Origin of the sequence: Duganella sp. sic0402, from assembly GCF_019219065.1 — a bacterium.
Taxonomy (GTDB): Bacteria; Pseudomonadota; Gammaproteobacteria; order Burkholderiales; family Burkholderiaceae_D; genus Rugamonas.
Genome location: NZ_JAHUWK010000006.1, coordinates 113,907 through 170,653, shown reverse-complemented (window position 1 = coordinate 170,653; position 56,747 = coordinate 113,907). Strand labels below are relative to the sequence as shown.

The following is a 56,747-nucleotide window of genomic DNA, read 5'->3' as shown; positions in this document are numbered from 1 at the left end:
TGCGCAACCGGCACGTTAGATATTCACGCGCTTTTTTTAGCGCCAACGCTCGCCAACTCACATACGCATACCGATTCAACCTGCTCGTTTGCGTCATCGCGCCTGCTTCACGCGCGCTCAATCGGGTTCGGGAAGTGCCGAGCGCATCGCGCCAAAAAATCGCACTTCAAAGTAAGCCTTATGCTGCCTGGGTTTCTTCGATGCCGCCGTCGTCGGCTTGAAATTCGCGTCACCCGCTTCCGAATCCGAGAGCGCTTGCGCTGCATCTGCGCGCCGCCACCACTCGCTGTTTTTAATTCGTCGCGATTATGAGACAGAGTAAGACGAATAGCAAGCGGAATACAGCGGTGCACCGCACCGCGCCTGCGTTTTAGAGTGACTGATCGAACGCGCAGCGCGCTGACCGAAGTGGTGTAAATCGACGTTAAGGCATGCCGCTGCGGGCGGCGTTTGAAATGCGGAAGGCGCTACTCGGCATCCTCCGACTTACGGCTGACCATCCACTCGTTCATGCTGGCGGCCATGCGTTTGAGTAGACGCGACAGGTCGCGCCGCTCGGCGCTACTCCAATCCGCCATCAATTCACCAACCAGCTGTTCGCGCGTGCGGTCGATGGCGTCGGCCATCTCGCGTCCCAGTTCAGTCACCTCGGCTTCGCGTACGCGCTTGTCGCGCGCGCCGGCGCGACGTACCACCAGCCCCAGTTCATCGAGACGGGCGACCTGGCGGCTGACGGTGGTGTAGTCGCGCCCGACCAGATCGGCCAGCTCCACCACGCCAATCGGACCGCGACGATCAATGCGCACCAGCAGCGGTAGCAGCGCGCGTTCGAGCGGCATGGCCATGTCTGCCATCAGGGCGACGTCGGGCTCGGGACGGCTCATAAAGCCGATGATGTCGAGCAGCGCGTCATGCATATCGCGGATATCTTTATTCATATGTGCATTATACACATAATTCTTGACACGATTTTTCGGCCGGAATAATATGTGCAAAATACACATATAAAGGAATAACTGATGGACACTGACATTCTTATCTGCGGCGCCGGCGCGGCCGGGCTGACACTGGCGATCGATCTGGCGCGCCGCCACATTCCCTTCGTGCTGATCGACCAGGTGGACGCGCCGTTCGCCGGCTCGCGCGGCAAAGGGATCCAGCCGCGCACGCTGGAAATCTTCGAAGCGCTGGATGTAGCCGACCGTATGATCGCCGCTGGCGGACGCTATCCGGCGCAGCGCCACTACGCCGCCGACGGCGGCTACCGCGATGAAGCGACGGTCGCCGCCAGCGCCGCCACGCCGGCCGAACCCTACGGAGCACCGCTGATGCTGCCCCAGCACCTGACCGAAAGCATCCTGCGCACGCGGCTGGCCGAGCTGGGACACACACCACGCTACGCCCATGCGCTGGCCGGCTTCGACCAAGATGACAGCGGCGTGACAGCGCGCGTACGCACGCCGCTCGGCGAGATCGACATCCGCGCGCGCTACCTGATCGGCGCCGATGGCGGTCGCAGCCTGGTGCGCAAAATTCTGAACATCGGCTTCCCTGGCAAAGCGCTGGACGCGCGTGCGGTGGTAGCCGACCTGTCACTCAGCGGCTTGACGCGCGAGGTGTGGCATCGCTGGGGCAAAGGCGCTCAGCAAATTAGCTTATGTCCTTTGCAGGGAACGACGCTGTTCCAGTTGCAGATGCCGATCCCGCTCGAAGGCGTATTCGATCTGTCGGACGCTGGTATCGCAGCCGCCATCGCCGAGCGCACCGGCCGTTCCGACATCCGGCTGCACACCGTGCACTGGCGCTCCGATTACGCGATGAGTGCCCGGCTAGCAGACCGCTATCGAGTGGGCCGCGTATTCATCGCCGGCGACGCGGCGCACATACATCCGCCGACCGGCGGACAAGGTCTCAACACCAGCGTGCAGGATGCGTGGAATCTGGGATGGAAGCTGGCGGCCGCGCTGCGCGGCGCCGATGAGGCGCTGCTCGACACCTATGCAGAAGAGCGCCGCGAGATCGCCGCCGGGATGCTCGGCATGTCCACTCGCCTGCTCGACGCCGCCCGCGACAGCGGCGACCTGCGGCGCGGCCGCGAACAACAGCAACTCGATCTGGGCTATCCCGCATCCTCCTTGTCGCTCGACGAACGCGGTGACGATGCGCCGCTACGCGCCGGCTACCGCGCACCAGACGCGCCATGCGTCGGCGCCGGTGGACAGCCGCTGCGTTTGTTTTCGCTATTGAAATCGGCAGATTGGATAATGCTGCGCTATGAGCCTGCCGCCGCGGCGGCGTATGCACCGCGTCGCGGACTGCGCATCGTCAACGTCGGCGAGCGTGCCGAACTGCGCGACCAGCAAGGCCATCTGCGTGACGCCTACGGCTTCACACCAGGCGACATCGCCCTGATCCGCCCCGACGGCTACCTCGGCGCCCTCACCCACGACGAGCATAGTCCAGCCTTTGCCGCGTACATCGAACACCTGGTGGCTTAAGCGATGCAGCAGTTCGACCTGCCCGAGAAATGACAAAGCCCGGCAATCGCCGGGCTTTGGAGGTGCTACTAATAGAGAGAGATTAGTCCCAGTTCAGCGCGCCGCCGGTCTGGTACTCGATGACGCGGGTCTCGAAGAAGTTACGCTCTTTCTTCAGGTCGATCATCTCGCTCATCCATGGGAATGGATTGTCTTCCTGGTCGAACAGGGTTTCCAGGCCGATCTGGGTGGCGCGGCGGTTGGCGATGAAGCGCAGGTAGCCTTTGAACATGGTGGCGTTCAGGCCCAGCACGCCGCGTGGCATGGTGTCTTCGGCGTAGGCGTACTCCAGATCCACCGCTTCCAGGAACAGCGCCTTGATCTCTTCCTTGAAGGCAGGAGTCCACAGCAGCGGATTTTCCATCTTGATGGTGTTGATCAGATCGATGCCGAAGTTGCAATGCATCGATTCGTCGCGCAGGATGTACTGGTACTGCTCGGCGGCGCCCATCATCTTGTTCTGGCGGCCCAGCGCCAGGATCTGGGTGAAGCCGACGTAGAAGAACAGGCCTTCCATCAGGCAGGCGAATACGATCAGCGATTTGAGCAGTTTCTGGTCCTGCTCCACGGTGCCGGTGGTGAAGGCCGGGTCGGTCAGCGTGTTGATGAACGGGATCAGGAACTCGTCCTTGTCACGGATCGATTTGATCTCGTTATAGGCGTTGAAGATTTCCTGCTCGTCCAGGCCCAGCGATTCGACGATGTACTGGTAGGCGTGGGTGTGGATCGCTTCCTCGAACGCCTGGCGCAGCAGGTACTGGCGGCACTCAGGGGCGGTGATGTGGCGATAGGTGCCCAGCACGATGTTGTTGGCGGCCAGCGAGTCGGCGGTGACGAAGAAGCCCAGGTTGCGCTTAACCAGGCGGCGCTCGTCGTCGGTCAGGCCGTTCGGGTTCTTCCACAGCTCGATGTCGCGCTGCATATTCACTTCCTGCGGCATCCAGTGGTTGGCGCAGCCAGCCAGGTATTTGTCCCAGGCCCATTTGTACTTGAACGGCACCAGCTGGTTGACGTCGGTTTTACCGTTGATGATGCGCTTGTCATCGGCGTTGACGCGCAGCGCGACTTGTTCAGCAGTACCTTCGCTTTCGATGGCAGCGTGGTTGGCAGCTTGTTTGGCCGGTGCGGCCTCTTCGTCCCAGGACAGCGACATAATCAATTCCTCTATATATATGTGGTGATGCGCCACCGCCGGTCAGCCGGCAGCGGCGCGATGCTTAACTTATTGGCAGGCTTCGCATTCCTCGAAACCATCGTCGCCTGGACGCAGGTAGCAGGCTTCGCCATCGGCTTCCGCAGCGGCCGGCACAGCTGCCACTGGCGCCGGTGCGGCTGCCTTGGCGCTTGCCGACATGCCGCCATCCACTGCCACCGCGTTCAGCGCGCCGGTCTTGGTGGTCGACTTCTCCGTGTGGGTAGCCGCAATGGTACGCAGGTAGTAGGTGGTTTTCAGGCCACGCAGCCAGGCCAGCTTGTAGGTCTCGTCCAGTTTCTTGCCCGATGCGCCGGCCATGTAGATGTTCAGCGACTGCGCCTGGTCGATCCACTTCTGGCGGCGCGATGCAGCTTCCACCAGCCAGCTTGGCGACACTTCAAACGCGGTAGCGTAGATGTCGCGCAGGTCGTTCGGGATGCGGTCGATCTTGGCCAGCGAGCCGTCGAAGTATTTCAGGTCGGCGATCATCACCTCATCCCACAGGTCACGCGCTTTCAGGTCACGCACCAGGTAGGAGTTGATCTCGGTGAACTCGCCCGACAGGTTGGATTTCACGTACAGGTTCTGGAAGGTTGGCTCGATGCAAGCCGACACGCCGATGATGTTCGAAATGGTCGCGGTCGGAGCGATCGCCACGCAATTCGAGTTACGCATGCCGAACTTGGCGATGCGCTCGCGCACCGGAGTCCAGTCCATCGCTGCCGACAGATCCTGTTCCAGGTAGCCGCCGCGCTCTTCGGCCAGCAGCTTGATCGAATCCTGTGGCAGGATGCCGCGATCCCACAGCGAACCTTTGTACGACGCATAGTGGCCGCGTTCTTCAGCCAGCTCGGTCGATGCCAGGTAGGCGTAGTAGCAGACGGCTTCCATCGAGGTGTCGGCGAACTGCACCGATTCCATCGACGAGAATGGCACGCGCATCATGTGCAGGCAGTCCTGGAAGCCCATCACGCCCAGGCCGACCGGACGGTGGCGCATATTGGCGTTGCGTGCTTTCTCAACCGCGTAGTAGTTGATGTCGATCACGTTATCCAGCATGCGCATTGCGGTGCGGATGGTTTTCTGCAGCTTGACGTGGTCCAGCTTGCCCTCTTTCATGTGGGCTGGCAGGTTGACCGAGCCCAGGTTGCAGACGGCGATTTCGTCAGGACCGGTGTTCAGCGTGATCTCGGTGCACAGGTTCGAGCTGTGGACCATGCCGACGTGCGACTGTGGCGAACGGATGTTGCATGGGTCTTTGAAAGTGATCCATGGGTGGCCGGTTTCAAACAGCATCGACAGCATCTTGCGCCACAGGTCCAGCGCTTCGATCTTCTTGAACACGCGGATTTCGCCGGCGGCAGCCTTGGCTTCGTAGCCGAGGTAGGCTTTTTCGAAAGCCTTGCCGACCAGGTCGTGCAGGTCCGGGGTGTCGGATGGCGAGAACAGGGTCCACGCGCCTTTTTCCATCACACGCTTCATGAACAGGTCTGGAATCCAGTTGGCGGTGTTCATGTCGTGGGTGCGGCGGCGGTCATCGCCGGTGTTTTTACGCAGGTCCAGGAACTCTTCGATGTCCATGTGCCAGGTTTCCAGGTAGGCGCACACCGCGCCCTTGCGCTTGCCGCCCTGGTTGACTGCCACGGCGGTGTCGTTGACCACTTTCAGGAACGGCACCACGCCTTGCGATTTGCCGTTGGTGCCCTTGATGTGGGCGCCCAGCGCACGCACTGGCGTCCAGTCGTTGCCCAGGCCGCCGGCGAACTTGGCCAGCAGTGCATTTTCCTTGATCGCGTCGTAAATGCCTTCCAGGTCGTCCGAGACGGTGGTCAGGTAGCACGACGACAGTTGCGAGCGCAGCGTGCCCGAGTTGAACAGGGTCGGGGTCGACGACATGAAGTCGAAGGTTGACAGCAGATTGTAGAACTCGATGGCGCGCGCTTCGCGGTCGCTTTCGTTCAGTGCCAGGCCCATCGCCACGCGCATGTAGAACGCCTGCGGCATTTCGATGCGCACGTCGCGGATGTGCAGGAAGTAGCGGTCATACAGGGTTTGCAGGCCGATGTAGCCGAATTGCAGGTCGCGGTCGGCAACGATGGCTTTCGCCAGGCGGGCCAGGTCGAACTCGCCCAGTTTGGTGTCCAGCAGCTCGGCGGCGATACCTTTGGCGATGTACTGCGGGAAGTAGGTGACGTATTCAGCGGCGGCGTTGGCTTGCGCCACTTCCTTGCCGAACACTTCCTTACGGATGGTGTGCAGCAGGATGCGGGCGGTCACTTGCGAGTACGCAGGATCCTTTTCCATCAGCGCGCGGGCAGCCAGGATGGCGGATTTGTGCAGCTCTTCGACCGGTACGCCGTCGTACAGGTTTTTCAGGGTTTCAGCGACGATGGCGTCGGCGTCCACGTGTTTTTCCAGGCCGATGCAGGCGGCGGCGATCAGGCCGGTCACACGCGACAGTTCCAGCGGCTTGCGCTCGCCGTTTTCCAGCACATTGATTTGCGGCGCGGCGATGGCGGCGCCACCACCGGCGGCTTCCTTGGCGGCGCGGCGCTCTTCCATCTGCTTGGCGCGGTACAGCACGTAGGCGCGGGCCACGTCGTGTTCGCCCGAACGCATCAGCGCCAGTTCAACCTGGTCCTGCACGTCTTCGATGTGGAAGGTGCCGCCGGATGGCTGGCGGCGCACCAGCGCGGTGACCACGTTGTTGGTCAGTTCTTCGACCAGTTCGCGGATACGGGCCGATGCTGCGCCCTGTCCGCCGTTGACCGCCAGGAAGGCTTTGGTCATGGCGACTGCAATTTTCGACGGTTCAAACGCGACGACCGCGCCGTTACGGCGGATGATGCGGTAGTCACCGAGTGCGCTGGCAGCGACGGCTGGGCTGCTGGCGGTGCTCGCAGCAGCCGATGGGACCAGCGCTGGATTGATGGTGATGTCTTGTGTAGATTGCATTTAAGCTCCCCGGTTACAACGTGCAGTCATTGCTGCGCCGCGTGTATGTTTAATAAGAATTAGTGTCACTGCAACCACTAGATCTAGTGTCGAGTCTAACCCGATCCACTGATTGTAGTAGCCGCTCTGTACCCGTGCAAGGAGAAATTTTGTCGTTTACGGCAATTTTTCTATTGACTTTGCGGAACGCCTTTTACCACGCGCAATCCGGCGATAGCGGCCACTAACGCGGGCTCATCCATTGCCTTTTTATTCAGCAGATTTCGGTAGAAATCCCAGTCAAAATAGGGGCCGGGGTCGGTTTTCCGGCCCGGCGCAATGTGTTCGTGACCCTGCACATCGGTCAATGGATAGTACTGCCGCAGCGCAATCGTCAGGCTGGCCAGTGCCGCATATTGCGCCGCCTCGAACGGCACAACATCGCTGCCCTCCAGCTCTACGCCGATTGAAAAGTCATTGCATTTTTCGCGGCCATTGAAGCAGGAGCGGCCGGCGTGCCAGGCGCGATCGTTAGCAGAACAATATTGAATTATTCGGCCGTCGCGGCGGATAAAAAAGTGGCTGGAGACCTTCAATCCGCGCAGGTCGGCGAACGAGGGGTCAGCATTATAGTCGATCCGGCCGGTGAACAGGTCGGACACATGCGGCGCGCCAAAGCAGCCCAGCGGCAGCGAGATGTTGTGCACCACCAGCAGCGAAATATCGGCGGGGTCGGGACGGGCGTCAAAATGCGGGCTGTCGTAGCGCTGCGCCAGCGGCAGCCAGCCATCAAAACAAGTCAAGCTTCAGGCTCCTGGATATTCAGCTTCTGCATCTGGTAACGCAGCTGGCGGAAGCTGATCCCCAGCAGCTGCGCCGCTTGCGTGCGGTTGAACTGGGTTTGTGCCAGCGCGCGCAGGATGATATCGCGCTCCACCTGGTTCAGGTATTCCGGCAGGCTGCTGGGCAACGCGCCAGCCTCCGGCACCGCCGCTGTCGGCAGCGCCGCAGCGGCTCGTGCGCCCTTCAGCGACAAGTCATCAACCTGGATCACGCCGCCGTTGGCAAAAGCCAGCGCCCGTTCCAGGATGTTTTCCAGCTCGCGCACATTGCCAGGGAAAGCGTAGCCGCGCAGCGCCTCCAGCACGCCGCTGCCCAGCGCCGCCTTGTGCTCCGCCGTGCCTAGCCGTTCGAGGATGGCGTCGATCAGCAGCGGCAAGTCGTCCAGCCGTTCGCGCAGCGGCGGCACCTGCAGCTCAATCACGTTCAGGCGATAAAACAAGTCCTGGCGAAAGCCGCCCTGCTCCACACACTGCGCCAGGTTTTTATGGGTCGCACTAATAATACGCACGTCGACTGGCTCCTCGCTGGTGGCACCCAGCTTGCGTACGCGCCGTTCCTGGATCGCGCGCAGCAGCTTGACCTGCATCGCCAGCGGCAGGTCGGCCACTTCATCCAGCATCAGCGTGCCGCCGTTGGCCGCCTGGAAGAAACCGTCGCGATCATCGGCCGCGCCGGTGAACGCGCCTTTGCGATAGCCGAAGAATTCTGCCTCCATCAGCGCTTCCGGAATCGCGCCGCAATTGACGGCGATGAAGGGCTTGGCAGCGCGCGAGCTTTGCGTGTGGATCTCGCGGGCAGCCAGTTCCTTGCCGCTGCCGGATTCGCCGTTGATGGCGATCGGCGCCATCGAGCGCGCCAGCCGGGCGATCTGCGCACGCAAGCCCTGCATCACCGCCGACTCGCCGCGCAGCCCACTGGGCGCTGGGGTGGTAGCGAGCGGCCCCGGCGCGGCATTCAGGCGCAGCGCCGACTGCACCAGCAGCCGCAGCTGGTCCAGTCCCACCGGCTTGGAGATGTAATCGAAGGCACCGGCTTTCAGCGCAACCACCGCGTTGTCGGCGCTGCCGAAGGCGGTCACCACCGCCACCGGCGTGTTGCGGCAGGCGGCCGTCACCTCGCGCACCAGTTCCAGCCCGAGGCCGTCCGGCAGGCGCATATCGGTCAGCACCAGCTGGTATTCGACGCCGGCCAGCAACGCGCGCGCCTCGGCCAAGGTGGCGGCGCTGTCAACGTCCAGTCCCATTTTCACCAGCGTCAGCTCCAGCAACTCGCGCAGATCTGCCTCATCGTCGACGACCAGAACGCGCGGGGAACGAGTATTCATCAGGCGGCCTTTAAGGTGATGACGAATCGCCCGCTCAGCGACGGGCTGCCATGCGCGTCGGCCTCACTATTGAAACGATACTCATAATCCAGCCGCGCTTCGTTATTCAAGCACAATTCCCGCGCCAGATACAGCCCCAGGCCGGTGCCTTTGCTGGAGGTGGTATAAAACGGTTCAAACAAATGGGCGCGTACCTCGGGCGTGATACCGGGACCGTCGTCCTGCACATGCAGTTCCAGCCGCTGCGCCGTGTCGCGCACCACATACAGGCGGATCGAATCCGGCTTGCCGCTGGCATAGCGCACCGCGTTGCTGAGCAGGTTGAGCAGCACTTCGCGCAGGTGCAGCGCATCAAAGCGCACTTCGGCGCCGGGCGGCACGGCGATGCCGACTATGTCCGCCGCCAGGCTGTGCGTCTCGATGAATTCCGTGCGCAATTCGGCCAGGAAGCCAGCCAGCGCCAGCGGCTCGCTATGCGCCTGTACCTTGCGCGACAGTTGCAGGATGTCCTCGACCATGCGGTTGACCCGCGCCACATTGTCGCCAACGATATTCAGCAGCCGCTGCTGCCCCGGCGCCGTGACCTCCTCCGCCAGCAGCGCGGTGGCGTGGCCGATGGCCGCCAGCGGATTGCGCACCTCGTGCGCGATGCTGGCGGTCAGCCGCCCCATCGACGCCAGCTTCAGCTGCTGCGCCTGGTTTTCGATGCCGGTCACGTCTTGCAGGAAAATCACGCTGCGCTCCGCGCCCAGGCCAGAGCCTGCCATGTCGGCGGCGGCGAAGCGTACTTTCAGGTGCGCACTCAGCTCGCGCCGCGCACTCCAGGCGGCGGTCACGCCTTCCAGCGCGGCATCATTGAACGGCTTGATGGTCAGCACGGCGGTCGAGCAGCCGGGATCGGCGCGCCACTCGGCATACGCCTGGGCCAGCGGCGCCAGCGTCACCGCCGCCGACAGCCGGAACTTCATCTCCAGTCCCACCAGGCCCAGCATCTGCTGCGCCGCCGGATTGCCGGCATATACCTGCCCCTGCGGATCGACCACCAGGATGCCGTCGCCGATATTCGCCATCACCAGCCGGTTGACCGCCTGCTGCACATTGATTTCGATGCCGCGCTGGCTGGCCAGTTCCTCCTGGCCGATCAGCTTGGCGGCCATGCGGTTCACCACCAGCACGGCGGCCAGGAAGGCGGCGCCGTACAGGCCAGCCTGCATGACATCGCGGTCGCTGTCGGTCAGGAAGATTTGCCAGGTGCTGTCACCCAGCAGGAATAGCGTCACCAGCGAGGCGCAGAACAGCGCCACCACCAGCGGCGCCAGGATCGCCAGGCCAGCCAGCGGGAACAGATAGAGTATCGCCAGCCCACTGCGCATGCCGCCGCCGGCCAAATAAAGCATCGAGATGATCGCCAGGTCGCAGGCGATCTGCGACAACAGTTGCAGCACGAAATGGCGCTGCAGGTACACCGCCGTCAGCGCGAAACCGATCGCCAGCGCCAGGTAGAGCAGGCAGATTTGCAGGTACAGATCATGGCCGAGCGCATGCAGGCTGCGGTTGCCGAAGCTCAGGTAGACCAGCAGCACCAGCGCGATCACCACGCGGGTGGCGCCCAGCGTCTGCAATGAACGCCAGAAGGTTGCGCGCGATTCGGCCGTCAGGGCTTGCAGGCGCGCGATCATGACGCGCGGTGAGCGTTAGGCGGACGGCAGAGCGGCGTGGGCCGCGCTGCAATAGTCACGGCCGTTGGCCTGCACCGTCTCGGAGGACGGATAGAACACGCCGCAATGCGCGCATTGCAGCATCACTTCGGCGTCATTGGCGGCCTGCGCGGCGGCGCGCGCTTTATAGGTCTGCTGCGGCTGCGGCTGCGGCTGCGCCGCCTGCTGTTGCTGGCGGAACTGGTCCTGGTAACGCTTTTGCGCCTGGCGGATCTTGCTGCGGATAGCAAAGATAATCAGCGCGGCCAATGCCAGCCACATTAAAAACTTGGTCATGCCCAACCCTTATGTAACACCACTTCAAACACAAAACGGCTGCCGACATAGGCCAGCGCCAGCGTCGCGAAGCCGGCCAGCGTGAAGCTCAGCGCGGTCTTGCCGCGCCAGCCACGGAAGCGGCGGCCCGCCAGCAGCGCGGCAAACAGCAGCCACGATAGCAAGGTAAACGCCGACTTATGGTCCCATTTTAGCGCCTGGCCGAATAGCTGTTCCGAAAACACAATGCCCGACAACACGGTCAGGCTCAGCAAGGTGAAGCCAAAGCCTATCATCCGGAACAGCAGCTTTTCCATGGTCAGCAGCGCCGGCAGCTGGTCCAGCGCACCCGACAGGAAAGATTTCTGATCGCTGCGCGCGTGCAGCCGCGATTCCTGCAAGGCCATCAGCACGGCATGGAAAGCGGCCAGCGTCAGCGTGCTGTAGGCCATGGTGGCGATGGCGATATGCCAGCCGAACAAGGGTGACTTGCCTCCCAGCGGCACCAGGTTGCCGGGGAAAACCAGTTGCAGCGCGGCTGCCAGCGCGGCACTCGGCATCACCAGGCGGCGCAGGCCGTCCAGGCTGAAGTTCTGGTTTTCTATCCAATAGGCGGCGACCGACACCCACAGCGCCGATGACAGCATGGCGGCAAAGCCGAAGCGCAGCTCACCCGCGCCGGCAATCTCCACCCACAAGCCCAGTCCGTGCAACAGCCAGGCGGCCAGCGTGACGGCCGAAATCAGTCCGCCACGGCGCGATGGCAGGGCGGCGCACACTATATACAGCGCGATGGCTGCAATAAAAGAATAGATCTGCATTCGCTCAGTTTACACCATCGCTCAGTCCACGGCTGCCATGCGCAGCTCATCATGATGATGACGTTGCTGTTCTTCCATCACCAACTGGCCCAATTCACGCTTCAGCGCATTGAACTCGGCGGCGGCCGGATCGCGCAGCCGTGGCAATTCAACCAGGATGTCGCGCTTGACCGTGCCGGGGCGGTAAGTCATCACCACGATGCGGTCGGCCAGGTAAATCGCCTCCTCGATCGAGTGGGTGACGAAGATAATGGTCTTTTTCAGCTCAGCCCAGATGCGCAGCAGCTCATCCTGCAGATTGCGCCGGGTCAGCGCGTCCAGCGCACCGAACGGCTCGTCCATCAGCATGATCGGCGAATCCAGCGCCAGCACGCGGGCGATCGCCACCCGCTGGCGCATGCCGCCCGACAGGTCCTTCGGATAGCGGTTGCGGAAATCCTGCAAGGACAGCATATTCAGCAGCCGCTCCACCGTGGCCGCGATCTGCGCCTTGGGCTGGCCCTTGATCTGCAGGCCGAAGGCGACATTCTCGGCCACCGTCATCCACGGGAACAGCGCGTATTCCTGAAACACCATGCCGCGCTCCGGACCTGGCGCCGCCACCAGCTTGCCATCGACGCTGATGCTGCCGGAAGTCGGCGGCGCAAAGCCGGCCAGCGCGTTCAGCAAGGTCGACTTGCCGCAGCCGGATGGTCCCAGCAGGCAGACAAACTGCCCTTGCGGGATCTCCAGGTTGATGTCCTGCAGCGCCACCACCTCCTTCTCGGCGGTCTGGAACACCTTGTTGACTTGCGAAACCAGGATGTGCGTCATCAGTTCTCCAGTCCGCGGTGCCAGCGCAGCAGATAGTTATTCAGCTTGTTCATGCCGACGTCGATCGCCAGCCCGATCAGGCCGATGCTGATCATGCCGGCGATGATCTTGTCCGACCAGAAGTACTCGCGCGCCTCCAGGATGCGGAAGCCGAGGCCGTTGTTCACCGCCACCATCTCGGCCACGATCACCACGATGAAGGCGGTGCCGATGCCGATCCGCACGCCGGACAGGATGTACGGCACTGCCGCCGGCAAAATCACGCGGCTAAACATGGTCAGCCCGGACGCGCCCAGATTGCGCGCCGCGCGGATATAAATACCGTCCACCTGGCGCACCCCGGCGATGGTATTCATCAGCACCGGGAAGAAGGCGCCCAGGGCGATCAAAAACACCGCCGGCGGATTGCCCAGGCCGAACCACAGCATCGACAGCGGGATATAAGCGATCGGCGGAATCGGCCGCACCATCTGCACCAGCACATTGAACCAGTCGTAGACGCGGCTGCTCATGCCCATCGCCAGCCCGAGCGGCAAGGCCAGCCCGCCGCCGATCAGGAAGCCGACCACCACCCGGTACAAGCTGCTGATGGAATCGGTCATCAGCTCGCCGGACACTGCCCAGTGCAGCCAGCTGCCAGCTGCCGGATCGTAAGGCATCAGCGGCAGCAGGTAAGCCACCCACTTCTCCGCGACCGCCAGCGGCGACGGCAGCACCTGCGGATTGACCCAGCCCATCACCGCCACCGTCTGCCACAGCGCCACCACCAATGCCGGCAGCACCAGCCCGACGCCGATCTGCCGCCACGATGATGAAGCAGCGGCCGCCATTATTTGACGCCCAGGTTTTTCTTGGCTGCTTCCAGCAGGTCGGTCTTGACCCAGTCCTTGGCCAGCGGCGGCTTGCTCATGCGGCCGACACCGGTCTTGACCATGACATCGGTGGTGATCTGGATGTGCTCGGGCGTGATGTCGTAGCTGTAGGGCGAATTGCCGATGGCGTCGTCGAAGTCATCCTTGGTGATCTGGTTCTTGAACACCACCTCGCGCACATACTTCTCGGCCACCGCCTTGTTCTCGATGAACAGCTTGGTCGACTGCACGAAGCAGTTCATGAACTTCTCGGCCAGCGGCCGCTTCTCTTTATAGAACTTCTCGGTCATCACCATGGTGCGCACCGGTTCGCCGATCGGCGTGTCGTAAGGTTTCAGGATCTCGGTGCCAAAGCCCTTGTTGATCGCCTGCGAGGACTGCGGCTCGGACTGCATCATCGCGTCGATCTGCTTGCCGAGCAGCGCCTGATTCAAGTCGGCATAGGCCAGCAATACTAGCTGCACATCCTTGCCCGGCTGGTCTGAAACGGTCAGGCCGTTCTGCTGCAGCTCGGCCAGCAACAGCACCTCCTGGATGCCGCCGCGCGTCACGCCGACCTTCTTGCCCTTCAGATCCTTGACGGTTTTCAGCTTCAGGTCGGCGCGGCTGACCAGCTGCGCGCCGCCCTTGGCGAAGCCGGCCACCACATAAATCGGCGCACCGCCGGCCCGGCCGGAAATCGCCGCCTCGGAAGCGGTGGTGCCGACATCGAGCTCGCCGGCGATGATCGCCTGCATCACATCCAGGCCTTTGGCGAACACCCGCTCCTCGACCTTGATGCCGCACTTGGGGGCGATCTCCTTGATATAAGAGACGGCGCCGTAGTGGGCAAACTTCAGGTTACCAAGCCGGACCACTTCCTGCGCCTGGGCGGCGCCAACGTTAAACAAGCCTATCAGGGCCAGCGTACCGCACAGTGCTTTCAGCTTCATCCGTCTCTCCTCGATCCAAGTGATACCGCGATTGTGGAGAGATAGTATCAAGCCCGGCCGCAATTGCCTACTGTCCCATCAGCGCCACCACCGGGTCCAGTCCGGAGGCTTTGCGGGCCGGCATGAAGCCGAACACCAGGCCGGTGATCACCGCGCAGCCGAAGGCGCCAGCGATGGCGCTCAGCGAGAAGATCACCGGCACCTCCCACACCAGCAGCAAGCCGGCGAGCACCACCCCGGCCACAATCCCGGCCACGCCGCCGACCACCGATACCAGCACCGCCTCGGTCAGGAACTGGCGCAGGATGTCGCGCCGGCGCGCGCCGGTGGCCATGCGGATGCCGATCTCGCGGGTGCGCTCGCGCACCGTCATCAGCATCACATTCATGACGCCGATGCCGCCCACCACCAGCGACACCGCCGCAATCAGGCTCAGCATCATGGTCATATTATCCTGCGTGCGCGCCTCGGCGGCGATGGCGGCGGCGGCATTGCCGATGCCGTAGTCACGGATGCGGTGGCGCTCGAACAGCACCTCGTCGATCGCCTGTTCCACCTCGGCGACGCGGCTGACATCGGCTGCGGCCAGCACCGTGTAAGTCGGCTCGCGCTGGCCGAACACGCGGATGCCGGCGGTGGAAAACGGCAGTAGCAGCACGTCGTCCTGGTCCTGCTCGCCGGTCAGCGCGCCCTTGGCGCTCATCACGCCGAGCACCTGGAACGGCACGTTGCCGATCAGGATGGTCTGGCCGACCGGGTTGGCGACGTCGGGCATCAGCTTTTCCGCCAGCCGCGAGCCGAGCACCGCCACGGTGGCCATATCGTGCTCGTCCTCGGCGGTGAAGAAGCCGCCGCGCGCCACTGGCCAGGTCTGGATGCGCGGCAGTTCCGCGCCGGTGCCGCGCACATAGGTCTGCACGTCGATGTTGCCGTGGCGGATAACCTTGTTGCCGGTGACGTTGGGCAGCACATGCGCGACGCCGGGCACGTCGGCCAGCGCCTCCAGGTCACCCAGCGTGATGCTGCGGCCCGGAATCCGCGAGCTTTCGCCGCGCGACGACATATATAAGAGGTTGGAGCCGAATGCGCCCAGCTGCGCCATCACCTGCTGGCGGGTGCCAAGGCCGATGGCCAGCATGACGATCACCGAAGCGACGCCGATGACGATGCCGAGCAGGGTCAGGCCGGTGCGGAATCGGTTGATCCACAATACCCGCCAGGCGGCGCGCGCAGCGTCAGCCAGCTCCGACCACAGCGAAGCGCCGCTGTCGTATTTGGCGCGCGACAGGTCCAGGGGCGGCAGCGCGCCGCGCGCCACCGCTGGGGCGTCCGCGCCGGAATCAGCCACCACCTGGCCGTCGCTGACTTCAATCACGCGGCGGGCTTGTGCCGCTACTTTGCGGTCATGGGTAATCAGGATGATGGTGTGGCCGGCGTCGGCCAGCTCGCCCAATAGTGTCATGACCTCGGCGCCGCTCTTGCTGTCCAGCGCACCGGTCGGTTCGTCGGCCAGGATGATGCGTCCACCATTCATCAGCGCGCGGGCGATCGACACCCGCTGCTGCTGGCCGCCCGACATCTGGCTGGGCCGGTTGTCCAGCCGGTCACCGAGGCCGAGGCGTTCCAGCAGCATCACTGCACGTGCGTGGCGCTCTGCGGCCGGCATGCCGGCATACAGCGCCGGCACCTCGACATTCTCGCGCGCCGACTCGGTGGCGATCAGGTGATAGCCCTGGAACACAAAGCCGAACGCCTCGCGCCGCAGCCACGCCAGCTCGTCAGCGTCCATGCCCGCCACATCCTTGCCGGCGAATCGGTAGCCGCCCTCGCTGGGCCGGTCCAGGCAGCCAAGCATATTCATCAGCGTCGACTTGCCGGAACCGGAAGCACCGACAATGGCGACAAACTCGCCGGCGCGAATCTCCAGATCAACGCCGCGCAACACCTCTATCGCCGGTGCACCATCATTGCCGCCATAGCGCTTGCGGATGCCGCGCAGCGCGATCAGCGGCGGCTCGCCCGCGCCGAAATCATCCGCCCCGCTCATAGCTGGAACCTGCTGACGCCTTCCGCCACCTGCTCGCCGGTCACCAGCAGCTCGCCTTCGCGCAAGCCTTCCAGCACCTCGCCGCTGAGGCGATTGCGCACGCCCAGCGTCACATTGCGCGTCTGCACGCTGCCATCACCGGCCATCACGCGCGCAGTGAACTGGCCACGCTTGGCGCCCTCGCCGGTGACCGGCTTCAGCGCCGGCAGCGGCGCCGCCAGCACATTGCTGGCCGACGCCGTCACAAACACCACCTGCGCCGTCATCTGCGGCATCAACTCGCCATCGGCGTTATCCACCTCAAACAGCACCGTGTACAGTATCACCTTGCTGCTGGATGGCGCCAGCGCGGTGCCGGCACTGACGCCGCCCGCCACCGGCGGCGCTGGCAGCACCTGCCGCACCTTGCCGCTCCAGCGCCGCTGGTCGCCGCCCAGCGTGGTGAAGTACACACCCATGCCAGGACGCACGCGGCGCACATCCGCCTCCGACACCTCGGTCCACACCGTCATCGCCGCCAGATCGGCGATGCGCAGCAGATTCGGGGTCTGATACGTGGCGTTCAGCGTCTGCCCTTCGCGTGCGTCGAGGCTGACCACGGTCCCGCCCATCGGCGCGTAAATGCGGGTGTAGCCCAGCCGCGCCTCGTCGGCTTTCAGGCTGGCCTGGGTCTGGTCGATCTGCGCTTTCAGGTTGGCGATGCGCGCCAGCGCCGACTCCAGCGTGGCCAGCGCAATATCCTGGTCGCTGCCGGACGTGGCGTCAACTTCCGCCATCATGCGCTGCCGTTCATGCTGGCGATTCGCCAGCCGGTGCTGCGCCTGGTGTTCGGCCAGCTGCGCGCGCAAGCCGGCCAGCGCCGCGCGGCCGGCATCCACGGTTGCCTGCTGCACGCTGGGATCGATCTCGGCCAGCAGCTCGCCCTGCTTGACACTGCTGCCCGGCGCCACATGCAAACGCGTGATCTGGCCCGACACCTGCGCGCCAACATCCACATAGCGCTGCGGCTGCAAGGTGCCGATCGCGGTCACACTCGATTCAATATTGGCGCGCTTGAGCGGCGCCGTTTCATACACCACGGCCGGCTTGCGCGTCAGCCACAGCGCCGCGCCGGCGGCCGCCAGCGTCAGCGCCACTGCCACGCCAATAACGGCGCGGCGGGGAAAAGCTCGATACATCCATCACTCCTTGATCAGAAATAGACGCGCCGTCGCGGCGCGCCGCATAAGCGGCGGCACAGGCGACGGAGGCTGGCTAAAGGGGAGTGGCTGGCGAAGACGGATTGCGGCGGCGCGAGGGGCGGCAAATAAGAACTGTTCTCATTTTAACCGCAGTGTTAGCCTCATGGCAATCCACCCCGCGCCCTGGCAGGCGGCGCGGCGCGGGTTTTACTGCTGGCGCATGGCGGCGCGCACGCGCTCGATACGTTCGGCGCCGGCCGGATGGCTGGACAGATAATCCGCCATCTCCAATCCGTGCTGCTGCTCGAATTTGTGCAGCCGCTCGAACACCGTCAGCAGATGCTCCAGCGGCACGCCGTTGTGGCGCAGCATGGCGATCGCGTAAGCGTCGGCGTCGCGTTCGGCGTCGCGCGAATATTTCATGTCGACCAGCGCCGCCGGCGCCGCCGTCAGCAGCGACGACACATCGCCGAACAGCATTGCCGCGCTGCTCGCCACCACCGCGCCCTGGATGATGCGGCGGGTGATGTGGTGCTGGTGCAAATGGCCCAGCTCGTGCGCCAGCACGCCCATCACCGCCTCGTCATCCTCCAGCAACCGCACCATTTCGTCGGTCAGCACGATGTCGCCGGACGGCAGCGCGAAGGCGTTGGGGCCGATGCGGCTCTTGCGGAACACCAGCCGCCAGCTGGGCGCTTCGCCGCCGGGCGGCTGCAACTGGCGGAAGCGCTCGCTCAGCGCCGCCATGCGCTGCTCGGAAAAGCGCGACGGCTCGAACATATGCCGGTCCAGCGTAGCCAGCACACCCTGCCCCAGTTGCTGCTCCATGCTGGCCGGCATATTGCGCGCCAGCAGATCGGCCGCCGCCGGCAGCACATACACATAGCCAAGGCCGATCACCGCCAAGGTGCCGACAGCGGCAGCCAGCGCGCCGCGCCAGCTTTGCTGCAAGCGCACCACCCAGCCGTCGGCGTGGCCGGTGCTGTGCAGCAGCGACGCCAGTCCTTGCAGGTCGCGCACTTCCAGATAGGCGCCGTCCGGAAAGGTGATCTTGCGCAGCGCGTGCACGCTGCGTTCGGACACGCGCAGCTCGGCCAGCGGGCTGTCGCGCTCGGCCTCGCCGCGCACCTGCGCCACGCCGTCGCGCACTTGCAGCGTGACGCGGTGCAGGCGCGAGCTGTGGCCGTCGAAATAGGCAGCGTCGACCGGCTTGCCGGTGATGTCGGCGTCCATCACATCGCCAGGTCGAAGTCCAGCATGTCAGCCGCGCCTTCGCCGGTGGCGCCGACGCCGTCATTCGCGCCTGCCACGAATTCGTCCAGGCTGCCGGCAGGCTGCAGCGACAGCGACTCCAGCCGGTAACGCTGCCAGCGCACCACCGCGAACGGCGTGAACAGGCCCAGCGTGAATACGATGCCCAGCACATTGGTCAGCATGATGCCGGCGACCTTGTTCCACTTCAGGTCCGACTGGAAGCGGTGTTCGCCCAGGCCGGTGTGGTTCCAGATCAGGTTCTGGATCAGCGCCAGGAAGACCGGCACCAGCAGCGCCATATACACATAGGCCAGGCCGATTACCCCCACCGCGGCGGCCGGCGAGGCCAGCAGCGCGCCGGCGGAAGCGCCGAGCAGCGCCGCAGCAATGCCGCCGACCACGATCATCCCCAGCAGCACCAGATAGCACTGATAGAAACTGCCGACGCTGGCGCTGAAGTTGAAATGCTGGGCGCCATAGCGGCTTTCGGTATGCTGGAATTGCTTGATGCGCTGGTGTACGAATGGCAGCGCCAGCGTGAGGCTGATCAGGTACAGCAGCGGCAGCAGCAGAAAGTGGAAGTAGGCCTGCTTGGGCGTGCCGTCGAAGCCGAAGCGGATGCCCCGGTAGCTGGTGTTATACAGGCGGAACTTCAGGCTGTTCAGCACCAGCCACGGCATCACCACCGCCAGCAGCAGCACCATCAGCAGGCCCGCCAGCGGCGACACCTGGAACGCCACGTTATAGCCGACGATCAGCACCAGCGCGATGATGCGGCCTTTGAGGATGGCCAGCGGCTTGCCGTGGTATTCAAAACTGGCGCCGGCCAGCTCGGTGCACGAGTACATATATTGGTTGCGGCGCACCTTGGCCCAGGCCGAATAAATCCCCAGCGTGACGATGGTCAGCAACAGGTTGACTATCCAGATGCGGAAATATTCGCTGCCGGTTGCATGAAACTTGATGCGCTGCGGCGCGGCCGGTTCCAGTAACTGCTCCATACTCACCACCCCATACTTAAATAGAAAGCAACACCATGCCTGTGGCCGAGAATATTGTCAACGAGAAACTGTATATTTTTTGGCAATCCGCTCAATGGTGAAGCCGCAAGCGATGCGGTAAAATGGCGGCCATTGTCATGTCCGGCCGCGCGGCCGGCGCCACCACGAAGATCGATCACCATGCTAGATAATCTGACTCAACGCCTTGCCAAGGTCGTCAAGACCATGCGCGGCGAGGCCCGCCTGACCGAAGCCAACACCGCCGAGATGCTGCGCGAAGTGCGCATGGCGCTGCTGGAGGCCGACGTCGCCCTGCCGGCCGTGCGCGAATTCATCTCCCGCGTCAAAGAGAAAGCGCTGGGCGAAGAAGTGATCGCCTCGCTGTCGCCGGGCCAGGCGCTGGTCGGCGTGGTGCAGCGCGAACTGGCGGCGCTGATGGGCGCCGACCTCGGCCCGGAAGCGGCGCAGATCAGCTTTGCCCAGCAGCCGCCGGCGATCATCCTGATGGCCGGCCTGCAAGGTGTGGGTAAGACCACCACCGTCGGCAAGCTGGCCAAGTACCTGAAGGAAGAAAAGAAAAAGAAAGTGCTGACGGTGTCGGCCGACGTGTATCGCCCTGCCGCGATCGCCCAGCTGCAATCGGTGACCAGCCAGGTCGGCGCCGACTTCTTCCCGTCCACCGCGCAGGACAAGCCGGTCGATATCGCGCTGGCCGCGCTGGACTGGGCCAAAAAGCACTACCACGACGTGCTGATCATCGACACCGCCGGCCGTCTCGGCATCGATGAAGAAATGATGAAAGAGATCGCTGCCGTGCACGGCGCGGTCAAGCCGGTGGAAACCCTGTTCGTGGTCGACGCCATGCTGGGCCAGGATGCGATCAACACCGCCAAGGCCTTCAACGACGCGCTGCCGCTGACCGGCATCGTGCTGACCAAGCTGGACGGCGATGCGCGCGGCGGCGCGGCGCTGTCGGTGCGCCACATCACCGGCAAGCCGATCAAGTTTGCCGGCGTCTCGGAAAAACTCGACGGCCTGGAGCCGTTCGATCCGGCGCGCATGGCCAACCGCGTGCTGGGCATGGGCGACATCCTCGCGCTGGTCGAGGAAGCCCGCAAAGGCGTGGACGCCAAGGCGGCTGCCGACCTGGCGGCCAAGGTCAAGTCGGGCGGCAAGTTCGACATGAACGACTTCAAGGCGCAACTGGGCCAGATGAAAAAAATGGGCGGCATGGCCAGCCTGGTCGACAAGCTGCCGGCGCAATTCCAGCAGGCGGCCGGCAACGCCAATATGGACCAGGCCGACAAGCAGGTGCGCCGCATGGTCGGCATCATCGACTCGATGACGGCGGCCGAACGCGCCAAGCCGGAACTGATCAAAGCCACCCGCAAGCGCCGCATCGCGGCCGGCGCCGGCGTGCAGGTGCAGGAAGTCAACCGCATGCTGAACCAGTTCGAGCAGATGCAAACCATGATGAAAAAGCTATCGGGCGGCGGCATGATGAAAATGATGCGCTCGATGAAGGGCATGATGCCGGGCCTGCGTTAAGCTGCTTGAATGCGCCTCAAATCACGTAAACCCCGGTTTAGCCCCGTGTTTACGTGGTGTTTCCGGGAAAAAACGCGAAAAACACTTGCGTACTGCTTAAATCCCCACCAATATTACCCGGTGCGATCAATTGCGCAATTTTCTATGTGTTCGTTAAGGAGGCTCGAATATGGCAACAGCCAAAAAAGCAGCACCTGCTAAGAAACCGGCAGCAAAACCTGCCGTGAAGAAAGCAGCAGCACCCGTAAAAGCAGCAGCTAAACCAGCAGTGAAAAAAGCACCAGCAGCACGCAAACCTAACGCCGCTTTCATGAAAGCGCTGACGCCATCCGCCTCCCTGGCTGCCGTCGTGGGTGCCGCGCCTCTGCCGCGCACCGAAGTCACCAAGAAAGTGTGGGAATACATCAAGAAACACGATCTGCAAGATGCGGCCAACCGCCGCAACATCAATGCGGACGATAAACTGAAAGCCGTATTCGGCGGCAAAGCTCAGGTTTCCATGTTCGAAATGACCAAGCTCATTTCCGACCACCTGAAATAAGAGACAAAAAAAACCGGGGACTTCCCCGGTTTTTTATTTCCAGTTATTCCATGCCTTGAGCACGGCGTTCGGATATTCGGGCTTGCCGCGGCTACCATTGTAACGCCCCAAAGCCAGGAACAGATTGCCCGCCTCCATGTCGATATACATGCGCAGGATAGAACAGCCGTAGCGCAGATTGGTCTGCATATCAAACAGCGCGCGCCGGTCGCGGTCGCCGATCACATTGGTCCAGAACGGCATCACCTGCATATAGCCGCGCGCGCCGGCGATCGACACCGCGTATTTGCGGTAAGCCGACTCCACCTGTATCAAGCCCAGCACCAGGCCAGGATCGAGGCCGGCGCGGCGCGCCTCATACCAGGCGGTGGCCAGGAATTCGTTGCGGGTCTGCCGGTCCGGCAGCTTGCGCTGTAGCCGGTGCGACATGGTCTCCAGCCAGTTGCGGTACTGCGCCTGATCGGAGGGATTGCGGAAGGCGGGCGTGGGCGGGGTCGCATCCTTGATGGCGTTGGACAGCGCCAGCCGCACCGAGTCGGCCAGCGCTTCCTCCTTCTGATTGCCGGCCAGCGCCGCCGGGACGGCCAGCGCCAGCAGCAGCGCCGCCAGCGTCCGCCGCCGCAGCGCGTTCATCACTGCGCCAGTTTGCCTTTGATGAAGGCCAGCACCTCGGCCACCGGCACGGCAGTCGCTTCGGTGTCGCGGCGGCCCTGGTATTCCAGCTTGCCTTCTTTCAGGCCACGGTCGCCGATCACCACGCGGTGCGGCACGCCGATCAGCTCCCAGTCGGCAAACATCTGGCCCGGACGCTGGCCGCGGTCGTCCAGGATCACGTCGATGCCGGCCGCGACTGCTTCGGCGTACAGCTTCTCGGCCGTTTCTTTCACCGCTTCGCTGCGGTCCATGCCCATCGGGCACAGTACCAGTTCGAACGGCGCCAGCGCGGTCGGCCACACAATGCCCTTGTCGTCGAAGTTCTGCTCGATCGCGGCGCCCAGGATGCGGGTGATGCCGATGCCGTAGCAGCCCATCTGCAGCGGCGCAGGTTTGCCGTTTTCGTCGAGGAAGGTGGCCTTCATCGCTTCCGAGTAGGCCGTGCCCAGCTGGAACACGTGGCCCACTTCGATGCCGCGCTCGATCGCCAGCACGCCCTTGCCGTCCGGCGAGGCGTCGCCTTCGACCACATTGCGCAGGTCGGCCACAATGGTTGGCTCGGCAGTGTCGCGGCCCCAGTTGGCGCCGGTGTAGTGGTAGCCGGCATCATTCGCGCCGCAAATGAAGTCCGCCATGTTGGCGACACTGCGGTCGGCCACCACGGTGACCGGAGCCTTGGTGCCGATCGGGCCCAGGTAGCCAGGCACGCAGCCGTAGACTTCCAGGATTTCCGCTTCGGTCGAGAAGCGGTGCGCCGCCAGGCCCGGCACTTTGCCGGCCTTGATGTCGTTGAGTTCGTGGTCGCCACGCAACAACAACATGAAATACTGTTTAGTCACTTTACCGTCGGCTTCATTCTCGACGGTCAGCGCCAGGGTTTTCACGGTCTGCGACAGCGGCTGTTTCAGCTGCTCGGCCACCAGCTCGCACTTGGTGGCGTTTGGCGTTTCCACCTTGGTCAGCGGCTGCGCGGCGGCAGGACGGCTGGCATTGACCGGCAACGCTTCGGCCGCTTCCATATTGGCGGCGTAATCGGAGGTCGGGCAGTACACCAGCGCGTCCTCGCCGGTGCTGGCGATGACGTGGAATTCGTGCGAACCGGTACCGCCGATCGCGCCGTTATCGGCTGCTACCGCACGGAACTTCAAACCAAAACGGTTGAAAATACGTACATAGGCGTCGTACATGATTTTGTACGAGGCTTGCATGCCGGCCAGGTCACGGTCGAAGGAGTACGCGTCCTTCATGGTGAACTCGCGGCCGCGCATCAGGCCGAAGCGTGGACGGCGCTCGTCGCGGAATTTGGTCTGGATGTGGTAAAAATTCAACGGCAGCTGGCGGTAGGATTTGATTTCCGAACGGACAACATCGGTGATCACTTCTTCAGCAGTCGGCTGGAAGGCGAATTCGCGGCCGTGACGGTCCTTGATGCGCAGCAGTTCGGCGCCCATCTTGTCCCAGCGGCCAGTTTCCTGCCACAGCTCGGCCGGCTGGATCAGGGGCATCAGCAGCTCGATGGCGGCCGACTGGTTCATTTCCTCGCGCACGATGGCTTCAACCTTGCGGATGATTTTCAGGCCCATCGGCATGTAGGTGTAAATGCCCGAACCCAGGCGTTTGATCATGCCGGCGCGCATCATTAACTGATGGCTGACGATCTCGGCATCCGAAGGAGCTTCTTTAAGCGTGGAAATAAAAAAACGTGACGCGCGCATACGGTGAATTCTTTTTAAAAAGAGAGAGTTATAATCAACCTAATTTTAAAGGATTAGCTGGCTGATGCACCCATACTTTATACAAATGCGTTCAAATCAGGGCCCTCCGGCCGTTTTCGTACCCCGAAAACGCTGTCGGTGTGCCGTTTTGTGGGCAAAAATATAAGACGGGGGCACAGTCGCAGAAAGTTTGAGGTGCAATATGCTCGATCGTGAAGGGTTTCGGCCCAACGTCGGCATCATCCTGCTGAACGCCCAGAACGAGGTGTGGTGGGGCAAGCGGGTGCGTGAGCACTCATGGCAATTTCCGCAAGGCGGCATCAAGTATGGAGAGACGCCAGAGCAGGCGATGTATCGCGAGCTGGAGGAGGAAATCGGTCTGCGGGCCGAGCACGTCAAGATTGTCGGTCGCACCCGCGACTGGCTGCGCTATGAGGTGCCGGACCATTTCATCAAGCGGGAAATCCGCGGCCACTACCGTGGCCAGAAACAGATCTGGTTCCTGCTGCGCATGTGTGCGCGCGATAACGACGTCAACCTGCGCCTGACCGACCATCCGGAGTTCGACGCCTGGCGCTGGCATGACTACTGGGTGCCGCTGGACGTGGTGATCGAATTCAAGCGCGACGTCTACCAGCGCGCGCTGCAGGAGTTGTCGCGCTTCCTGACCTGGCCGGCCAACGGCCACGACCGCCGCCACCACGGCTCGCGCTACCTGCGCCAGCCGCACGCGCCGCGCAACAGCGCGACGCCGGCGCCCAAGCCGCTGCCGCCCACCACGGACGACTGCGCTTGCGCCGAACCGGCGGCTGAACAGAAAAACAGCGCCTGATGCCAAAACGGGACCGTCTCTGACGGTCCCGTTTTTTTTCCGTACAATGGCGGCCTATGTTTAATCCCTCTTCCGACGATGTGCGCCGCTTCTTCTGCGACGCCTACCGCAAGCAACAGGCGCGCGCGCCACTGACGCCGATCGAAACCATGGCGGCCGACTGGATACGCCACCATCCCGAATACCACGATGTGCTGGCCGACGTCGACACTGCCTTAACGCGCGACTATCAAGTCGAAGGCGCGCAAGCCAATCCGTTTTTACATTTGTCGATGCACCTGTCGATCGACGAGCAGATCTCGATCGACCAGCCGCCCGGCATCCGCGCGCTGGCCACCCAGCTGACGTTGAAGCTGGACGACGCCCATGCGGCGCAGCACGAAATCATGGAATGCCTGGGCGAAATGATCTGGAACGCCCAGCGCACCGGCACCCCACCCGACGCCGCCGCCTACCTCGAAGCCATCCAGCGCCGCCTCTAAACTCCGCGGTCAGTTCCGCCAAACGTACACGAGCTCGTGTACGTTTGGCAGAACTGACCCCGGTTTTTTAGCGGTGGGTGGCCAGTTGGCCTGGCAGGCTGTGCAGGTAGGCGGCCAGGTCTTTGATGTCCTGGTTGCTCAAGGGCTTGACCTGGCCGGTCATGATGGCGTTGCTGCGGCCGTTGGCGGCGTCGCCGCGCTTGTAGGCTTTCAGCGCATGCTCCAGGTAGTCCTTGTGCTGGCCGGCCAGCTTCGGATAGCTGGGGTCGATCGGCGTGTTGAAGTCCGGGCCATGGCAGCTGACGCAGGTGTATTTGTCGGCCAGCGCCTTGCCGGCGGCGATGTTGCCGGCCGCTTGCGCGCCCATCGCGGCCAGCAGGCAGGCGGCTGCGGCGATCCAGTGTTGACGCTTCATTTCACACCTCCGCTGCGGGTCTGCTGCGCATAGAATGCCGCCACGTCGGCAATGTCCTGATCCGACAGGCTGGCCGCGATCCCCCTCATCGATGGATGCTTGCGCTCGCCCTTCTTATAGGCCTGCAGCGCACTTTCGATGTACTTGGCCGACTGGCCGCCTATCATCGGCACCTGGAATACTTCGGGAAAAGTGGCTTTGTAGCCGGGGATGCCATGGCAACCGATACACATTTCGATCTTGGCTTTGGCGTTCTGGGCGTTGCCCACAACTTCCGCAGCGACGGCGACGTGGGCTAGGCCTGCGAACACGAGGAGTGCGGTGAGTTTTTTCATGGTGTCTCTAAGTAAGTAATCGGATACTGCGATCTCGGATACTTCTACCACGTGTCACTATATTGACTTTTGTACTATTTATGCAGGGATTCTAACCTAAGTATTTTTTATAAACAACACGCGTCCCACAGCGCTCCCGAGTCCCTCCTCTAGCGTTTCCTTCTATACTGTTTGTTCTTTTTCTTCCCGGACAAATCCATGCAAGCACGCTTCGAAGGCTCCGACCAGTACGTCGCCACCGCCGACCTGAAACTGGCGGTCAACGCCGCCCTGACCTTGCAGCGCCCGCTGCTGATCAAGGGCGAACCCGGCACCGGCAAGACCATGCTGGCCGAGGAAGTCGCCGCCGCGCTGAACATGCCGCTGATGCAGTGGCACGTCAAGTCGACCACCAAGGCGCAGCAGGGCCTGTACGAATACGACGCGGTGTCGCGCCTGCGCGATTCGCAGCTGGGCGACGAGCGGGTGCGCGACATCCATAACTACATCGTCAAGGGCGTGCTGTGGCAGGCTTTCACCGCGCCGGCGCCGGTGGTGCTGCTGATCGATGAAATCGACAAGGCCGACATCGAGTTCCCCAACGACCTGCTGCGCGAGCTGGACCGCATGGAGTTCTATGTCTACGAAACCCGCGAGATGGTGCGCGCCGTGCACCGCCCGCTGGTGATCATCACCTCCAACAACGAGAAGGAGCTGCCGGATGCCTTCCTGCGCCGCTGCTTCTTCCACTACATCAAATTCCCCGACCGCGACACCATGCAGCAAATCGTCCAGGTCCACTATCCGCAGCTGAAGCAGGAACTGCTGGCGCAGGCGCTGCAGACTTTCTACGAGCTGCGCGAGGTGCAGGGCCTGAAGAAGAAGCCGTCCACCTCTGAATTCCTCGACTGGCTCAAGCTGCTGATGGCGGAAGACATTCCGCCGGAAGCGCTGCGCAGCCAGGATCAGAAAGCCATCGTGCCGCCGCTGCATGGCGCGCTGCTGAAGAACGAGCAGGATATTCACCTGTTCGAGCGCCTGATCCAGATGGTGCGGGCCAACCGATGAGCATCGCCTTTGATACGCCACGGGCGCTGACGCTGGAATTGCACGGTGTGCGCCTGGAACCGCTGGCGCCCCACCACGCCGAGGGCCTGCGCACGGCGGCCGCCGATGGCGAATTGTGGAATTTGCGCATCACTTCGGTGCCCGAGCCGCACGAGGTGGACGCGTATATCTTCAAGGCCATCGAGCAGCGCCCCACCCGGCTGGCGTTTGCCGTGATCGACAGCGCCAGCGGCGCGCTGATGGGCACCACCAGCTATCACGATATCGTGCCCGACATCGGCCGGCTGGAGATCGGCTATACCTGGTACGCCAAGAGCCGCCAGCGCAGCCACGTCAACACTACCTGCAAGCTGCTGTTGCTGGGCCACGCCTTCGAGACGCTGGGCGCGGCGCTGGTCGGCCTGCGCACCGATAACTTCAATCACGCGTCGCAGGCCGCCATCGAGCGGCTCGGCGCGAAAAAGGACGGCGTGCTGCGCCACCATGCGCTGCGCCGCGACGGCACGGTGCGCGACACCGTCATGTACAGCATCGCCGCCGGCGAGTGGCCGGAGATCAAGGCGCAGCTGCGCTACAAGCTGGCGCAGCACGGAGTGCAGTGAGATGCTGATCGATTTTTTCTTCACGCTCAAGGACGCCAAGATCCCGGTGACCATCAAGGAGTTCCTGACGCTGCTGGAAGCCATGCAGAAGCAGGTGATCCCGCACGCGCTGGACGACTTCTACTACCTGGCGCGCCTGACACTGGTCAAGGACGAAGCCCACTTCGACAAGTTCGACCGCGCCTTCGGCCTGTACTTCAAGGGCGTCAGCGCAGCTTTCGACGAACAGGGCAGCGTGCCGCTGGACTGGCTGGTGCAGCGCATGAAGCGCGAGTTGACGCCGGAGCAGCTGGCCGCGCTGGAAAAATTCGGCTACGACAAGCTGATGGACCGCCTGCGCGAACTGCTGAAGGAGCAGAAGGAGCGCCACGAGGGCGGCAACAAATGGATCGGCACCGGCGGCACTTCGCCATTCGGCCACGGCGGCACCAATCCGGAAGGCGTGCGCATCGGCGGCAAGGGCGGCAACCGCACTGCGGTCAAGGTGTGGGAGGCGCGCGCCTACCAGGACTACGACGGCGAGCGTGAACTCGGCACCCGCAACATCAAGCTGGCGCTGCGCCGGCTGCGCAAGTTCGCCCGCCTCGGCGCGGCCGAGGAACTGGCGCTGGACGCCACCATCCGCGCCACCGCCAGCAACGCGGGCTATCTGGATATCAAGATGCAACCGGAGCGCAAGAACAATATCAAGGTGCTGATGCTGTTCGATGTCGGCGGTTCGATGGACGACCACATCGAGCGCACCGAGGAATTGTTCGCGGCGTCCAAGTCGGAATTCAAGAATATGGCGTTCTTTTACTTCCACAACTGCGTCTACGATTATCTGTGGCAGAACAACCGCCGCCGCCACACGGAGCGCTTCCCGACCTGGGATGTGCTGCGCAAGTATCCGCCGGATACCAAACTGATCTTCGTTGGCGACGCCACCATGAGCCCCTACGAAATCCTGCAGCCAGGCGGCTCGGTGGAATACAACAATCCGGAAGCCGGCAGCGCCTGGCTGGCGCGCTTCACCAGCACTTTTCCGAAATTCGTCTGGCTCAATCCTGAGCCGGAGGGTAGCTGGCAGTACCGCCAGTCGGTGTCCATTATCCGCCAGCTGATGAACCACCGCATGTATCCCTTGACCATGGACGGACTGGAGCGCGCCATGCGCACGCTCAGCAAATAACTAACGACAACATGGATTGCCAAGGGGATAAGAGGGTTAATTTTTATTCCATTCCTGAAACAATTCAATACAAATCATAAGTTGATTTGTCACTGTCACAAGCATTAGCCTTGTGTCATGTTCCGTTATCTGTCCCAGCGCCTGCGCGGCGCCAGCGGGCGCCAGCTGGCCTTGGTGCTGCTGCTGGCGCAAGCCTTGATCTTCTTTGTCGACGCCACTACCAGCGCGACGATTTCGTTCGCCCCTTTCTATAGCCTGCCGGTGGCGCTGGCCGCGTGGCGGCTGCGCCTGCCCGGCGTGCTGTTGTTTGTCAGCCTGTCCACGCTGCTGCGCGTCTACGATTACGACAACCTGCACCATGACACGCCGCTGATGCTGTTTTACGACGTCCTGCAAAGCGCTGTCTTCTACGGTCTGGTCGCGCTGCTGACGCACCAGGTGCGGCTGACCATGGATCGGCTGGCGCAGCATGCCGGCAGCTTCCAGCGCAAGGCCCGCCAGGCGCGCCATTATCGCCATCTGGACGCCGCCATCCGCCGCGCCGTGCACAGCGACGTCCCAGCCATCGTGCGCCTGACGGTCGGCGCCAACCATGATGGCGCCTTTAATAGCGATGTCGCCGATGCCGGGCGCCAGGCGCAGTTGAGCGCGCACTTTACCAAGGGCATCGCCAGCGGCACTGTGCTGCGTGATAAGTGGGGCGGCGGCCAATCCATGGTGCCGGTGGAATTCTGGGTGTCAGAACAGGATGGCCAGTTGAGCGGCTACATCATGGTGCTGGGCCTGGATGATAGCCACGGTCCAGAGCGCGAGCTGCACGCGCTGGCGGTCGATCCGGCTTTCCGCGGCCAGGGCGTGGGCACCGCACTGGTGGACTTTTTCTGTACCCGCTATCAGCAGCGGCGCTTGGTGGTGGGCTGCAAGACCGACTCGCAGATGATGCAGATGCTGCGCCGGCGTAGCTTCCACTACCACGGCAGCGCCCAGGACTACGATCTGATGGTGCGCGGCTGAAGCGCTAAAGTTGCAGCCGGTAGCCAACCGCCGTTTCGGTCAGCAGGTAGCGCGGCTGGGTCGGATCTTCCTCCAGCTTGTGCCGCAAATGGCCCATGTAGATGCGCAGGTAGTGGCCGTTTTCCGCCTGTGACGGTCCCCACACGGCGCGCAGCAGCTGCGGGTTGCTCATCACCCGCCCGGCATTCGCCACCAGCACCGCCAGCAGCCGGTATTCGGTCGGCGTCAGATGCACATGCGCACCGCCGCGCGTGACACGGCGGTTTTGCAGGTCCACCAGCACCTCCCCGAATTGCACCAGGCCGCTGTTGCCGGCGGCCGGCTGGCGCTGCCGGCGCAGGGTGGCGCGCACCCGCGCCAGCAACTCTCCGGTGCCGAACGGCTTGCTCAGGTAGTCGTCGGCGCCGGCGTCCAGCGCGCGGATCTTGTCGTCCTCGCTGACCCGCGCCGACAGTACGATTACCGGCACCGCCGACCATTTGCGCAAGTCGGTGATGAAGTCGATGCCGTCGCCATCCGGCAGGCCGAGGTCCAGCACGATCAGGTCCGGCTTGCGGGTGCCGGCGTCGATCAGGCCGCGCTGCATGCCGGGCGCCTCGTGCACCTGCCAGCCCTCCTGCTCCAGCGCGGCGCGCACAAAGCGGCGGATCTGCGGTTCGTCTTCGACCAGCAGAGCGGTCGGCGCGGTGTCATGCATGTTCTTCCTCCTCCGGCATGGCCGGTGGTGTGCCCAGCGGCAGCGTGATGGTGAAGCCGGCGCCGCCCAGCGGGCTGCGCCCGGCGCTGATGCGGCCGCCGTGCGCCTCGATGATGGCGCGGCAGATCGCCAGCCCCAGGCCGACACCGGGCTTGGCCGACTCGCGCTCGCCGCGCGTGAATTTTTCAAACAGTGCTTCTTCGCGCCCCGGCGGCAGGCCCGGCCCGTCGTCGTCCACCTGGATGTTGATCCAGGCGCCATGCAGCGCTGCGCTGATGACGATGTGCGCGCCTGGCGGCGTGTATTTGGCGGCGTTTTCCAGCAGGTTGACCAGCACCCTTTCGATCAGCACTGCGTCGTAGCGCAGCAGCGGCAGGCCGGGCGGCAGCTGGGTGCTGATGCGCTGCGCGCGTAGCGTGGCGGCGCTGGCGCGCAGCGCGCTGCCGACCACTTCTTCCAGCGGCTGCCATTGCAGGTTGAAGCGCACTTCGCCGCTCTGGATGCGCGCCATGTCCAGCAGGTTGGCCACCATGGTGCTCATGCGCAGCGCTTCGTCATGCAGCGCGCGCGCCACTTCCTGGTGGGCTGCGCTGAGTGGCGGCTGCGCGCCGGCCAGCGATTCGGACAGGCCGACCAGCGAGGTCAGTGGCGTGCGCAGGTCATGCGACAGCGCCGCCAGCAGCGAGTTGCGCAGCCGCTCGGATTCCATGCTGACCAGCGCGCCCTGCGCCACTTCGATGTAGTGCACCCGCTCCAGCGCGATCGCCGCCAATGCGGCAAAGGTGTCCAGTTGCTGGCGCTGCTCGGGGATCAGTATCCAGCGCCGCTGCTCTGGTTCGATCGCCAGTACGCCACGGGTGCGCATCGGCGCCACCAGCGGCAGGTAGAAGATGCGGCTGGCCGGCAGGGTGTCGGTGCCCAGTCCGGCCGGCTCGGCGCGGTCAAACGACCATTGGGCGATGCCCAGGTCCAGCCGCCCTGCTTCGCCGCTGGCGGCGCTGCCGGCGCTGGCCTCCGGCGCTTGCAGGCGGCCGTCGTCATCCGGCAGCAGCAGCGTGGCGCGCGCCATGAAGGCTTGCTGGATCACGCTTTGCGTGCTGTCGAAGATTTGCGCGGTCTGCAATGCGCCGGACAGTTCGCGGGCGAATTCGTACAGCGCCCGCGCGCGCCGTTCGCGCTGGCCGGCTACCCGCGCCTGGAAGCGCAGGCCAGCGGTCAGGTGGCCGGTGATCAGGCCGACCGCCAGCATCACCAGGAAAGTAATCAGATACTGGAAGTCGCTGACCGCCAGCGTGAAGCGCGGCGGCACGAAGAAGAAGTCGAAGCTGGCCACACTGACGCAGGTGGCCAGCACCGATGGGCCGCGCCCGTAGCGCACCGCCACCAGCACCACCACCAGCAGGAATAGCATGGCGATATTGGCCAGGTCCAGCCAGGGCAGCATCGGCGTGGCCGCCAGCGCAGTGGCCACGCCGGCCAGCGCCGCCACCACGTAGCCGGTGACGCGCCGCCGCAGACCGCGCGCCGCGCTGTCGCGGCTGTCGCTGTCGATATCGGGCAGCGGCGGCTTGCTGAACGATGCGGCGGCCTGCTGGCGCGGCGCGCCGATGTCGATCAGGTCGATGTCCGGCGCCAGCTGCGCCAGCCGCTTGCTGAGCGGCGCTCGCCATGGCCACCTTGCTTGCGCGCGGCCCAGCACCAGCTTGGACAGGTTGTGGCTGCGCGCGTACGCCAGCGCCTCCTGCGCGACGCCGTGGCCGGACAGCACGGCCGTGCTGGCGCCCAGGTCTTCGGCCAGCTTGAGCTGCTTGAGGATGTGCTCGCGCTGCGCAGCCGGCAGCTTTTGCAGCGCCGGCGTTTCGACGTACACCGCGTGCCAGCCGGTACCCAGCTGGCCGGCCAGCCGCGCCGCGCTGCGCACCGTGTGTTCGCCGTCGCCGTGCGGGCCGACGCAGGCCAGCAGCGCCGCGCCGGTTTTCCAGATGTCGGCAATCGATTTTTCTACCCGGTAGGCGCGCACATCGTCTTCGATGCGGTCGGCAGTGCGGCGCAGCGCCAGTTCGCGCAGCGCGATCAGGTTCCCTTTGCGGAAGAAGTTCTTGGCGGCCCGTTCGGCCTGCGCGGCCTGGTATACCTTGCCGCTTTGCAGGCGCGCCAGCAGTTCGTCGGCCGGCAGGTCGACCAGCACCACTTCGTCGGCCTGGTCGAATACCGTGTCCGGCACGGTTTCGCCGATGCGGATGCCGGTGATGCCGCCCACCACGTCGTTCAGGCTTTCCAGGTGCTGCACGTTGACGGTGGTGAGCACGTCGATGCCGGCATCCAGCAGTTCTTCGACGTCCTGCCAGCGTTTCGGGTGGCGCGAGCCGGGCGCGTTGCTGTGCGCCAGTTCGTCGATCAGGATCAGCGGCGGGCGGGCCGCCAGCGCGCCGTCCAGGTCGAATTCCTGCAGCTGCTTGCCACGGTGCGCTACCAGCCGTGGCGGCAGCTGCGGCAAGCCGGCCAGCATGGCGGCGGTGTCGGTGCGGCCGTGGGTTTCCACCACGCCGACCAGCAACGGCTGGCCGGCTTCCAGCAGCTTGCGCGCGGCGCCCAGCATGGCGTAGGTTTTGCCGACGCCGGCCGAGGCGCCGAAGTAGATCCGCAGCTTGCCGCGCACCGCCTTGCGCTCCTGCGCCTGCACCTGCGCCAGCAGCGCGTCGGGGTCGGGTCTTACGGGCTCCCGGCGTACGGGCTCCCGGCGTAGGGTGTCGTGGTTGGCCATGCGCGGATTGTACTCGCCTTATTGCTGGCGGTGCGGGCTGGCCTGGTCCAGCGCCAGGTTCAGCGCCAGCACGTTGACCCGCGCCTCGCCGAAGAAGCCCAGCCACTGCGGCTGGGTGTGGCGTTCGATCAGCGCCAGCAGCTGTTCGTGGCTGAGCTTGCGCGCGGCGGCCACCCGGCCGGCCTGGTAGCGCGCGGCGGCCACGCTGATTTCCGGGTCCAGGCCGCTGGCCGAGGCGGTGACCAGGTCGATCGGGATGGCGGCGCTGTTGGACGGGTCGGCGGCTTGCAGCGCGCCGATGCGGCTTTTGACGGCGTCCAGCAGCGCCGGATTGCTTGGCCCCTGGTTGGCGCCGCCCGAGCCGGCCGCGTTGTTCGGCATCGGCGCGGTGGCCGATGGCCGCCCCCAGAAGTACTGCGGCGAAGTGAAGGCCTGGCCGATCAGCAGCGAGCCGGCCGGCTGGCCGTTGACGGCCACCAGGCTGCCGCCGGCCTGCGCCGGGAACACGGCGCTGCCGATGCCGGTCACGGCCAGCGGGTAGGCCACGCCGCAGATCAGCGTCAGTGCGGCGAAGATGGTGAGGGCGGGACGAAGTTGGTTTGCCATGGCGGCCTCCTTAGACGAGATTGAATGCGGCCAGCAGCAGGTCGATGGCCTTGATGCCGATGAACGGCAGGATGATGCCGCCCGCGCCATACAGCAGCAGGTTGCGGCGCAGCAGCGCCACCGCGCCGATCGCCCGGTATTGCACGCCCTTCAGCGCCAGCGGAATCAGCACCACGATGATCAGCGCGTTGAAGATCAGCGCCGACATGATGGCCGATGCCGGGCTGGCCAGCTGCATGATGTCCAGCGCCTTCAGCTGCGGATAGGTGCCGACAAACGCCGCCGGGATGATGGCGAAGTATTTGGCGATGTCGTTGGCGATCGAGAAGGTGGTCAGCGAGCCGCGCGTCATCAGCATCTGCTTGCCGATTTCAACGATCTCCAGCAGCTTGGTCGGATTCGAATCCAGGTCGACCATATTGCCGGCCTCCTTGGCGGCCTGGGTGCCGGAGTTCATCGCCACCGCCACGTCGGCCTGCGCCAGTGCCGGCGCGTCATTGGTGCCGTCGCCGGTCATCGCCACCAGCCGGCCTTCGGCCTGGTACTGGCGTATCAGTTTCAGCTTGTCTTCCGGCGTGGCTTCGGCCAGGAAGTCGTCCACGCCCGCCTCGGCGGCAATCGCGGCGGCGGTCAGCTGGTTGTCGCCGGTGATCATCACGGTCTTGATGCCCATGCGGCGCAGTTCGGCGAAGCGCTCCTTGATGCCGCCCTTGACGATGTCTTTCAGTTCGACCACGCCCATCACCCGCTGACCGTCGACCACCACCAGCGGCGTGCTGCCACGGCGCGAGATATCGTCAACGCTGCGCGCGATCTCGGCCGGATATGGCTGGCCCAGCGATTCGACGTATTTGCGCACGGTGTCGGCCGCGCCCTTGCGGATCGCCCGGCTGCCGATGTCGATGCCGCTCATGCGCGTCTGCGCGGTGAACGGCACGAACACCGCGTTCAGCACCGCCATCTCGCGCTCGCGGATGTTGAACTTCTGCTTGGCCAGCACCACGATGCTGCGCCCTTCCGGCGTGTCGTCGGCCAGCGACGCCAGTTGCGCCACGTCGGCCAGCTGCTGCTCGCTGACGCCCGGCGCCGGCACGAAGGCGGCCGCCTGGCGGTTGCCCAGCGTGATGGTGCCGGTTTTATCCAGCAGCAGCACATCGACGTCGCCGGCCGCCTCCACCGCGCGGCCCGAGGTGGCGATCACATTCGCCTGCATCATGCGGCTCATGCCGGCCACGCCGATGGCGCTCAACAGGCCGCCGATGGTGGTCGGGATCAGGCAGACCAGCAGCGCGATCAGCACGGTGATCGTCACCGGCTTAGTTACCACACCTGCGGCGCCGGCGGCGCTGACCGAGAACAGCGAGAACGGCAGCAAGCTCACGGTCACCACCAGGAACACGATGGTCAGCGCCACCAGCAGGATGGTCAGCGCGATTTCGTTGGGCGTTTTCTGGCGCTTGGCGCCCTCCACCATCGAGATCATGCGGTCGAGGAAGGTTTCACCGGGATTGGCGGTGACGCGCACCACCAGCCAGTCCGACAGCACCCGGGTGCCGCCGGTGACCGAGGAGAAGTCGCCGCCCGATTCGCGTATCACCGGCGCCGATTCGCCGGTGATCGCGCTTTCGTCCACCGAGGCCACGCCTTCGATCACCTCGCCGTCGATCGGGATCACGTCGCCCGCTTCGACCAGGATGTAATGGCCCTTGCGCAGGTCCAGCGCCGGCTGCGGCAGCCAGGTGGTGCCGTGCTTGGGCGTGGCCAGCTTCTTGGCGGTGACGGTCTGCTTCAGGCTGCGCAGCGAGGCCGCCTGCGCCTTGCTGCGCCCCTCGGCCAGCGCTTCGGCGAAGTTGGCGAACAACACGGTGAACCACAGCCAGACCGCGGCAGCGACAATGAAGCCGGCCGGCGCCTCGCCCTGCCCGGTCAGCGCCTGCGCCGCCAGCAGGCTGGTGATGATGCTGCCGATGTAGACCACGAACATCACCGGGCTGCGCAACTGGGTGCGCGGATGCAGCTTGCGGAAGGCGTCGGCGATGGCCGGCGCCAGCAGCTGCGTGTCGAACATGCTCAGCTTGCGGGCCGGCGGATTGGTAAAGAGGGTCATCTCTTTTGGGGTAGCTTGGGACATGATGATTCCTTATTTTGCAAACAGCTGCAGGTGTTCGGCCACCGGGCCGAGCGCCAGCGCCGGCACGTAATTGAGCACGCCGACCAGCACCACCACGCCGCACAGCAGGCCGATGAACATGCCGCCGTGGGTCGGCATGGTGCCGGCGTTGGCCTCCAGCCGCTGCTTGCCGGCCAGCGAGCCGGCGATGGCCAGAATCGGCACAATCATGGCGAAGCGCCCGAACCACATGGCGATCGCCAGCATGCTGTTGTAGAACGGCGTGTTGGCCGATAGCCCGGCAAACGCACTGCCGTTGTTGTTGGCGGCCGAGCTGAAGGCGTACAGGATTTCCGAGAAGCCGTGTGCGCCAGGATTGGCGATGCCGGCCTTGCCGGCCTCGCACAGCACCGCGATGGCGGTGCCGGCCAGCACCAGCGTCGGCGTCACCAGGATGGCGATCGCGGTCATCTTCATTTCATGCGCCTGAATTTTCTTGCCCAGGTATTCCGGCGTGCGGCCTATCATCAGGCCGGCGATGAACACCGCCATGATGGCGAACACCAGCATGCCGTACAGGCCGCTGCCGACGCCGCCGAAGATCACTTCGCCGAACTGCATCAGCAACATCGGGATCAGGCCGCCGATCGGCGTCAGCGAGTCGTGCATGGCGTTGACCGCACCGCACGAGGCGGCGGTGGTGACCGCCACGAACAGTGACGAGGCGCTGATGCCGAAGCGGGTTTCCTTGCCTTCCATATAGCCCTGGCTTTGGTCGATATTGAGCGCCTGCAGGCCCGGATGCGCGCTTTGCTCGGCCCCCATCACCACGCAGGTGCAGATCACGAATAGCACCGTCATCGCGGCCAGCACCGCCCAGCCCTGGCGCTGGTCGCCGACCATGCGGCCAAAGGCGAAGCACAGGCCGGCAGGGATCAGGAAGATGGCCAGCATCTGCGCGAAGTTGCTCAGCGCGGTAGGATTTTCATAGGGATGCGCCGAGTTGGCGTTGAAGAAGCCGCCGCCATTGGTGCCCAGCATCTTGATCGCTTCCTGCGAGGCGACCGGGCCCATGGCGATGGTCTGGGTAGTGGCGCTGAGGTTTTCCAGCACCGGCTGGCCTTGCGCGTCCTTCAGCGGCTGGCCGTCGGCGCCGGCTTTCGGCTGGCTGTAGCTGACCGGGTCGAGCAGCTGCACTTCCTGATACGGCTTGAAGTTCTGGATCACGCCCTGCGCCATCAGGAATACCGCCAGCAGCAGCGACAGCGGCAGCAGCACATACAGCGTGGAGCGGGTCAGGTCGACCCAGAAATTGCCGATCGACTGGGCCGAGCGCGCGGCGAAGCCGCGTATCAGCGCATAGGCGACCGCGATGCCGGTGGCGGCCGAGAAGAAGTTCTGGCCGGCCAGCACCAGCATCTGGGTCAGGTAGCTCATGGTCTGTTCGCCGCTGTAGCCCTGCCAGTTGGTGTTGGCGACAAAGCTGACGGCGGTGTCGAAGGCGGAATCCGGGCTGACATTGGCCAGCGCCTGCGGATTCAGCGGCAGCCAGGCTTGTACCCGCTGCAGGCCGTAGGTGGCCAGTGCGCCGATCAGGCTGAAGAGCAGCAGCGAGGCGGCGTAGGTTTTCCAGCCCTGGCCTTGGTCCGGGTTGACGCCGGCGGCGCGGTAGATCAGGCGCTCCAGCCTGGCCAGCCAGCCCATGCCTGGCATCGGGCTGCTACCGGCGGCGCCCGCGCCGACGCGCGTCAGCAGCAGGCCGAGCGGCCAGGCCAGCGCCAGCAGCACGGTCAGGAAGACGATCAGCAGCACCGTGGATTGCGTGGTCATAGGTCCTCCGCTTTCACCAGCGCTACCACCAGGTAGACCAGCAGGCCGGCCGCCGCGATGGCGCCGATCACATAGAACGTGTTCATGGCTGGCCTCCCTGTTCGCCCAGCTTGCTGCAGCCGGCGGCCAGCGCCACCGTCAGCAGATACAACAGCGCCGTAGCGCCGATAAATACTAAGTCCATCACACCCTCACAGGTCTTGTTTTTGATAGCGTGAAGCTTAGCCAGATCGGTCTAAAGATTTTGTAAAGACTTGCCGGCCGGGTGTAAACAAAGCGTAAAAATTGACGCCGCGTTTACGCGCTGCGCGCCACTCTTTAGAACATTTTTACGGGGCTGTCGCTACGCTGGAAGCATTGCAACCACCTTGGAATATCATGAATTCTTTACACGGCATCTGGGTGCCGCTAGTGACGCCCATGCATCACGGCGAGCTGGATCTGGCGCGCTTGCAGCGGCTGGCCGAGCGGCTGATCGACGACGGCGCCCACGGGCTGGTGGTGTGCGGCACCACCGGCGAGGCCCCGCAGCTGGATCTGGCCGAGCAGAGCGCGGCGCTGGCGGCGGTGCTGGAGGTGGCGCGCCGGCGCTGCCCGGTGTTGATGGGCATCGGCGGCAGCGATACCTTAGCCGCCGCCAGCCGGGTGCTGGAGTTTGACGATGCTGAACTGGCCGGCTATCTGGTGTCGACACCGGCCTATGTACGGCCTTCACAGGAAGGCCTGCTGCGCCATTTCGAGACCATCGCCGATTCCACCGGCCGGCCCATCGTGCTGTACAACGTGCCGGCGCGCACCGGCGTGTGCCTGGAGCTGGCCACCGCGCGCAAGCTGGCGCAGCGGCCGCAGTTCGCCGCCATCAAGGAGGCCGGCGGCAGCCTGCAGCAGATGATGGATCTGGTGCAGCATACGCCGCTGGCGGTATTGTGCGGCGATGATCCCCTGCTGTTTCCGGCGCTGTGCGGTGGTGCGCATGGGGCGATTTCGGCGTCGGCGCATATCCGCACCGATTTGTATGTGCAGTTGTTTGATCTGGTGTGCGCACAGCGGCTGGACGAGGCGCGCGCGCTGGCCGCACAGTTGCTGCCGATGATGCATCTGCTGTTTTCCGAGCCGAATCCGGCGCCGTTGAAAGCGCTGCTCAGCATGCAGGGCCTGCTGCACGACGAGCTGCGCCTGCCGATGATGCCAGCCACCACGGCCTGCAAAAACCTGCTGGCCGCCGCGCTGGAAACGCTTGCCGCCATCCCCCGCTACCGCCCCGCCGCCAGCCTAAGCAACGGTGCACGCTATTCTCTGTCGCATGCGAGGGCTGCGCTATGATCGTCGCACTGACTGGGGTGGACGGCGACGGCGACAGCGCCGTCGCCGATCTGGCCGAGGATCTGGCCATGCTGCGCGTGGCCGCCGGCAAGCGCGTGCTGCTGGTGTCGCCCAATCCCGGCCACTACGATCCGCAATTGTTCGACGATCTGGTGATCCACGCCACTGCGCGCAGTCCTGATGCTGTGCTGGCCCGCGCCAACGTCATCCTCGCCCTGATCCGGCCCGCAGCGTTGCAGCGCGATGGCTGCGCCGAACTGCTGGCGCGCCTGAAATTTGTGCAAAGCGCGAATCCGTCGGCACAGATGCTGGTGGCCATTGCCCACGGCCGCCGCCCGCTGACAGCACACCAGGCCGGCAGCGTGCTGGTCTTCGTCGCGCAACTGCCGCGCGCACGCCTCGCCGATACGCTGGTCCTTGAGGATGGCGGCCAGAATACCTACCACTCCCGCCACAGCGAACTCGAACTCCCCGCCTACAAGCAAGACCAGCGGCTGTGCGCTCCCGAAGTGCGCCATCTTTACCGCGAAATTTTCCCTGCCTGCCCCAACGAGCGCCGCTTCGCTGCCTTGATGCCAAGAGCCTGCCCGATATAGCCGGGCGGATGCGGGGCGGGAGTATAGGGAGGGGGTGTTGGTTTTTCGGCTTTTACTAAAATTGCCTAAGCGGTACTACTAAACGCTAATCAACTATATTCCGCACTATTGGGGAATTGGGAGAACTAAAAATCATGCGGAGCACTCTAAATAGTATGAGTTAGGGCACTGCAGTACTAAATATTAGTAGTTAGCAGATTTTAGTAAAACCCCTTTTTCGGAGACCCCTCATGGATACCCTGCGTTCTTCCGTCCGCCTGCCGTGCGACATTCTTGTTGAGCTGGGAGAGCTCACCGGATATGCCTGGAACAGTTGGGAACTTGCACCCACCATCTGCGACGCGATACGCGGCTATATGCGCCCGCCAGCGTCAAACAAGCACGATGAGACGGCCGCCGTTGCGAACGCCAGCACCGAAGCGGGCCACCAATGGAAGCAGCTATTCCTGCCCGAAGGCACCAGACTGCGTGCCGCCTTCGGAGGCGAGCCCTATTTTGCGGTCGTCAAAGGTGCAGAAATCCGGTGCGGCGACCGCACCGTCACACCATCCGGCTTCGCCAACCTGCAAGGCAGCGGCAACCGCAACGCCTGGAAGGCGGTCTGGCTGCGTTTTCCCGGCAATGAACAATGGGTGCTGGCCGACGTCTGCCGGAGCAAACAAAAAATCGCCATCGCGCGCCTGTTCGGCGCCGCCGATGACGAAAATGCCGCCAGTCGGGAAAAAGCCGCCGCCAGCCCTGCAAACGCCGGCCCCGCGCGTGACAGCCGGGACAAAGGCGGCACGCATAGCAAGCTTGGCAAACGCCATAAGCGTCATGCGGCGGCGCGCGGGCGATCCGATTAGAACACTTTGCTGATGGTCAGCTGCAGCGCGTTTTTGCCAAGGAACTTGCCATTGGCGGCCGAGGTATAGGCCGATTCATTGGCGTTGGTGCCAATCACCGCCAGCGCGCCGGTCACTACGCCGAAGTCCTTGGTCACACCCAGCTTCCAGTCAGTGTAGGAAGCGGCATCGTTATGCTTGACCTCCTGACGGCCGGCGTGCAGGTTGACGACAAAACCATCGCCCGCCTCAATATTCGCGCCCAGATCCAGATAGCCGCTGTTCTTGCTGTCGGCAAAACCGAACAGATTCGTCACCGCATGCGAATACTTCACATAAGCCGGGCCATAACCCAGCTGGCCATACACCTCGGTGGTATTGGCGCTGACCGGCAGCTGATTGGACGCATACACATACGTCAGCACGCCCACATCATACGAAACATCCGCCGTCAGTTGCCCGCGCTTGCCGGCATAGATATCCAGTTCCACGCTGCCATCGCCGCCGGCATCCTTCACCCAGGTGATGGTCGACGCCCACGCGCCCACATACAGGCCGGCCGGATTGTTGACGTAATCCGCACCGCCCTGCAAGGCCGGCTGCAAGCGCGTCTGCGAGATGCCGCGATAGCGGTAGTCGCTGATCGCCGCCACGTTGAAGCTGACCGCATTGTCCGGCACGGCCGCCGCTGCGGCCTCCTGCGCGAGCGCGGCAGGGGCCGCCGTAGCGGCAAGGGCGGCAACAGCAGCGGCAAGGGCTGCGGCAGGTGCAAACTTATTCATATATTTCCTATCAGTGTAGCTATCAGTGGTTGAAAATTTCGCGGTACAGAACGTCCATGCCGGCCGTGACGCGGCCCTCGGTGCCAATCATGCGGCCGACCGGTGTGCCAGCGGCGTCAGGCGGCCGAATTCAGCACCCGGCAAGGCGCGCATCACCGCCTCCATCACCTGCCCGGCCAGCGCCCGCGACAGGCACAGCCAGACCCGCACACGGGCGCCGTGGTCGCAGGCTTCGACCCGCATGAACTGCATGGCGTCGCCACAGGTGCGCACCACCAGCGCCCGCAAGTCGGTCACCGCCGCCACGTCCACGGTCAGCTGCATCAGGCAGGAACGCGCCGGCGCGGCATGGCGGCGCGGGGCTTGGGCGGGGAAAAAGGCGTGCATGGCGTAGCTCCAGGTCAGCGTTTCGATACCGGAAAGCTTAACGATGGCGTCGTAAAAACGGTCTAAAAAGGTGGGCCGGGGCTGTAAACATCGTGTATAAATTGCGCACTGCGCAATTTTTGCCGCGATTTTCCACAGTTGAGGATAGAATACGCAAACAATCCGCAAACTGTACATAAACCCAGTATCAAAAACACAAGCTGCTCACGTATGGCCACCAAAAAACCAGTTTCCGACTATAGCGAATCATCCATCCGGGTCCTCAAGGGGCTGGAACCAGTCAAGCAGCGTCCGGGGATGTACACCCGCACCGAGAATCCGCTGCACATCATCCAGGAAGTGATCGACAATGCCGCCGACGAAGCGCTGGGCGGCAACTGTAACAACATCATCGTGACGCAGAACGCCGACGGCAGCGTCACCGTCGAAGACGACGGACGCGGCATCCCGGTCGGCCTGCACCCGGAAGAAGGCGTGCCGACAGTGGAAATCGTCTTCACCCGGCTGCACGCCGGCGGCAAGTTCGACAAGGGCAGCGGCGGCGCCTATGCCTTCTCCGGCGGCCTGCACGGAGTCGGCGTATCGGTCACCAATGCGCTCTCGAAACGGCTGGAAATCACCGTCTGGCGCAAGGAGCCGAACGGTACGGGCCTGCACCATCTGGTGTTTGAGAATGGCGACGTCAGCGCACCACTGACCTCGGTGGTCGCCCCGCGCGACGCCAAGAAATCCGGCACCAGGGTCACCGTCTGGCCAGATGCGAAATACTTCGACTCGGCCGCCATCTCGCAAACCGAGCTGCAACGGCTGCTGCGTTCCAAGGCGGTGCTGCTGCCCGGCGTGACGGTCACGCTGGCCAACGGCAAGACCGGCGAGTCGCAAACATGGCAATACAACGACGGCCTGCGCGGCTACCTGACCGAGGCGCTGGCGCAATCCACCGACGGCGAAACGCTGATCCCGCTGTTCGAAGGCGAGCAGTTCGCCGGCCCGGACGCCGAAGGCTTCGCCGAGGGCGAAGGCGCGTCGTGGGTGGTGGCCTGGACCGAGCAAGGCGCCATCGTGCGCGAATCGTATGTCAACCTGATCCCGACGCCCAACGGCGGCACCCACGAATCCGGCCTGCGCGACGGCCTGTACGGCGCGGTCAAGAACTTCGTCGAAATGCACTCGCTGCTGCCGAAAGGCGTCAAGCTGCTGCCGGAGGACGTGTTCGCACGCGCCTCGTTCGTGCTGTCGGCCAAGGTGCTGGACCCGCAATTCCAGGGCCAGATCAAGGAACGCCTGAACTCGCGCGACGCAGTGCGGCTGGTGTCCACCTATTCCAAGCCGGCGCTGGAACTGTGGCTGAACCACCATGTCGACTACGGCAAAAAGCTGGCCGAACTGGTCATCAAACAGGCGCAATCGCGCCTGCGCTCGGCGCAAAAAGTCGAGAAGAAGAAATCTTCGGGCGTGGCCGTGCTGCCGGGCAAGCTGACCGACTGCGAATCGACCGATGTCGAACGCACCGAACTGTTCCTGGTCGAGGGCGATTCCGCCGGCGGCTCGGCCAAGATGGGCCGCGACAAGGAATTCCAGGCCATCCTGCCGCTGCGCGGCAAGGTGCTGAACTCGTGGGAGACCGACAAGGACCGCCTGTTCGCCAATAACGAAATCCACGACATCTCGGTGGCCATCGGCGTCGACCCGCACACGCCGAACGACACCCCCGACCTGTCCGGCCTGCGCTACGGAAAAATCTGCATCCTCTCCGATGCGGACGTCGATGGCTCGCACATCCAGGTGCTGCTGCTGACGCTGTTCTTCAAACACTTCCCCGGCCTGATCGCCAACGGCAATATCTGCATCGCCCGTCCGCCGCTGTACCGCGTCGACGCGCCGGCGCGCGGCAAGAAACCAATCCAGAAGCTGTACGCGCTGGACGACGGCGAACTGACCGCCATCGAAGACAAGCTGCGCAAGGACGGCCTCAAAGAAGGCGCCTGGTCGATCAGCCGCTTCAAGGGCCTGGGCGAGATGAACGCCGAACAGCTGTGGGAAACCACCATGAATCCGGATACCCGCCGCCTGCTGCCGGTGTCGCTGGGCAGCTATGGCCTGCACGAATCGGCCGCCCGTTTCAATATGCTGATGGGCAAAGGCGAAGCGGCCGCACGCCGCGCCTGGATCGAAGAACACGGCAACGAAGCCGAAGCAGATATCTAACAGAACACCACCATGACTCAAGCAAATCTCTTTGACGAACCGGCGCCGGAAAACAGCAAGCCAGCGCCCGCGCCGGCCTCGGCCCCCAATGCCGCCACGCCCGGCGCCTCCGGGCACCCGGTCCATACCTCCGCAGACGCTGCCGCCCACGCAGCCGCAGAAGCACACGCCCACGGCCAGCCAGCGCCGGCCGCCGCTGACAGCGAAATCGCCGATGGCGTCCACGCCGCGCCCGTTGCCGATGCCGGTGGCGCTGATGGAACTGGTGGCAATGGCGGTGGCGGCATGTTCGGCAATCCGCCGGGCGGCGGCGATGGTGGTGATGGCGAAGGCGGCGACGCGCTGACCCTGTCCACCTTCGCCGAACGCGCCTACCTCGACTACGCCATCTCGGTGGTCAAAGGCCGCGCGCTGCCGGACGTCTGCGACGGCCAGAAGCCGGTGCAGCGCCGCATCCTGTACGCGATGAACGAAATGGGCCTGAACAGCGTCGCCAAGCCGCGCAAATCGGCCACCGTGGTCGGCGACGTGCTGGGCAAGCTGCACCCGCACGGCGACCAGTCGGTATACGACGCCATGGTGCGCATGGCGCAGGACTTCTCGCTGCGCTACCCGCTGATCGACGGCCAGGGCAACTTCGGCTCGCGCGACGGCGACGGCGCGGCGGCGATGCGCTACACCGAGGCGCGCCTGACGCCGATCGCCAAAGTGCTGCTGGACGAAATCAACCAGGGCACGGTCGACTTCCAGGCCAACTACGACGGCTCGACCGAAGAACCGTGCCTGCTGCCGGCGCGCCTGCCGATGGTGCTGCTGAACGGCGCCTCCGGCATCGCGGTCGGCCTGGCGACGGAAATTCCGTCGCACAACCTGGGCGAAGTCGCCTCGGCCGCCGTCGCCATGATACGCAACCCGAAAATCAGCCACGCCGAACTGATGGCGCTGGTGCCCGGTCCGGACTTCCCCGGCGGCGGCCAGATCATCACCCCGGCGCAGCAGATCGCCGACATGTACGCCACCGGCCGCGGCTCGATGAAAGTGCGCGCACGCTGGAAGATCGAAGAACTGGCGCGCGGCCAGTGGCAGGCGGTGGTGACCGAGCTGCCGCCGGGCACCTCGTCGCAAAAAGTGCTGGAAGAGATCGAAGAGCTGACCAATCCGAAGATCAAGCTGGGCAAGAAAGCGCTGTCGCCGGAACAGCTGGCGCTGAAGTCGCTGATCCTGAATTCGCTGGACACCATCCGCGACGAATCCGGCCGCGCTGCACCGGTACGCCTGGTGTTCGAGCCGAAATCGAAAAACCAGGACCAGACCGAATTCATGCTGCTGCTGCTGGCGCACACCTCGCTGGAATCATCGGCCTCGATCAACCTGGTGATGATAGGCGGCGATGGCCGTCCGCGCCAGAAAGGCCTGACCGACATCCTGCAGGAATGGATCACCTTCCGCTTCGCCACCGTCACCCGCCGCACCCAGTTCAAGCTGGGCAAGGTCGACGCGCGCATCCACATCCTGGAAGGCCGCCAGACCATCCTGCTGAACATCGATGAAGTGATCCACATCATCCGCAACTCGGACGAACCGAAGGCGGCGCTGATCGAGCGCTTCAAGCTGTCCGAGATCCAGGCCGAAGACATCCTGGAAATCCGCCTGCGCCAATTGGCGCGCCTGGAAGCGATCAAGATCGAACAGGAACTGTCCGAGCTGCGCAAAGAGAAGCAGATGCTGCAAGACCTGCTGGACAACCCGTCGTCGATGAAGCGCGCCATCATCAAGGAAATCGACAACGACGCCAAGACCTATGGCGACGCACGCCGCACGCTGATCGAAGAAGCGCAAAAAGCCGTGGTCGAACAAAAAGTGGTGGACGAGCCGGTCACCGTCATCATCTCCGAAAAAGGCTGGATACGCGCACGCGGCGGCATCGGCCACGACGCCAGCCAGTTCAGCTTCAAGGCTGGCGACGCGCTGTACGGCGCCTTTGAGTGCCGCACGGTCGACCAGCTGCTGGCCTTCGGCAGCAATGGCCGCATCTACTCGGTACCGGTAGCGGCCTTGCCGAACGCGCGCGGCGACGGCGTGCCAGTCACCACGCTGATCGACCTGGCGTCCGGCTCACGCCTGCTGCACTACTTCGCTGGCAGCGCCAACACCCGTCTGCTGCTGTCCACCAGCGCCGGCTTCGGCTTTGAGAGCAAGGTTGGCGACATGGTCAGCCGCAACAAGAGCGGCAAAGCCTTCATCACCCTGGACGACGGCGACAGCGTGCTGCCGCCGACCGTGGTTCCGGACAGTGCCAGCGCGGTAGCCACGCTGTCGTCCGGCGCGCGCGTGCTGGTGTTCGGCATGGACGAAATGAAGGTGCTGACCAATGGTGGCCGCGGCGTGATCCTGATGGAGCTGGGCGACAAGGAAACGCTGCTGGCGGCCAAGCCGATCAGCCAGAAAGGCGTGACCGTGTTCGGCACCGGCCGTGGCGGCAAGCCGCAGGAAGAAAAACTGTCAGCGTCAGCGCTGGCGGTGCACTTCGGCAAGCGCGCACGTAAAGGTAAAGAGCTGGCAACCAAGATCAAGCCGACTGGCTTGGTGCCTATCGTTTAACCCGCACGGCAGCAGACGTGAAAACAGGGCCTGCCCCCGTAGGGGGGCAGGCCCTGTTTCGTTTTGCGGCCAGTGCTTAGTGCTTAGCAGCAGCTTCTTTCACTTCAGCGTCAGCCTTGGCTTTCACCGCAGCGGTTTTGTTGGCGGCCAGCGCCTTGTCTTCGGTCGCGTCAACGGTGGCCTTGATGGCTTTAGCGTCGGCCTTCACCGATTTTTTCTCGGCTTTTTCCACTGCTTTAGCGACATCCTTGTCGCCTTTGGCGGCGGCTTTGGCTTTGTCTTCAGGATCAGCCTTGGCCACTTTTTCGTTGGCTTTGGCTTGTTCCACGCCTACCTTGGCTTGCTGCTCTTCGTGCACCTTGTCAGCCTTGGCGACAGCCTTGTTGGCTTTTTTATCGGCCTTGGCGTCAGCCTTGGCTTCTTTCTGTTGCGCCTTGGCGATATCCTTGTTTGCGTCGGCCTGGGCCTTGGCGACATCCGAGGTTTGAGCAAAAGCGGCGGTGGCGAACAGGCCGGCGATCAGCGTAGCGATAATCTTATTCATGGTGTTATCCCTTTCGGTGTTGTTGGAGTGCGTGAGACAAATCTTATGCCCACGCCGCCGCACACTCTGTACGCCAGCGTACTAAAACCCCTATCGTATTGCTGAGCGTGAATACAGATCGATGATGGTGGTAATCGCCTCGGCGCACACCGAGCAGAATTGCTCGCTGCGGTCAAACATGATGCACTGCATTTCAGGCCGATAGTAACCGGTGGCCTCGTAGTTGGCGCCCTCGAACGCGCCGACCGTATGCACATGCGGATCGCGCGAGAACAGCGCACTGCTTTGCTGCAGGTCCTTGTGGAACAAGGCGCTCATCTCCGATTCCGGCCGCTGGCTGGCGCGCAGCGCGGCGCGTTCCTTCTGATAGGCGCGCGAGGCGGTTTCATAAGCCTGTTTCGGCCACGGCGTCGGCAGCGGCGTGCCCGGCTTCACAAACTTCTTCCATTTCAGATTGGCCGGATCGTGCAGCGCGGTGGCGTTCGGCTCCCACGGTTCGCGGCGCTCGCCGCCGGTGGCGTAGGCGACCGGCGAGGTGTAGTACTCGTCGGCCAGGCCGGCGAAATGGTGGCCGAACTCGTGCACGAACAGGTAGTTGGCCCAGTCATTGCCGGCCGCCGCCGTGCTGAACTGGCCAAAGATGCCGCCACCGCCGTAGGTGTCGTTATTGACCAGGATCTCGATGAACTCATACGGCGCATACTGCGCCAGTTCGCGCAGCGCGCGGTTGTCGGTGGTTAGCACATAGCGCTCGCTGCCGAAGATATCGTAGCGGGTGCCCAGCGGCGACTGCTTGTGCACGCCGGTCGAAGGCCGCGACACGCCGGACTCGCTGGTCGGCAGCGCGATCGCCCACACATTGAAATCCTTGGCGCGCTCCTTGAATGGCGAAGTGGTGAACAGATGATCGGCCAGGCGGCGCGCGTCGGCCTCGAATTTTTTCAGCTCGGCGCCGGTGTAGCCATCGCCGACGATCAGCAGGTCGACCTTGTCCTGCGACGGGCCGTTGACGCGGATGCCGACCGGCTTGACCGGCGCCGGCGGCTGCTTGCGGATCACGTCCATGGCGTTGGGGTCGATGCTGGCGGTCCACACCACCGAAAACAGATTGCGTTCATCGCGCTTGAGAATGCGCACCTTGACCGGCTGTTCGGGCTGGGGAAAGCGTACCGATTCCTGGAAACCGCGATTGGCACGGCTGGCTTCCTCGGTGCTGCGCCATTCGGCGAAAATCGTGCTGAAGCCGCGCGAGTACAGCAGCTTGCCGGTTTTGGCATCCACCACTTCGACCAGGTTGTTGCCGCGGTTGCTGGTGTCGATGGTTTGGCTCATGCTGCCTGGCCATGGCAGCGGCTCGATCACCACGCGTTCGATGGCGTAGTGTTCGTCCAGTGCGTTGCCGCTGTGGAGGTAGTCGAGGCGCATGGTGGCGGGTTGTGCGGCCAGCGCCGGGATGGCGCAGGCGAACAGCGCCAGCAGGAAGGTGAGTTGGCGGAGCATGTGGTGGTCCTGGCGGTCAGTTGGAGGTGAGCGGTATTGTAATGCGCAGGGCATGTGCCGTCACCCATCGTTCCCGCGCAGGCGGGAATGACGGCGATGGGCGCGGGCGGTGGGCGGTGGGCTATTGCTGGCGCAGCGAGCGGCCGATGTCCAGCGGGCGGATGTCGAGGCGCATGTTGAGGATGGAATAGCTTTGCGGCGCGGCCGACGCATAGGCCACGCTGTCGCGCGTTTTGCTCAGCGTGAACTGGAAGCCCAGCTCTGGCAGCGCCGTGTTGGCGCCGCTGGTGGCGATGCCGATCGCCTCGCTGCGGCGGTTGTTCATCAGATTCTCCATCAGCTGCACCAGCGCATTGCGCCCCAGGATATCCGGCGAAAACACCGGATCGGCCAGCAGATCCCTGTGCGCCTTCAGACGCCCGCCCGCCTTGGCCCGCGACGGGGTAAACGCATGCGTCGCCAGATCATACAAATCACCGTTATCCAGATAGCTGATCACCGCGTTCGAGATATTGAAGCCGGCGTTGGCGGCGTCGGTGGTGGCGTGCGACAGGTCCACCAGCAGCGCGCCCTTGCTGCCGACAATCTCCACCCGGCGCCGGCTATCCACCACCATGGCGGTGTTCTCATCGATGCCCAGGCCATACTTGTAGCCCTTCTTCAGCATGGCCGGTATCATGCGCGCAAAGCGGCCGCGCACCAGGAAGTGCTGATCGACAAACACATCCTCGCCAATGAAGCCCAGTCCGGGCGCGATCTCCTGGCCGTCGGTGACGCCGCCGCGCAAGGTGGCAAACACCGTCTTCGGCGCGTAGAACATGGTGCTGCTCATCACCGCCGCGCCGGCGCTGTTGCCGGCCACCACGCCGCCCTTGCGGTACACCTCCCACACCGCGTCCAGCACCGCACTGCGGCTGCCATCCTCGCGCACCAGCGCCTGCGTGATGCGGGCCTGGTCGCCGCCGGAAAAGAACACCCCGCCGGCGCCGCGCACCGCATCGGCCAGCAGCGGATCGTCAGCGGCCTTGCGGAAGTCACTGTCGGCCAGCTTGACCGCCAGCGGAATCTGGAAAGCGTCCGCGCCATAGCGGTTCAGGTAATCGACGATGGCGGCCGCCACCGGCGCCGGATCGGCCGCCGCCGAGGCGAACACCGCGATGCGCGCGCCCTTGCCGCCGGCCAGCTGCACGATGCGCTGCCACACCGCCTCGTTGTCCGGCCGCAGCCCGCCGCCGATGATCACCAGCGAGCCTTTCGGGCCAGCGGCGGCGGCCGGCGCAGCGCCCGCACCGGGCGGCACCGCCAGCATCAGCATCAAAGGGAACAGAAAGCGGAACAGCATGCGCATCGGACGCTCCAAAGGAAAAACGGGACACTGTCCCGTTAATATACCTTAAGCCGCGCTAGCGATAGCGATACAAGGGCTGCTGCAGCTGGATCGGGCGGATATCCATGCGCAGCTTCAGCACCGAATACGCCTCCACCTCGGTGCCGGTGTAGCCGACGCTGTTGATGGTCTTGGAGAAGCGGAACTCAAAGCCCAGCTCCGGGTTGAAATCGCGCGGATTGCCGAACGCGATGCCGATCGCCTCCTGCTGCGCGTTGTCGATCAGATTGACCATCAGGTCCAGCACCGCGTTATTGCCCAGAATATCGTTGGTGTACACCGGCTCGCGCGTGTCCGGCTGGTTGGGATCGAGCTTGTTGTCCGCCTTGTCCGGCGACGGTGTAAACTCGCGCGACACCAGATTGAACTTGTCGCCCCGGTCCAGATAGCTGATGGTGGCGTTAGAAATATTGAAGCCCTTGATGCCGCGATCGGTAATCGCCGCCGACAAATCCAGCAGCAGCGCGCCGCTGTAGCCGATAATCTCCACATCGCGCTTGGCGTTGACGATCATGGCGGTGTTCTCGTCGATGCCCAGGCCGACCTGATAACCCTTCTTCAACATCACCGGGATCATGCGCGCGAAGCGGCCGCGCACCAGCAAGTGCTGGTCGATGAACACATCCTCGCCGATAAAGCCCAGCCCCGGCGCGATCTCGTGGCCTTCGTTGACGCCCTGCTTCAGCATGTCCAGGGTCGACTTGGCGTCGTAGAACATGGTGGTGCTCATGATCGCCGCGCCGGCGCTGGAGCCGGCCACCACGCCGCCGTCGCGGTACACATCCCATACCGCGTCCAGCGCCGCCGTGTGGCTGCCGTCCGGGCGCACCAGCGCGCGGGTGATGCGCGCCTGGTCGCCTCCGGTGAAATAAATCCCGGTGGCGGAATGGATCATCGCCACCGTCTCCGGGTCCTCGGCGGCCTTGCGGTAGTCGCTGTTCGGCCAGGTCACGCCGAGCGGAATCGCGAACGCCTGCGCGCCATACTGATTCAGGCGGTTGACGGTGGCCTGCGCCGCCGCCTCCGGGTTGATCGAGGCCGAGCCGAACACGCCGATGCGCGCGCCCTTGCCGCCGGCCAGCATCACGATGCGCTGCCAGACTTCGGCATTTTCCGTGCGCAGGCCGCCGCCGATGATGACCAGATTACCGGCCGGCGGCGCCAGCACCGGCTTGGGTGGCGGCACGGCCTTGGCCGGTTTGCTGGTCTTGCCCGGCACCTGGACCTTGGGCACCGGCGTCGCTGCGGCGGCCTGCGCGGCGCCCGCCAACGCCAGCAGCCATAGCATGCACAGCCGCATGCACAGCCCCTGGAGCGTAAAACCAGTTAATTTCATGTTGCCCTTCCGATGAAAACCGGCGCCGGGCTGTCGCCGGGCGCCGCTTGTTGCTACTTGCTGACTGCCAGATGATACCAAGCTATTGCTTAAAAACGCATTACTTGAACGCGTAATTTACACTAGCGAAGAAGCGGCGGCCGCGCACATCGGTATACGTCGGGTCATAGCCGGAGATGAAATGGTAGGCCTGATTCGAGAATGGCGGCGCCTTGTCGAACAGATTCTGCACGCCGGCGCGCAGTTTCAGCCCCTTGCTTGCCTGCCACGAACCGCTCAGGTCCCACAGCGAGTAGGAGCTGACGCGGTTGGCCGCCACCACCGAACCGTCGTCGATATTGATCGCCGAGTTCTGGTCCTCATAGCCGCTGGAGAAGGTGTTGGACAGGCTGGCCGCGAACGGACCGTTGTCCCAGTCCAGCGTGATGGTGTGGCGCCAGCGCTGTACCACGCCATCGGTGACGAAGCGTCCCAGGTTGCTGACGTAGGCCGCGCCCTTCTCGTTCTGGATCTTGGAATCGGTCACATAAGTGCCGGACAGGCGGCCGCCGAAACGCCCGGCCCAGGTCTGCACGCCCTTGTAGTCGATGGTCAGGTCCAGGCCGGCCGCCTTCTGCGCGCCACGGTTTTCCTTGTACAGATCGATGTAATCGATATAGCCGTCTTCATCGCGGTGCACCAGGCTGGCGTACTTGGCCGGGTTGGCCAGCAGGATATCGTCGCCCACTTCGGCGATCAGGTCGGTGCGCTTGATATTCCAGTAATCCAGCGACAGCAGCACCTGTTTGCTCGGCTGCAGCACCATGCCCAGCGAGAACTGGCGGCTCTTCTCCGGCTTCAGGTTGGCGTTGGAATGGCGGTGCGTCTCCCAGTTGTCGGCGCAATCGGCGTAGTTGTTGTCGACCGTGGCGCAATACACCGGGTCCGGCAGCGTGGCGGTGGCGCTGACCTGGGTCGGGCGGTACAGATCGGTCATCGACGGCGCGCGGAAGCCGCGGCCGACCGAGGCGCGGAACAGCATGCTCTTGGTCGGCATATAGCTCAGGCCCACTTTCGGACTGGCCGCGCCGCCCACCACCTCGTAGTGGTCATAACGGGCCGACAGCTGGGCTTCCAGCTGCTTGGTGACCGGCAGCAGCAGCTCGCCGTACAGCGCCTGGATCTTGCGGCTGTAGCTGGTGGCCTGGCCGCCGTCCGGCGCGGCGTCGTTGTTGATGTTATCGCTCATCAGCAGCGCCGACGGATTGTATTCGGTCTTCTCGCGGCGCACCTCGCCGCCGACCGCCAGCATGGCGTCGCCGCCGGCCAGCGCGCCGACCGCGTGCGACAGCTTGAAGTCGACCGAGTCCATGGTGCCGCGCGCGTGGCGCACCTCGTCGTTGACCTGGATGCTGTTGATCAGGTCACGCCCGGCCTGGCTGGACGGACCGAAAGGATTGATCAGGCCCGAGGCGATGCCCTCCTGCAGCTCGTTGTACAGCAGGTAGCCGTGGGTGTCGCGGTCGCGCACCACGTTGACGCTGTGATTCAGGCCGATGTCATAGTCCCAGCCATTGCGGCTGCCGCTCCAGCCGACCACATAGCGCTGGCTCTCGCTGATCAGCTCCGAGGTGCGGCGGCCGGCCTCGTTGAGGCGCACCCGCAGCTCGATCTCGCCGTCGCCACCGGCTTCGTCGGAGGCCAGGTCGTAGCCGGCCAGCGCCGGGATCTTGCTGTAGTCGATATACGCGGTGGTGCGCGCCGACGACGCCACATACCAGGTCTTGGAGCGGCTCAGCGCCACCTCGGCGTACAGCTGGTTTTCCGGATTAATCTGCAGCACGCCGCGCGACAGCACATTGGCTTTCTCGGATTTCGGATACAGCTCGGTGTCGCCCATGTAGTTGTAGGTGCAGCCATCGACGCCGCCGGTGCCGTTCGGCAGGTAGACGTTGGCCGGTGCCGAGCAGCCGGGCTGCGACAGGTTGATCAGGCGGTTGGTGATCGGCTTGCCGTTGATGGTGAAGCCCTGCGATTGCAGGTAGTCGCGCTGGTCGCCGGTCAGGCGGATATTCGCCGGCGAGGTGAAGCCGGACAGCAGGTGCGGCAGGCGCTCGGCGATGTGCAGGTCATCGATAAAGCTGCGCTGCGAGGTCGACAGCCGGTCGGTACGCTGGAAGTCGGCCACCGCGAAGATGTTGTAGCCGTCCTTGGCCAGGTCGCCATGGCCGGCGCTGATGCTGGCGGTGCGCTTGCCGGCGCCGCCTTCCTTGGTCTTCAGGCCGTAGGCGTTCAGTTCGACGCCCTGGAAGTCCTTGCGGGTAATGAAGTTGATCACGCCGCCGATGGCGTCGGTGCCGTACAGCGCCGAGGCGCCGTCCAGCAGCACTTCGACGCGGGCGATGGCGCCCGCCGGGATGTTGTTCAGATCGACGCCGGTGTCGTCGCCGGGCGAGGCGAAGTTGGCCATGCGGCGGCCGTTCAGCAGCACCAGCGTGGACGAGGTGCCGATGCCGCGCAGATTGGCGCTGTTGAAGCCGCGCTGGTCCTTGCCGTCGCTGATGCTGCCGGCGTCGGTCAGGCCGCCGACGTTGGCCGACAGGCGCTGCAGGATCTCGGCGGCAGTGGTGACGCCGACCTTGTCGATTTCATCACGCGTAATGACCTGCACCGGCAGCGCGGTTTCCGATTCGATGCGCTTGATCGCCGAGCCGGTGATCTCCACCCGCGCCATCGGCGCCGGTGCGCTGTCCTGGGCTGCGGCCTGGCCGATCAAACCGGCCGCCGCGCCAACGCTGAGCGCCAGGCGCACGGCGCGGAGCATGGTGATATTAGGTGCTGCACGCATATTCTCTCCCCGATCTTCGATATGTAAATAATTCATTTAAACTAACTGTACGCAGTTGTAGCCGAAAACTCAAGAAACCCACGCCCGATTCGGCCTGGTGCGATTTACTTTGTGAAAATACTGCTACATACTCAATCTTTCACCGAAACTCCGGAACCGCCATGCAAGCAATCAAACATTCCCTCTCCGGCCCGCACGCGAACGCCGTGTATGCGCTGACCAGCCTCCATTTCGGCACGCCTGGCAGCGGCAAAAAGGTCTACATCCAGGGCTCGCTGCACGCCGACGAAGTGCCCGGCATGCTGGTGTCGCAGTTCCTGCGCCGCGAGCTGGAGACGCTGGAGGCGGCCGGCAAGATCAGCGGTGAAATCATCCTGGTGCCGGCCGCCAATCCGATCGGCCTGGCGCAAGCCATCCACGGCGCCGCCTTCGGCCGCTTCGACCTGACCACCGGCGTCAATTTCAACCGCGCCTACAAGCATGTGGCCGAGGACCTGAAAAAATCCCTGGCCGGCAAGCTGGGACCGGACGCCGCCGCCAACGTGGCGCTGATACGCGAACACGCGCGCGCCTCGATCGCCGACTGGCAGCCGAAGACCGACGCGGAAGCGCTGAAGAAAACCCTGATGACGCTGGCGATCGACGCCGACGTCGTGCTCGACCTGCATTGCGATAACGAGGCGGTGCTGCACATCTACGCCGGCACGCCGCTGGCCGAAGGGATCGCGCCGCTGGCCGCCATCCTCGGCTCGCACGCGACACTGCTGGCTTACGAGGCCGGCGGCGAGCCGTTCGACGAGGCATGCAGCCGCTTGTGGTGGGATCTCGACCAGCACTTCGAACACCAGTTCCCGATCCCGCCCGCCTGCCTGTCGACCACGGTCGAGCTGCGCGGCGAGCAGGAAGTCAGCTACGAGCTGGCGCGCAAGGACGCGGCCGGCCTGCTGCAGTTCCTGACCCTGCAAGGCGTGCTGCACGCCGCCGACGCCGCCGCGCAAGCCGCCGCCGCCGTGCTGCCGGCGCCGCTGTGCGTCGCCACGCCGCTGGAAGGCGTGGAGCCGCTGTACGCGCCGCATGCCGGCATCCTGGTCTACACGCGCGAACTGGGCGCGCGGGTGGCGGCCGGCGACGCCATCGCTGACCTGATCGAACCGGTCAGCGGCGACACCACCGTGCTGCGCGCCGCCGTTGACGGCGTATTCTTCGCCCGCAGCGCGCACCGGCATGTGATACGCGGCATGAACGTCGGTAAAGTGGCCGGCGCCAAGGCCTATCGCGAAGGCGACCTGCTGAGCGCATGATGACTAAAAAATTCAAACTCCCGCACACCTTCGTCCTGCTGTTCATCATCCTGGCGCTGATCGCGGCGGCGACCTGGCTGGTCCCCGGCGGCAAATACGAGACGCATCTGGTCAACGGCAAGCAGCTGATCAACCCGGACAGCTTCCACTACGTGGCCAGCAATCCGCAGGGCCTGGTGGCGCTGATGAAGGCGCCGATCAAGGGCTTTGTCGAAGCGGCGCAGATCATCGGCTTCGTGCTGATTGTCGGCGGCGCCTTCGCGGTGCTGCAAAAGACCGAGGCGATCGACTCGATGATCAAGTCGCTGGCGCGCGCCCACGCCAGCTCGAAATTCATCCAGCGTGCGCTGATCCCGGTGTTCGTCACCATGTTCTCGATCGGCGGCGCGACCTTCGGCATGAACGAGGAGGCGATACCGTTTATCCTGATTTTCGTGCCGCTGGCGCTGGCGCTGGGCTATGACACGGTGACCGGCGTATCGATCCCCTTCCTCGGCTCGCAGGTCGGCTTTTCGGCGGCCTTTCTGAACCCGTTCAACGTCGGCATCGCGCAGGGCATCGCTGGCGTGCCGGTGTTTTCCGGCTGGGGCTACCGGCTGATCGTGTGGGCCATCGCCACCACGGTGACGGTGCTGTTCCTGATGTGGTACGCGGCGCGCGTCAAACGCGATCCGACTTTGAGCCCGACCTATGCGCTGGACCTGGAAAAGCGCAAGGAGCTGCCGGAAGGCGGCGTGCAGGACTTCCACGGCATGACCGGCCGCCACAAGGCAGTGCTGTGGATCTTCGCCGGCTCGCTGGCGGTGATGGTGTTCGGCGTGGTGCACTACGAGTGGTATATCGACGAAATCGCGGCGCTGTTCCTCAGCATAGCGATTATCATCGGCCTGGTCGGGCGGCTGGATTCGACCCAGATCGTTGAAGGCTTTATGCAGGGCGCGCGCGACCTGGTTGGCACGGCGCTGGTGATCGCGCTGGCGCGCGGCACGCTGGTGCTGGCGCGCGACGCGCACATCATCGACACCATGCTGCATGAGCTGA

General features: G+C 64.1%; 50 protein-coding genes (1 of these 50 only partly in view). 16 read left to right on the top strand and 34 right to left on the bottom strand.

What is annotated here, in order from left to right; translation table 11 throughout:
• Positions 1-467: 467 nt before the first annotated feature.
• On the bottom strand, positions 468-938 hold the full coding sequence (locus tag KW842_RS16375) for a MarR family winged helix-turn-helix transcriptional regulator (RefSeq protein WP_229223734.1): 471 nt from the start codon (positions 936-938) through the stop codon (positions 468-470).
• Between the two features lie 81 nt (positions 939-1,019).
• On the opposite strand from KW842_RS16375, the gene KW842_RS16370 reads away from it, so the two are divergent.
• Positions 1,020-2,498: an FAD-dependent oxidoreductase gene (locus tag KW842_RS16370; RefSeq protein ID WP_218305172.1), complete on the top strand. Its 1,479-nt coding sequence runs from the start codon at positions 1,020-1,022 to the stop codon at positions 2,496-2,498.
• Positions 2,499-2,580: 82 nt separating this feature from the next.
• On the opposite strand, the gene KW842_RS16365 is transcribed toward KW842_RS16370, so the two are convergent.
• The 15 genes from KW842_RS16365 to KW842_RS16295 all read right to left on the bottom strand — a co-directional run bounded on the left by KW842_RS16365 (position 2,581) and on the right by KW842_RS16295 (position 19,909).
• Positions 2,581-3,690 carry a ribonucleotide-diphosphate reductase subunit beta gene (locus KW842_RS16365; protein WP_218305171.1) on the bottom strand — a complete coding sequence of 370 codons (1,110 nt, stop codon included), beginning with the start codon at positions 3,688-3,690 and terminating at the stop codon, positions 2,581-2,583.
• A 69-nt stretch (positions 3,691-3,759) separates the two neighbouring features.
• Complete coding sequence (locus KW842_RS16360) at positions 3,760-6,687, bottom strand: ribonucleoside-diphosphate reductase subunit alpha (RefSeq protein ID WP_218305170.1); 2,928 nt, start codon at positions 6,685-6,687, stop codon at positions 3,760-3,762.
• 170 nt (positions 6,688-6,857) lie between these two features.
• On the bottom strand, positions 6,858-7,469 hold the full coding sequence (ampD, locus tag KW842_RS16355; RefSeq protein ID WP_218305169.1) for a 1,6-anhydro-N-acetylmuramyl-L-alanine amidase AmpD: 612 nt from the start codon (positions 7,467-7,469) through the stop codon (positions 6,858-6,860).
• On the bottom strand, positions 7,466-8,833 hold the full coding sequence (locus KW842_RS16350) for a sigma-54 dependent transcriptional regulator (protein WP_218305168.1): 1,368 nt from the start codon (positions 8,831-8,833) through the stop codon (positions 7,466-7,468). The genes ampD and KW842_RS16350 overlap by 4 nt, the downstream gene beginning before the upstream one ends.
• Positions 8,833-10,512: a PAS domain-containing sensor histidine kinase gene (locus KW842_RS16345; protein ID WP_218305167.1), complete on the bottom strand. Its 1,680-nt coding sequence runs from the start codon at positions 10,510-10,512 to the stop codon at positions 8,833-8,835. The genes KW842_RS16350 and KW842_RS16345 overlap by 1 nt, the downstream gene beginning before the upstream one ends.
• 15 nt (positions 10,513-10,527) lie before the next feature.
• Entirely contained in the window at positions 10,528-10,827 is a 300-nt protein-coding gene (locus KW842_RS16340; RefSeq protein ID WP_218305166.1) for a PP0621 family protein, read from the bottom strand.
• A complete protein-coding gene (locus KW842_RS16335; protein WP_218305165.1) occupies positions 10,824-11,627 on the bottom strand; it encodes an inner membrane protein YpjD in 804 nt (267 codons plus the stop codon). Before KW842_RS16335 ends, KW842_RS16340 begins: the two co-directional genes overlap by 4 nt.
• Before the next feature lie 21 nt (positions 11,628-11,648).
• Positions 11,649-12,440 (bottom strand): ABC transporter ATP-binding protein, encoded by a 792-nt coding sequence (locus KW842_RS16330; protein WP_218305164.1) that lies wholly within the window; start codon positions 12,438-12,440, stop codon positions 11,649-11,651.
• Positions 12,440-13,270 (bottom strand): ABC transporter permease, encoded by an 831-nt coding sequence (locus KW842_RS16325; protein WP_218305163.1) that lies wholly within the window; start codon positions 13,268-13,270, stop codon positions 12,440-12,442. The genes KW842_RS16330 and KW842_RS16325 overlap by 1 nt, the downstream gene beginning before the upstream one ends.
• Complete coding sequence (locus KW842_RS16320; protein WP_218305162.1) at positions 13,270-14,244, bottom strand: ABC transporter substrate-binding protein; 975 nt, start codon at positions 14,242-14,244, stop codon at positions 13,270-13,272. The genes KW842_RS16325 and KW842_RS16320 overlap by 1 nt, the downstream gene beginning before the upstream one ends.
• Positions 14,245-14,311: 67 nt before the next feature.
• Positions 14,312-16,291 carry a MacB family efflux pump subunit gene (locus KW842_RS16315; RefSeq protein ID WP_218305161.1) on the bottom strand — a complete coding sequence of 660 codons (1,980 nt, stop codon included), beginning with the start codon at positions 16,289-16,291 and terminating at the stop codon, positions 14,312-14,314.
• Positions 16,288-17,469 carry an efflux RND transporter periplasmic adaptor subunit gene (locus KW842_RS16310; RefSeq protein ID WP_218305160.1) on the bottom strand — a complete coding sequence of 394 codons (1,182 nt, stop codon included), beginning with the start codon at positions 17,467-17,469 and terminating at the stop codon, positions 16,288-16,290. The genes KW842_RS16315 and KW842_RS16310 overlap by 4 nt, the downstream gene beginning before the upstream one ends.
• Before the next feature lie 210 nt (positions 17,470-17,679).
• Positions 17,680-18,705 carry a M48 family metallopeptidase gene (locus tag KW842_RS16305; protein WP_218305159.1) on the bottom strand — a complete coding sequence of 342 codons (1,026 nt, stop codon included), beginning with the start codon at positions 18,703-18,705 and terminating at the stop codon, positions 17,680-17,682.
• A complete protein-coding gene (locus KW842_RS16300) occupies positions 18,705-19,727 on the bottom strand; it encodes a YjgN family protein (RefSeq protein WP_218305158.1) in 1,023 nt (340 codons plus the stop codon). The genes KW842_RS16305 and KW842_RS16300 overlap by 1 nt, the downstream gene beginning before the upstream one ends.
• Before the next feature lie 2 nt (positions 19,728-19,729).
• Positions 19,730-19,909, bottom strand: a complete 180-nt coding sequence (locus KW842_RS16295; RefSeq protein WP_218305157.1) for a hypothetical protein — start codon at positions 19,907-19,909, stop codon at positions 19,730-19,732.
• On the opposite strand from KW842_RS16295, the gene ffh reads away from it, so the two are divergent.
• Both ffh and KW842_RS16285 read left to right on the top strand, forming a co-directional pair.
• Positions 19,908-21,275 carry a signal recognition particle protein gene (gene ffh / locus KW842_RS16290; RefSeq protein ID WP_218305156.1) on the top strand — a complete coding sequence of 456 codons (1,368 nt, stop codon included), beginning with the start codon at positions 19,908-19,910 and terminating at the stop codon, positions 21,273-21,275. The genes KW842_RS16295 and ffh overlap by 2 nt on opposite strands.
• A 169-nt stretch (positions 21,276-21,444) precedes the next feature.
• Entirely contained in the window at positions 21,445-21,816 is a 372-nt protein-coding gene (locus tag KW842_RS16285; RefSeq protein WP_090183172.1) for an SWIB/MDM2 domain-containing protein, read from the top strand.
• Positions 21,817-21,849: 33 nt separating this feature from the next.
• Here the strand turns inward: KW842_RS16285 and KW842_RS16280 are convergent, their stop codons facing one another.
• Positions 21,850-22,449, bottom strand: a complete 600-nt coding sequence (locus KW842_RS16280; protein ID WP_218305155.1) for a lytic transglycosylase domain-containing protein — start codon at positions 22,447-22,449, stop codon at positions 21,850-21,852.
• Positions 22,449-24,185 (bottom strand): proline--tRNA ligase, encoded by a 1,737-nt coding sequence (locus tag KW842_RS16275; RefSeq protein ID WP_218305154.1) that lies wholly within the window; start codon positions 24,183-24,185, stop codon positions 22,449-22,451. The genes KW842_RS16280 and KW842_RS16275 overlap by 1 nt, the downstream gene beginning before the upstream one ends.
• Positions 24,186-24,387: 202 nt before the next feature.
• On the opposite strand from KW842_RS16275, the gene KW842_RS16270 reads away from it, so the two are divergent.
• Positions 24,388-25,017, top strand: coding sequence for an RNA pyrophosphohydrolase (locus KW842_RS16270; RefSeq protein ID WP_229223733.1), 630 nt, complete (start codon positions 24,388-24,390; stop codon positions 25,015-25,017).
• A 56-nt stretch (positions 25,018-25,073) separates the two neighbouring features.
• Complete coding sequence (locus KW842_RS16265; protein WP_218305153.1) at positions 25,074-25,499, top strand: DUF1841 family protein; 426 nt, start codon at positions 25,074-25,076, stop codon at positions 25,497-25,499.
• A 67-nt stretch (positions 25,500-25,566) separates the two neighbouring features.
• Here KW842_RS16265 and KW842_RS16260 read toward each other — a convergent pair whose 3' ends face one another.
• Complete coding sequence (locus KW842_RS16260; RefSeq protein WP_218305152.1) at positions 25,567-25,914, bottom strand: cytochrome c; 348 nt, start codon at positions 25,912-25,914, stop codon at positions 25,567-25,569.
• A complete protein-coding gene (locus tag KW842_RS16255; RefSeq protein WP_218305151.1) occupies positions 25,911-26,249 on the bottom strand; it encodes a cytochrome c in 339 nt (112 codons plus the stop codon). The genes KW842_RS16260 and KW842_RS16255 overlap by 4 nt, the downstream gene beginning before the upstream one ends.
• A 198-nt stretch (positions 26,250-26,447) precedes the next feature.
• On the opposite strand from KW842_RS16255, the gene KW842_RS16250 reads away from it, so the two are divergent.
• From KW842_RS16250 to KW842_RS16235, 4 genes are all read left to right on the top strand, one after another.
• On the top strand, positions 26,448-27,296 hold the full coding sequence (locus KW842_RS16250; protein WP_218305150.1) for a MoxR family ATPase: 849 nt from the start codon (positions 26,448-26,450) through the stop codon (positions 27,294-27,296).
• Positions 27,293-27,898, top strand: coding sequence for a GNAT family N-acetyltransferase (locus KW842_RS16245; RefSeq protein ID WP_218305149.1), 606 nt, complete (start codon positions 27,293-27,295; stop codon positions 27,896-27,898). The genes KW842_RS16250 and KW842_RS16245 overlap by 4 nt, the downstream gene beginning before the upstream one ends.
• A 1-nt stretch (position 27,899) precedes the next feature.
• Positions 27,900-29,069, top strand: coding sequence for a VWA domain-containing protein (locus tag KW842_RS16240; protein WP_218305148.1), 1,170 nt, complete (start codon positions 27,900-27,902; stop codon positions 29,067-29,069).
• Positions 29,070-29,186: 117 nt separating this feature from the next.
• Positions 29,187-30,083 (top strand): GNAT family N-acetyltransferase, encoded by an 897-nt coding sequence (locus KW842_RS16235; protein ID WP_218305147.1) that lies wholly within the window; start codon positions 29,187-29,189, stop codon positions 30,081-30,083.
• Positions 30,084-30,087: 4 nt separating this feature from the next.
• Here KW842_RS16235 and kdpE read toward each other — a convergent pair whose 3' ends face one another.
• The 7 genes from kdpE to KW842_RS16200 are packed head-to-tail and all read right to left on the bottom strand — an operon-like array spanning position 30,088 to position 38,274.
• Complete coding sequence (gene kdpE / locus KW842_RS16230; RefSeq protein ID WP_218305146.1) at positions 30,088-30,780, bottom strand: two-component system response regulator KdpE; 693 nt, start codon at positions 30,778-30,780, stop codon at positions 30,088-30,090.
• On the bottom strand, positions 30,773-33,544 hold the full coding sequence (kdpD, locus tag KW842_RS16225; RefSeq protein WP_218305145.1) for a two-component system sensor histidine kinase KdpD: 2,772 nt from the start codon (positions 33,542-33,544) through the stop codon (positions 30,773-30,775). The genes kdpE and kdpD overlap by 8 nt, the downstream gene beginning before the upstream one ends.
• A gap of 18 nt (positions 33,545-33,562) precedes the next feature.
• Positions 33,563-34,150 carry a potassium-transporting ATPase subunit KdpC gene (gene kdpC / locus KW842_RS16220; protein ID WP_218305144.1) on the bottom strand — a complete coding sequence of 196 codons (588 nt, stop codon included), beginning with the start codon at positions 34,148-34,150 and terminating at the stop codon, positions 33,563-33,565.
• 10 nt (positions 34,151-34,160) lie between these two features.
• Positions 34,161-36,281 carry a potassium-transporting ATPase subunit KdpB gene (gene kdpB, locus KW842_RS16215; protein WP_304515100.1) on the bottom strand — a complete coding sequence of 707 codons (2,121 nt, stop codon included), beginning with the start codon at positions 36,279-36,281 and terminating at the stop codon, positions 34,161-34,163.
• A gap of 9 nt (positions 36,282-36,290) precedes the next feature.
• On the bottom strand, positions 36,291-38,090 hold the full coding sequence (kdpA, locus tag KW842_RS16210; protein ID WP_218305143.1) for a potassium-transporting ATPase subunit KdpA: 1,800 nt from the start codon (positions 38,088-38,090) through the stop codon (positions 36,291-36,293).
• On the bottom strand, positions 38,087-38,176 hold the full coding sequence (locus tag KW842_RS16205; protein ID WP_218305142.1) for a potassium-transporting ATPase subunit F: 90 nt from the start codon (positions 38,174-38,176) through the stop codon (positions 38,087-38,089). Before KW842_RS16205 ends, kdpA begins: the two co-directional genes overlap by 4 nt.
• Positions 38,173-38,274 (bottom strand): potassium ABC transporter ATPase, encoded by a 102-nt coding sequence (locus KW842_RS16200; protein WP_218305141.1) that lies wholly within the window; start codon positions 38,272-38,274, stop codon positions 38,173-38,175. The genes KW842_RS16205 and KW842_RS16200 overlap by 4 nt, the downstream gene beginning before the upstream one ends.
• A 194-nt stretch (positions 38,275-38,468) precedes the next feature.
• Between KW842_RS16200 and dapA the strand changes: the two genes are divergently transcribed.
• The 3 genes from dapA to KW842_RS16185 all read left to right on the top strand — a co-directional run bounded on the left by dapA (position 38,469) and on the right by KW842_RS16185 (position 40,854).
• Entirely contained in the window at positions 38,469-39,413 is a 945-nt protein-coding gene (dapA, locus tag KW842_RS16195) for a 4-hydroxy-tetrahydrodipicolinate synthase (protein ID WP_229223732.1), read from the top strand.
• A complete protein-coding gene (locus KW842_RS16190) occupies positions 39,410-40,009 on the top strand; it encodes a hypothetical protein (RefSeq protein ID WP_218305140.1) in 600 nt (199 codons plus the stop codon). The genes dapA and KW842_RS16190 overlap by 4 nt, the downstream gene beginning before the upstream one ends.
• Before the next feature lie 230 nt (positions 40,010-40,239).
• Positions 40,240-40,854, top strand: a complete 615-nt coding sequence (locus tag KW842_RS16185; protein ID WP_218305139.1) for a hypothetical protein — start codon at positions 40,240-40,242, stop codon at positions 40,852-40,854.
• Here KW842_RS16185 and KW842_RS16180 read toward each other — a convergent pair.
• Both KW842_RS16180 and KW842_RS16175 read right to left on the bottom strand, forming a co-directional pair.
• Positions 40,851-41,615, bottom strand: coding sequence for a TorF family putative porin (locus KW842_RS16180; protein WP_218305138.1), 765 nt, complete (start codon positions 41,613-41,615; stop codon positions 40,851-40,853). The two genes, KW842_RS16185 and KW842_RS16180, sit on opposite strands and share 4 nt — an antisense overlap.
• A gap of 87 nt (positions 41,616-41,702) precedes the next feature.
• Positions 41,703-42,002, bottom strand: coding sequence for a hypothetical protein (locus KW842_RS16175; protein ID WP_218305137.1), 300 nt, complete (start codon positions 42,000-42,002; stop codon positions 41,703-41,705).
• 210 nt (positions 42,003-42,212) lie between these two features.
• Between KW842_RS16175 and KW842_RS16170 the strand changes: the two genes are divergently transcribed.
• Positions 42,213-44,210: a DNA topoisomerase IV subunit B gene (locus KW842_RS16170; protein WP_218305136.1), complete on the top strand. Its 1,998-nt coding sequence runs from the start codon at positions 42,213-42,215 to the stop codon at positions 44,208-44,210.
• Between the two features lie 285 nt (positions 44,211-44,495).
• The gene (gene parC, locus KW842_RS16165) at positions 44,496-46,811 is read left to right on the top strand and encodes a DNA topoisomerase IV subunit A (RefSeq protein WP_218305323.1); all 2,316 of its coding nucleotides are present in this window, start codon (positions 44,496-44,498) and stop codon (positions 46,809-46,811) included.
• Positions 46,812-46,887: 76 nt separating this feature from the next.
• Here parC and KW842_RS16160 read toward each other — a convergent pair whose 3' ends face one another.
• From KW842_RS16160 to KW842_RS16140, 5 genes are all read right to left on the bottom strand, one after another.
• A complete protein-coding gene (locus KW842_RS16160; RefSeq protein ID WP_218305135.1) occupies positions 46,888-47,355 on the bottom strand; it encodes a hypothetical protein in 468 nt (155 codons plus the stop codon).
• 90 nt (positions 47,356-47,445) lie between these two features.
• Positions 47,446-48,855, bottom strand: coding sequence for an IgA Peptidase M64 (locus KW842_RS16155; protein WP_218305134.1), 1,410 nt, complete (start codon positions 48,853-48,855; stop codon positions 47,446-47,448).
• Positions 48,856-48,976: 121 nt separating this feature from the next.
• Positions 48,977-50,203: a cyanophycinase gene (locus KW842_RS16150; protein ID WP_218305133.1), complete on the bottom strand. Its 1,227-nt coding sequence runs from the start codon at positions 50,201-50,203 to the stop codon at positions 48,977-48,979.
• Positions 50,204-50,258: 55 nt separating this feature from the next.
• A complete protein-coding gene (locus KW842_RS16145; protein ID WP_218305132.1) occupies positions 50,259-51,578 on the bottom strand; it encodes a cyanophycinase in 1,320 nt (439 codons plus the stop codon).
• Positions 51,579-51,678: 100 nt separating this feature from the next.
• Positions 51,679-54,405: a TonB-dependent receptor gene (locus tag KW842_RS16140; protein WP_229223731.1), complete on the bottom strand. Its 2,727-nt coding sequence runs from the start codon at positions 54,403-54,405 to the stop codon at positions 51,679-51,681.
• A gap of 161 nt (positions 54,406-54,566) precedes the next feature.
• Between KW842_RS16140 and KW842_RS16135 the strand changes: the two genes are divergently transcribed.
• The gene (locus KW842_RS16135; protein ID WP_218305131.1) at positions 54,567-55,706 is read left to right on the top strand and encodes a succinylglutamate desuccinylase/aspartoacylase family protein; all 1,140 of its coding nucleotides are present in this window, start codon (positions 54,567-54,569) and stop codon (positions 55,704-55,706) included.
• Positions 55,703-56,747: the 5' portion of a YfcC family protein gene (locus tag KW842_RS16130; protein WP_218305130.1), read on the top strand. Its footprint extends 353 nt past the window's final position; 1,045 of the gene's 1,398 nt are visible here — the first part of the coding sequence; the start codon lies at positions 55,703-55,705; the stop codon falls past the right edge of the window. Before KW842_RS16135 ends, KW842_RS16130 begins: the two co-directional genes overlap by 4 nt.

What these genes read in the sequence shown, in the direction of transcription:
- KW842_RS16375 (WP_229223734.1), bottom strand. Translation starts at nt 938, where the DNA reads ATGAATAAAGATATCCGCGATATGCATGACGCGCTGCTCGACATCATC.
- KW842_RS16370 (WP_218305172.1), top strand. Translation starts at nt 1,020, where the DNA reads ATGGACACTGACATTCTTATCTGCGGCGCCGGCGCGGCCGGGCTGACA.
- KW842_RS16365 (WP_218305171.1), bottom strand. Translation starts at nt 3,690, where the DNA reads ATGTCGCTGTCCTGGGACGAAGAGGCCGCACCGGCCAAACAAGCTGCC.
- KW842_RS16360 (WP_218305170.1), bottom strand. Translation starts at nt 6,687, where the DNA reads ATGCAATCTACACAAGACATCACCATCAATCCAGCGCTGGTCCCATCG.
- KW842_RS16350 (WP_218305168.1), bottom strand. Translation starts at nt 8,833, where the DNA reads ATGAATACTCGTTCCCCGCGCGTTCTGGTCGTCGACGATGAGGCAGAT.
- KW842_RS16345 (WP_218305167.1), bottom strand. Translation starts at nt 10,512, where the DNA reads ATGATCGCGCGCCTGCAAGCCCTGACGGCCGAATCGCGCGCAACCTTC.
- KW842_RS16340 (WP_218305166.1), bottom strand. Translation starts at nt 10,827, where the DNA reads ATGACCAAGTTTTTAATGTGGCTGGCATTGGCCGCGCTGATTATCTTT.
- KW842_RS16335 (WP_218305165.1), bottom strand. Translation starts at nt 11,627, where the DNA reads ATGCAGATCTATTCTTTTATTGCAGCCATCGCGCTGTATATAGTGTGC.
- KW842_RS16330 (WP_218305164.1), bottom strand. Translation starts at nt 12,440, where the DNA reads ATGACGCACATCCTGGTTTCGCAAGTCAACAAGGTGTTCCAGACCGCC.
- KW842_RS16325 (WP_218305163.1), bottom strand. Translation starts at nt 13,270, where the DNA reads ATGGCGGCCGCTGCTTCATCATCGTGGCGGCAGATCGGCGTCGGGCTG.
- KW842_RS16320 (WP_218305162.1), bottom strand. Translation starts at nt 14,244, where the DNA reads ATGAAGCTGAAAGCACTGTGCGGTACGCTGGCCCTGATAGGCTTGTTT.
- KW842_RS16315 (WP_218305161.1), bottom strand. Translation starts at nt 16,291, where the DNA reads ATGAGCGGGGCGGATGATTTCGGCGCGGGCGAGCCGCCGCTGATCGCG.
- KW842_RS16310 (WP_218305160.1), bottom strand. Translation starts at nt 17,469, where the DNA reads ATGTATCGAGCTTTTCCCCGCCGCGCCGTTATTGGCGTGGCAGTGGCG.
- KW842_RS16305 (WP_218305159.1), bottom strand. Translation starts at nt 18,705, where the DNA reads ATGGACGCCGACATCACCGGCAAGCCGGTCGACGCTGCCTATTTCGAC.
- KW842_RS16300 (WP_218305158.1), bottom strand. Translation starts at nt 19,727, where the DNA reads ATGGAGCAGTTACTGGAACCGGCCGCGCCGCAGCGCATCAAGTTTCAT.
- ffh (WP_218305156.1), top strand. Translation starts at nt 19,908, where the DNA reads ATGCTAGATAATCTGACTCAACGCCTTGCCAAGGTCGTCAAGACCATG.
- KW842_RS16295 (WP_218305157.1), bottom strand. Translation starts at nt 19,909, where the DNA reads ATGGTGATCGATCTTCGTGGTGGCGCCGGCCGCGCGGCCGGACATGAC.
- KW842_RS16285 (WP_090183172.1), top strand. Translation starts at nt 21,445, where the DNA reads ATGGCAACAGCCAAAAAAGCAGCACCTGCTAAGAAACCGGCAGCAAAA.
- KW842_RS16280 (WP_218305155.1), bottom strand. Translation starts at nt 22,449, where the DNA reads ATGAACGCGCTGCGGCGGCGGACGCTGGCGGCGCTGCTGCTGGCGCTG.
- KW842_RS16275 (WP_218305154.1), bottom strand. Translation starts at nt 24,185, where the DNA reads ATGCGCGCGTCACGTTTTTTTATTTCCACGCTTAAAGAAGCTCCTTCG.
- KW842_RS16270 (WP_229223733.1), top strand. Translation starts at nt 24,388, where the DNA reads ATGCTCGATCGTGAAGGGTTTCGGCCCAACGTCGGCATCATCCTGCTG.
- KW842_RS16265 (WP_218305153.1), top strand. Translation starts at nt 25,074, where the DNA reads ATGTTTAATCCCTCTTCCGACGATGTGCGCCGCTTCTTCTGCGACGCC.
- KW842_RS16260 (WP_218305152.1), bottom strand. Translation starts at nt 25,914, where the DNA reads ATGAAGCGTCAACACTGGATCGCCGCAGCCGCCTGCCTGCTGGCCGCG.
- KW842_RS16255 (WP_218305151.1), bottom strand. Translation starts at nt 26,249, where the DNA reads ATGAAAAAACTCACCGCACTCCTCGTGTTCGCAGGCCTAGCCCACGTC.
- KW842_RS16250 (WP_218305150.1), top strand. Translation starts at nt 26,448, where the DNA reads ATGCAAGCACGCTTCGAAGGCTCCGACCAGTACGTCGCCACCGCCGAC.
- KW842_RS16245 (WP_218305149.1), top strand. Translation starts at nt 27,293, where the DNA reads ATGAGCATCGCCTTTGATACGCCACGGGCGCTGACGCTGGAATTGCAC.
- KW842_RS16240 (WP_218305148.1), top strand. Translation starts at nt 27,900, where the DNA reads ATGCTGATCGATTTTTTCTTCACGCTCAAGGACGCCAAGATCCCGGTG.
- KW842_RS16235 (WP_218305147.1), top strand. Translation starts at nt 29,187, where the DNA reads ATGTTCCGTTATCTGTCCCAGCGCCTGCGCGGCGCCAGCGGGCGCCAG.
- kdpE (WP_218305146.1), bottom strand. Translation starts at nt 30,780, where the DNA reads ATGCATGACACCGCGCCGACCGCTCTGCTGGTCGAAGACGAACCGCAG.
- kdpD (WP_218305145.1), bottom strand. Translation starts at nt 33,544, where the DNA reads ATGGCCAACCACGACACCCTACGCCGGGAGCCCGTACGCCGGGAGCCC.
- kdpC (WP_218305144.1), bottom strand. Translation starts at nt 34,150, where the DNA reads ATGGCAAACCAACTTCGTCCCGCCCTCACCATCTTCGCCGCACTGACG.
- kdpB (WP_304515100.1), bottom strand. Translation starts at nt 36,281, where the DNA reads ATGTCCCAAGCTACCCCAAAAGAGATGACCCTCTTTACCAATCCGCCG.
- kdpA (WP_218305143.1), bottom strand. Translation starts at nt 38,090, where the DNA reads ATGACCACGCAATCCACGGTGCTGCTGATCGTCTTCCTGACCGTGCTG.
- KW842_RS16205 (WP_218305142.1), bottom strand. Translation starts at nt 38,176, where the DNA reads ATGAACACGTTCTATGTGATCGGCGCCATCGCGGCGGCCGGCCTGCTG.
- KW842_RS16200 (WP_218305141.1), bottom strand. Translation starts at nt 38,274, where the DNA reads ATGGACTTAGTATTTATCGGCGCTACGGCGCTGTTGTATCTGCTGACG.
- dapA (WP_229223732.1), top strand. Translation starts at nt 38,469, where the DNA reads ATGAATTCTTTACACGGCATCTGGGTGCCGCTAGTGACGCCCATGCAT.
- KW842_RS16190 (WP_218305140.1), top strand. Translation starts at nt 39,410, where the DNA reads ATGATCGTCGCACTGACTGGGGTGGACGGCGACGGCGACAGCGCCGTC.
- KW842_RS16185 (WP_218305139.1), top strand. Translation starts at nt 40,240, where the DNA reads ATGGATACCCTGCGTTCTTCCGTCCGCCTGCCGTGCGACATTCTTGTT.
- KW842_RS16180 (WP_218305138.1), bottom strand. Translation starts at nt 41,615, where the DNA reads ATGAATAAGTTTGCACCTGCCGCAGCCCTTGCCGCTGCTGTTGCCGCC.
- KW842_RS16175 (WP_218305137.1), bottom strand. Translation starts at nt 42,002, where the DNA reads ATGCACGCCTTTTTCCCCGCCCAAGCCCCGCGCCGCCATGCCGCGCCG.
- KW842_RS16170 (WP_218305136.1), top strand. Translation starts at nt 42,213, where the DNA reads ATGGCCACCAAAAAACCAGTTTCCGACTATAGCGAATCATCCATCCGG.
- parC (WP_218305323.1), top strand. Translation starts at nt 44,496, where the DNA reads ATGTTCGGCAATCCGCCGGGCGGCGGCGATGGTGGTGATGGCGAAGGC.
- KW842_RS16160 (WP_218305135.1), bottom strand. Translation starts at nt 47,355, where the DNA reads ATGAATAAGATTATCGCTACGCTGATCGCCGGCCTGTTCGCCACCGCC.
- KW842_RS16155 (WP_218305134.1), bottom strand. Translation starts at nt 48,855, where the DNA reads ATGCTCCGCCAACTCACCTTCCTGCTGGCGCTGTTCGCCTGCGCCATC.
- KW842_RS16150 (WP_218305133.1), bottom strand. Translation starts at nt 50,203, where the DNA reads ATGCGCATGCTGTTCCGCTTTCTGTTCCCTTTGATGCTGATGCTGGCG.
- KW842_RS16145 (WP_218305132.1), bottom strand. Translation starts at nt 51,578, where the DNA reads ATGAAATTAACTGGTTTTACGCTCCAGGGGCTGTGCATGCGGCTGTGC.
- KW842_RS16140 (WP_229223731.1), bottom strand. Translation starts at nt 54,405, where the DNA reads ATGCGTGCAGCACCTAATATCACCATGCTCCGCGCCGTGCGCCTGGCG.
- KW842_RS16135 (WP_218305131.1), top strand. Translation starts at nt 54,567, where the DNA reads ATGCAAGCAATCAAACATTCCCTCTCCGGCCCGCACGCGAACGCCGTG.